Here is a 41,455-nt window from a genome sequence, read left to right as displayed (position 1 = left end):
CAGTGCCCGGGTCTTGCGTTCGCTTCACGCCTGCGCGCCATAGGCTTGCAGGACGCGCACCAGCTTGGCTGCACCCGCATTCAGCACGCCGACCACGTTGGTGGCCGGAGCCGGCAGAATGCGGACCAGCTGCGTTGCCGGTGCAACGATGACCCCGAGCAGTCTTCCACGCAGCTCCTCGATGGGCGGCATCTTCGCCAACGCCTTGACGCCATCGACATCCATCTGCATCGCACCGAGGCCGCCGCCAATGATCTTGAACTTGTCGTTCTTGTTGGCGTAGGCGACCACGGCCTTTGCGGCCGCCACCGGGTCGGCGGCGAAGGCAATGCCGGTCGGTCCGGTGAACATGCTTTGGATGCCAGCGTAAGGCGTTCCGTCCAGGGCGATGCGTGCGAGACTGTTCTTGGTCACCTTGAAGCTGGCGCCGACCGCGCGCATTTCGTGGCGCAGATTGCCCATATCCGCGACCGTCAGGCCGGAATAGTGGGCAACGATCACTGCGCCAGCATTGGCGAACGTGCCGCGAAGCTCGTCCACCTGCGCTGTCTTACGTCCACGGTCCAAGGTCCGTCTCCGCAGTGTGACCGGGGCGCCGGCAGGCCGGCATCCGGTCGGTTGCAGATGGGCCTGGCGGTTGCCGGGCCCGGTTCGCCCTGTCCCAGAACAACGATCCCGGCCCTATGCGGCGCGTCGCGCCGTGCAGGATCGGGTTCGGCTCTGTCTCATGCGGGCGGCTTTTGAGCCCCTGGTTCCGGCGCTCGCGCCGTCGCCGTCGGGGCGCCCGCACTCTCGGACAGGTCGGGGCGTGCCGCGCTAGCCGGCCCGCCCCTGCCCCGCCGCCCGAAGGCGGCGGTATCGGAATGGCCCGGCGTGCGGCAGGCGCAGGCCGGGCACGGAACTCACTCGGCCGCCGCCTCGGCGCCGGTGCCGGACAGCCCGGTCAGATCCAGCTTCACGCTCGGCCCCATGGTCGAGCTGATCGCCACCGCCTTCAGGTACTGCCCCTTGGCGCCGGACGGCTTGGCCCGGTTGATCGCGGCGATGAAGGCGCGCGCATTCTCCGCCAGCTGCGCGGCGCTGAAGCTCGCCTTGCCGATGCCGGCATGGACGATGCCCGCCTTCTCGGCGCGGAACTGCACCTGCCCGCCCTTGGCCGCGTTCACCGCCTCGGTCACGTCGGCGGTCACGGTGCCCAGCTTCGGGTTCGGCATCAGGCCGCGCGGGCCGAGAATCTTACCCAGCCGGCCGACCACCGGCATCATGTCCGGTGTGGCGATCACCCGGTCGAACGCGATCTCGCCGCCCTGCACCGCCTCGGCCAGGTCCTCGGCGCCGACCAGGTCGGCCCCGGCCTTCTTCGCCTCGTCCGCCTTGGCGCCGCGCGCGAACACCGCCACGCGCAGCGACTTGCCGGTGCCGTTCGGCAGCACGACCGCGCCGCGCACGGTCTGGTCGGCATGACGGGTGTCGACGCCCAGGTTGAGCGCGATCTCCACCGTCTCGTCGAACTTGGCCGTGGCCCGCTCCTTGATCGCCGCCACCGCCGCGTCGAGGTCGTAGTGCTTCGTCCGGTCCAGCCCGCTGCGGGCCTTGGCCAGGCGCTTACCCAGCTTCGCCATGGTCAGCCCTCCACCACTTCGAGGCCCATCGAACGCGCCGAGCCCATGATGATCTTGGTCGCCGCGTCGATATCGTTGGCATTGAGGTCGACCATCTTGGTCTGCGCGATCTCGCGCACCTGCGCCATGGTCACCTTGCCGACCGGGCCGCCGCGGCCCGGCGTCTGCCCGCCCTTCGGCAGGCCGGCCGCCTTCTTCAGGAAGTGGCTGGCCGGCGGCGTCTTGGTGATGAAGCTGAAACTGCGGTCACCGTAGGCGGTGATCACGCACGGGATCGGCATCCCGGCTTCCAGCTTCTGCGTCGCCGCGTTGAACGCCTTGACGAACTCCTGGATGTTGAGACCGCGCTGGCCCAGCGCCGGCCCCACCGGCGGTGCAGGCGTCGCCTGCTGCGCCGGTATCGTCAGCTTTATGTAGCCGACAATCTTCTTCGCCATTGCCCCTTATCCTCCGATGCCGCGGCACGGACCATTCCGTCCCGCTCGAGGGCGGCGGTGCGGCGGCGCCGGGCCTTCGGCACCACCTTCCGCCTGAGTCCGCAGGCCGAAGCCTAGAGCTTCTCGACCTGCGAATATTCCAGTTCGACCGGCGTCGACCGGCCGAAAATCGAAACGGCGACCTTGAGGCGCGCGCGCTCGACGTCGACCTCCTCGACCATGCCGTTGAACGACGTGAACGGGCCGTCGCTGACCCGGACCTGCTCGCCCACCTCGAAGGTGATCGAGGGCTTCGGCCGCTCGACGCCCTCCTGCACCTGGCGCAGGATGCGCGCTGCCTCGGCCTCGCTGATCGGGACCGGGCGGCTGCCCGCGCCGAGGAAGCCGGTCACCTTCGGCGTGTTCTTGACCAGGTGCCAGGCCTCGTCCGACAGCTGCATCTTGATCAGCACGTAGCCGGGGAAGAACTTGCGCTCGGAGCTGACCTTGCGGCCGCGGCGCATCTCCACCACCTCCTCGGTCGGCACCGAGACCTCGACGATGTCCTCCTCCAGCCCCTTCTGCTGGGCCTGCTCGCGGATCGACTGCGCCACCTTCTGCTCGAAGCCGGAGTAGACGTGCAGCACATACCAGTGATGGGCCATCCGCCTAGCTCCCCAGCGACAGGATCTGGCGCACGCCGAAGCCGAGCAGGTGGTCGACCAGGAAGAAGAACAGCGCGGCGAGCACGACCATGATGATCACCATCATCGTCGACACCGTCGTCTCCTTCCGGGTGGGCCAGGTCACCTTGGAAGCTTCCTGGCGCACCTCGCGCACGAACTTGGCCGGATTGATCTTCGCCATGATCCCTTAAGCGTCCTCGGGCTCTTCCGGCCCGGTTTCAGTCGCGGCGCGCCGTCACGCGCCGAATGTGGCAGGAGTGGAGGGGCTCGAACCCCCAGCCCCCGGTTTTGGAGACCGGTGCTCTACCAATTGAGCTACACTCCTTCACGCGGCTTCCTGCGACGCCGCGCTTACTTGCTGATGGAGGCGACGACGCCGGCGCCGACGGTGCGGCCGCCCTCGCGGATGGCGAAGCGCAGGCCCTCGTCCATCGCGATCGGCGCGATCAGCTCCACGTCCATCGTGATGTTGTCGCCCGGCATCACCATCTCCGTGCCCTCGGGCAGCTTGATCGAGCCGGTCACGTCCGTCGTCCGGAAGTAGAACTGCGGACGGTAGTTCGAGAAGAACGGCGTGTGACGACCGCCCTCCTCCTTCGTCAGGATGTAGCACTCGCACGTGAAGTTCGTGTGCGGCGTGATCGAGCCCGGCTTCGCCAGCACCTGACCGCGCTCAACGTCCTCGCGCTTCGTGCCGCGCAGCAGAACGCCCACATTGTCACCCGCCTCGCCCTGGTCCAGAAGCTTGCGGAACATCTCAACGCCCGTGCACGTCGTCTTCGACGTCGCCTTGATCCCGACGATCTCGATCTCGTCGCCAACCTTCACGATGCCCCGCTCCACCCGGCCCGTCACCACCGTGCCGCGGCCCGAGATCGTGAACACGTCCTCGATCGGCATCAGGAACGGACGGTCCTTCGGGCGCTCGGGCTGCGGAATGTAGTCGTCCACCGCCTTCATCAGCTCGAGGATCTTGTCGTGACCGATCCCCGCGTCCCGGCCCTCCAGCGCCGCCAGCGCCGAGCCCGCGATCACCGGAATGTCGTCGCCGGGAAAATCGTACGACGACAGCAGCTCGCGAACCTCAAGCTCGACAAGCTCCAGAAGCTCCGCGTCGTCGACCTGGTCCACCTTGTTCAGGAACACAACCAGCGACGGAACGCCCACCTGACGCGCCAGCAGTATGTGCTCCCGCGTCTGCGGCATCGGACCGTCCGCCGCCGAAACCACTAGAATCGCGCCGTCCATCTGCGCCGCGCCCGTGATCATGTTCTTCACATAGTCCGCGTGACCGGGGCAGTCCACATGCGCATAGTGACGGTTCGGAGTCTCGTATTCCACATGCGCCGTGTTGATCGTGATCCCGCGCGCCTTCTCCTCAGGCGCCTTGTCGATCTGGTCGTAGTCCGTGAACGCCGCCCCGCCGCTCTCCGCCAAAACCTTCGTAATCGCCGCCGTCAGCGTCGTCTTGCCGTGGTCCACGTGACCAATCGTCCCGATGTTGCAGTGCGGCTTCGTCCGCTCAAACTTCGCTTTCGCCATGTCTCGCGTTCATCCCCGATCGTCGCTGCGCGTGGTTGGCCATCCGGTCCATACTGGAGCGGGTGATGGGAATCGAACCCACACCGCCAGCTTGGAAGGCTGGAGCTCTACCATTGAGCTACACCCGCAAACCCCATCGCCGCACCGGCCCGCGACCGTGCGGCGACATCAACCCCTTGTTTTGCGTGTCCGCGAACCGCGAATTCCGGCCCACCGGACGGATGGCATGATGGTGGAGGGGGTTGGATTCGAACCAACGTAGGCATAGCCAACGGGTTTACAGCCCGTCCCCTTTAGCCACTCGGGCACCCCTCCGATGTGCATCAATGCTGACCGCGTCCGCGCAAACACGCGTTTTCCGGCGCCCGAGCGTGCCCCGCCGCCGAACCCGCGATTTATTTGCAAAGGCCCCTGCAAGTCAACCACAAACTCGCCCGCCGCGCGGCGGGCGCGGCGCCCGCGATGAGCGTTTGTTTGACCGCGAGGCCTGATATATGCATCCGCCATGGCGCGACGCAAGGACACGAAGGGAACCCGCCCCGGCAAGACCCGCAACCATGGGCCGGCCAAGCCGCGGCGCGAGCGCCCGGTGCCGAAGGCCACAGTGGCGCCGCTGCCGGCGCGCGGCGAGCCGTTCACCAGCGACGATGCGGTCTGGCTCTACGGCCTGCACGCGGTCAAAGCGGCGCTGGGCAACGAGGTGCGGCGCATCCGCCGGCTGCTGGTGCGCCCTCCGGTCGACGACGGCGTCGTCGCGCTGGCCCGCAAGCGCCAGGTGACGCCGGAGCCGGTCGACCGTCCGGCGCTGGAGGCGGTGCTGCCGCCGAACGTGGTCCACCAGGGCACGGCCATGCTGGTCGACCCGCTGCCGCCGACGGCGCTGTCGGCGCTGTGCGTGGAGCCGCTGCGCGACGCGGTGGTCGTGGTGCTGGACCAGGTCACCGACCCGCAGAACGTGGGTGCCATCCTGCGGTCGGCCGCGGCCTTCGGCGCCCGTGCGGTGGTGGTGCAGTCGCGGCACGCGCCGCCAGCGCACGGCACGCTGGCCAAGGCGGCCAGCGGCGCGCTAGAGCTGGTGCCGCTGGTTTCGGTGACCAACCTGGCCCGTGCGATCGGCGAGCTCGCCGACGCCGGCCACACCGTGGTCGGCCTGGACAGCGCCGCGCCGGAACGGTTGGATCAGATCGAGCTGGACGGCCCGGTGTGCCTGGTGATGGGGTCGGAGGGCAAGGGCATGCGCCGGCTGACGCAGGAACGCTGCGACCATGTCGCGCGGCTGCCGACCGGCCCCCGTTTGGCGGACCTCAACGTATCCAACGCCGCGGCGATCTGCCTCTACGAACTGGCGCGCCGCCGGCCGTAACACCCGGCGGGAACGCGCGGTCGGGCCGCCCGGCCGCCGAAGCATGAGGGAAGCGAGATGGAGCTGCGACTGGACGGTGCGCGGGTGCTGGTCACGGCGGCAGGCAGCGGTATCGGCCGGGTGATCGCCGAGACGTTCCAGGCGGCCGGGGCCGACGTGTTCGTCTGCGACGTCGACACCGATGCGATGCAGCAGACAGTGGCCGCGCTCAGCCTGGCCGGCGCGGTGCGCTGCGACGTCAGCGAGCCGGACGATGTCGACGCGCTGTTCGCGGCGGCTGCGGACGCGCTCGGCGGCCTCGACATCCTGGTCAACAACGCCAGCATCGCCGGCCCGACCAAGCCGGTCGAGGAGATCGCGCCGGAAGACTGGCGCCGCTGCATGGCGGTGAACATCGACGGCCAGTTCCTTTGCGCCCGCCGCGCCGTACCGCTGCTGAAGGCGGCCGGCGGCGGGTCGATCGTCAATCTGTCGTCGCTGGCCGGCCGGCTCGGCTATCCGCTGCGCACGCCCTATGCCGCGTCGAAATGGGCCGTGGTCGGCTTCACCAAGAGCCTGTCGATCGAGCTCGGCCCGCACAACATCCGGGTCAACGCGATCCTGCCCGGCGTGGTGGCCGGCCCGCGCATCGACCGGGTGATCGGCGCCAAGGCCGAGCAGCGCGGGCTGTCCTTCGCGGCGATGCGGGACAAATATGTCGGCATGGCCTCGCTGAAGGTGATGGTCACGGCGCAGGACATCGCCAACACCGCGCTGTTCGCCTGCTCCGACGCCGGCCGCCACATTTCCGGCCAGACATTCTGCGTCGACGGCGACGTCGACAGCATCCGCGACTAGGGGAGGCGCATCATGCAGTTCAACGATCCGGCCCTGTTCCGCCAGCAGTGCTATGTCGGCGGCCAGTGGATCGACGCGCCGTCGGGCGCGACCATCCAGGTGACCAATCCGTCCACCGGCGACGTGCTCGGCACCGTGCCGAAGCTCGGCGCCGGCGAGACCCGCACCGCCATCGAGGCGGCCGAGGCGGCATGGCCGGCCTGGCGCGCGAGGACCGGCAAGGAACGGGCGGCGATCCTGCGCAAGTGGAACGACCTGATCCTGGCCAATGCCGACGACCTCGCGCGGATGATGACGCTGGAGCAGGGCAAGCCGCTGGCCGAATCCCGCGGCGAGGTGACCTATGGCGCCTCGTTCGTCGAGTGGTTCGCCGAGGAGGCGAAGCGCGTCTACGGCGACACGATCCCGACCTACGCCCGCGACCGGCGCATCCTGGTGCTGAAGGAGCCGGTCGGCGTGGTCGCCGCGATCACGCCCTGGAACTTCCCGATCGCGATGATCACCCGCAAGTGCGCCCCTGCGCTGGCCGCCGGTTGCACCGTGGTGGTCAAACCGGCCTCGGCCACGCCCTATTGCGCGCTTGCGCTGGCCGCGCTGGCCGAGCGCGCCGGCGTGCCGGCCGGCGTGATCAACATCGTCACCGGCGGCTCCGCCGAAGTGGGCGGCGAGCTGACCGGCAACCCGATCGTGCGCAAGCTGTCGTTCACCGGCTCGACGGCGGTCGGCAAGGTGCTGCTGGAGCAGTGCGCCGGCACGGTGAAGAAGGTGTCGATGGAACTGGGCGGCAACGCGCCGTTCATCGTCTTCGACGACGCCGACCTCGATGCGGCGGTCGAGGGGGCGATCCAGTCGAAGTTCAGGAACACCGGCCAGACCTGCGTCTGCGCCAACCGCATCCTGGCCCAGAGCGGCATCTACGACGCCTTCGTCGCCAGGCTGTCGGAGGCGGTCGGTAAGCTGAAGGTCGGCGACGGCTTCGAGGAGGGCGTCACCCAGGGCCCGCTGATTGACATGGCCGCGGTCGAGAAGGTCGAGGAGCACATCGCCGACGCGGTTTCGCACGGCGGCCGCGTGCTGACCGGCGGCAGCCGTCACGCCCGCGGCGGCAGCTTCTTCGAGCCGACGGTGCTGGCCGACGTCACCACGGCGATGAAGGTGACCAACGAGGAAACCTTCGGCCCGGTCGCCCCGGTCTATCGCTTCCAGACCGAGGACGAGGCGGTCCGCATGGCCAACGACACCGAGTTCGGGCTCGCCGCCTACTACTTCACCCGCGACATCGGCCGGGCCTGGCGGGTCGGCGAGGCGCTGGAGTATGGCCTGGTCGGTTGCAACGCCGGGGTGATCTCGACCGAGATCGCGCCGTTCGGCGGCTACAAGGAGTCCGGGCTCGGCCGCGAAGGCTCCAAATACGGCATCGATGAGTTCGTCGAGATCAAATACCTGTGCATGGGCGGGGTCTGACCCGCGGTTGCGCCGCCACCACGCTGCTGCGACAATCGTGACGCGAACTGCTGCGGCCCGGCGCACGGTCCAGCCGCGCGATACGGCGCCGAGGCGGAACACGGGAGCGCGATGATGCCGAAGCCCAAGCCGATCCTGATCGCCTGTGCGCTGGTCCTGACCGCAGGCGCGTCGTCCGCCGTCGCCTGCCAGGGCGGACCCGAGGCGAACAAGCGCGTCGTCGCCGAGGCGATCGCACGGGTGTGGAATGCCGGCGACACCGCCGCGATCGACCGCCTGTTCGCCCCCGACTATGTCGACCACAGCGCCGACCCGCTGCTGCCAGACGGGCCGGACGGAGTCCGCATCGTCTACACCGCGATGCGGGCCGCCTTTCCCGACCTGCAGATGGCGATCCAGGACCAGATCGCCGACGGCGAACTGGTGGCGACGCGGGTGGTCCTGTACGGCACCAACTCCGGGCCCTTCATGGGCTCGGCGCCGACGGGCAACCCGGTGCTGATCCCGGCGATGCATTTCGACCGGGTCTGCGACGGCCGGATCGCCGAGCACTGGGCGGTGATCGACACGGCCGCGTTGGCGGCGCAGCTGGACACCGATTCCGCCGTCGCGGACTGATCCGCAGCGCATGACGGGATCGACGGTCCGGCCATCCTGCGCTAGGGGTGGCCGTCGGCCGCGGCCGAATGGATTCGAACGACGGGGACGGCAGCGGTCGTGCTGAAGGTTTCCAACCTGATCTACGACTATCCGGGCCTGCGCGCCTTGAACGATGTCTCGTTCGAGGTGAAGCCGGGCACGATCACCGCGCTGGTCGGTCCGAACGGCGCCGGCAAGACCACGCTGCTGCGCTGCATTTCCGCGCTGGAACGGCCGATGGCCGGCACGGTGACGATCGACGGCGAGGACGCGCACCGCGACCCGCGCCACACCCATGCGGTCCTCGGCTACCTGCCGGATTTCTTCGGCCTGTACGAGACCCTGACGGTCAGCCAGTGCCTGCGTTACCGCGCGGCGGCCCAGGGACTGCCCGCCCGCGACCAGCGTGCGGCCGTGGTGCGTGCGGCCGAGCGCATGCAGCTGACCGACCGGATGAAGCAGCGCGCCGGCGCCCTGTCGCGCGGCCTGAAGCAGAGGCTCGCCATCGCCCAGGCGATCATTCACGAGCCGGCCTTCCTGCTGCTCGACGAGCCGGCCTCCGGCCTCGATCCCGAGGCACGGATCCAGCTCTCGTTCGTCCTGCGCCAGCTCAGCGTCGACGGCATGACGCTGATGGTCTCGTCGCACATCCTGTCCGAGCTCGAGGACTATGCGACCGACATGCTGGTGATCCGCAACGGCCGCGCGGTCGATTTTCGCCCGCTGGGCGATGCGCACAGCCGCGACGGCGGGCCGGTCAGGCTGAACGTCGCGCTGGCCCACCCCGACCCGCGGCTGGGCGAGGTGCTGTCTGCCCTGCCGCAGGTGTCCGCCGCGGCGGTCGAGGGCCGCTCCGCCAGCTTCGCCGCCGATCCGGACCTCAAGAACCGCGCCGCGATCCTGAAGGCGCTGGTCGACGCCGGCCTGCCGGTCTGCGGCTTCAGCACGGAAAAGGTCGGCCTGCGCGCCGCCTACATGGCCAACGCCGACGGCGGCGGCGGCACGGGAGCGACGCCGTGAACCCCGAGTTCCGCCGCAACCTGTGGATCGAGCTGACCGGGCCGCGGATCGCGCTCGCGGTCGGCGTGCCGGCGATCCTGCTGCTGGCGGTCTGGCTGCGGCCCGGCCACGACATCACCCTGATCAACAACATCTCGATCCTGCTCTACAACCTCGGCGCCTTCATCGGGGGCCCGCGCCGCGCCGCCAACTCGATCGCGATCGAGGTGCGCGGCCGGACCTGGGAGGGTCAGGTGATGTCGGCGCTCAGTGCCTGGTCGATGACCTGGGGCAAGCTGCTGGGCGGCTGCGCGCTGGTCTGGATCTCGGCGCTGATCTGTCTCGGCAGCTCGCTCGCGATCGAGCTGCAGATCTTCCCGACCGGGACGGCACTGGGCAATGCGGGGTTGCGCATTTTCACCGCCTTTGCCGCCCAGGCCGTCGCTTTCTGCAGTGCGCTGATCATCCTGCGCAAGAGCGCGGCGGGCAAGTCGCTGAACTCCACCCTCAGCCAGGCGGTCGGCCTGATCGCTGCCGCGATCTTCGGGCTGGCCTTCGCGCCGACGGTCACCCAGTACAGCTGGATGTGGACGGTGTTCGAGCAGCAGTCGGGCTTCGACCTGAGCATCGCCTGGTATGGGCTGCAGGCCGACGGCAACCTGTTCCGCGTGGTCTCGCTCGCCATCTTCGTCGGCTGGACCTGGCTTGCCGCCAACCGGCTGATGCGCCACGTGCTGCAATATTCCAGCATGCCCTGGGCCTGGCCGGCCTTCGTCATCTTCATGGTGGTCTATTTCGGCGGTTTCTTCTCCGCCGGGGCGGGCAGCAGCGGCTGGGTCGCGGCCGGCTTCTTCATCGTCGCCTGGCTGACCTATCCGGCGGCGTTGAGCGATGTGAAGGATGCCGTCGCCTATGGCTGGCTGCGCCGCGACCTGTCCGCCGGGCGCTGGCGCAACGCGCTGCAGCGCATGCCGGCGTGGATGCCGACCCTGGCGATCCTTCTCGTCTTCGGCATCGCGGTCGCGGTCAGCGCGCCGTTCTCGTCGCTGTCCGCCCTGCGCGTCGACGACTTCGAGGGCCTTGGAGACCTGCTGACATCGGGCGCCTGGCTCAGCAGCAGCCTGATGCTGGCGATCCTGCTGTTCGTGATCCGCGACCTCGGTATCATCCACCTGCTCGCCTTCTCCGACGCCGGACGCTATTCGGACGTGGTCGCGGTGATCGTGCTGATCGCGCTCTATCTGGTCATCCCGATTGCCGGCTCGGCCGCCGGCAGCGCGGCGATGGTCGCCGCCTTCCTGCCGCTCGACCTGGGCGACCCGGCCGTCACGCTGGGCCCGGTGGCGGTGGAAGCCGTGGCCACCACGATCGCCGCCAGGGCGATGGCGCGGCGCGCGGCGCGCCCGCCACGGCCGGCGACCGGCAGCGCGGGAGCGTCTGCCGCCGCCTGACCGGCGCCGGCGCCATTGTGCCTGGACATGGCCGCGCAAGCGGGTTTTTCTGAACCTCCAGCGCTCGACGCCGGGACCGCAGCCATGACCGGGACACCGTCGCCATGGGACCGATCGTCCGCATCATCATTCGGCTCGCCGTCGTCGCGATCGTCGGCGCCGCCATCGCGGTTGCCGGTCTCTACATCCTGGCGCAGCACGACGCGATCGCCCCGCTGGAGGCGGCGGTGGAGCCGGACGCGGCGCTGGCGGCCGAGGGCGAACTGCTCGCCGCCGTCGGCGACTGCGCCGTCTGCCACACGCGGCCGGGCGGCCCTGCCTTCGCGGGCGGACGGCCGCTGGAGACGCCGTTCGGGACGGTCCATTCCACCAACATCACGCCGGACCCCGAGACCGGCATCGGTCGCTGGCCGCTGGCGGCCTTCGTGCGGTCGATGCGCGAGGGTATCGACCGCGAGGGCGACCACCTCTACCCGGTCTTTCCCTACGACCATTTCCGCCTGGTCACCGATGAGGATCTCGCGGCGCTCTACGCCTATCTGATGAGCCTGGAGCCGGTCGCCGCGGAGCCGGTGGCCAATACGCTGGACTTCCCCTTCGACCGGCGAATGCTCGTGGCCGGCTGGAACCTGCTCTACCTCGACGAGGGAGTCTTCCAGCCGGACCCGTCGCGCGACGCCGAATGGAATCGCGGCGCCTATCTGGTCGAGGGCCTGGGCCACTGCGGCGCCTGCCATTCGCCCCGTGATGGGCTCGGCGGCATCGTCGCGGACGCGCCCTTCGCGGGCGGCGAGGCCGAAGGCTGGCACGCGCCCGCCCTCGGCGCCGCATCGCCGGCGCCGATCGCCTGGGACGTCGACCCGATGGTCAACTACCTGATCGACGGCTGGGACCGCGATCACGGCATCGCCGCCGGTCCGATGACCGCGGTGGTCAACAGCCTCTACCTGTTGCCGGAGGACGACATCTACGCCATCGCCGCCTATGTCGTTTCGCTGCAGGGCGACGCGGCCGGCAACGCATCGCGCCGCGACGACGCGATCGCCTTCGCCGAGGCCCAGGCCTTCGGCGTCGACGGGCCGCCGCCGAGCCTGGCGGTGACGGTCGGCAGCAATGCGGCCCTGCAGCGCGGCGCGGACACCTTCGCCGCGATCTGCGCCAACTGCCATCGCAGCGACGGCCAGACCGCACCGTTGGCGCTGACCGCGACGATCAACGCGCCGGTGCCGGACAACGCGATCCGGGTGATCCTGGACGGCATCCAGCCGCCGGAAGGGTCGCCGTCGCGCACGATGCGGGCCTTTGACGCCGCGCTGTCCGACGCGGAACTGGTCGATCTGCTCGCCTTCCTGCGCGCCCATTTCAGCCGCGCGCCGGTCTGGACCGATCTCGCGCAACGGGTAGCGGCAATCCGCGGCGACGACTGAGCGCGACCGGGACGCACCAGAAGAAACGGCCCGCAGGGCTGTCCCTGCGGGCCGTCATCTGTCAGCGCCAGCGACGCGCGCTCAGGCGCGCAGGCCCTCAAGCACCCGGTCGGGCGTCAGCGGCAGGCGGCGGAAGCGCACGCCGGTGGCGCTGAACACCGCATTGCCGAGGGCGCCGGCGGTCGGTCCCTGCGACGCCTCGCCGGTGCCGAGATAGGGTGCGCCCGGCCGGTCGATCAGCTCGACCTGCACCGGCGGCACCTCGTTGAAGGTGAGGATCGGGTAGCTCGCCCAGTCCTCCGACAGCACGCGGGTGTCGTCGAACCGCACCTCCTCCTTCAGTGCCCAGCTCAGCGACTGGATCAAGCCGCCCTCGATCTGGTTGGCGATATTGTCCGGGTTGACCATGTGGCCGCTGTCGCTGGCGGCGACCGCGCGCGTGACGCGGACTCGGCCGTTGCGCGGCGTGACCTGCACCTCCATCGCCACCGCGCAGTAGGTGGCGTAGTTCTTGTACTGGGCGAAGCCGATGCCGCGGCCGGTGTTGCGGCCCGGCTGCCAGCTGTCCCAGCCGAACGCCTCCGCGGCACGCAGCAGCACGTCGCGGGCGCGTTCGTCCTCCAGGTAGCGCAGGCGGTACTCGACCGGATCGACGCCGGCCTCGTGCGCCAGTTCGTCCATGAAGGACTCGATGGCGAACACGTTGGCGAAGGCGCCGAGCCCGCGGGTCGCCGACACGCGCAGCGGCATCTGCTTGGCGAAATTCACCGCCATGCGCTGGTGCGGGAAGACGTATTTCGCCTCGCCGTTGCGGCCCGAGGAGTAGTTCGGACCGCGGCCGTCGCCTGGCTCCGGGGTCGGGAACGGGGTGGCCAGGTAGCGGGCCGACAGCAGGTTGCCGGCGTCGCCGCCGGCCGGCCGCGTGCTGTGGGTGGTCGAGTAGATGTCGTGGTTCCAGTCGAGCACATTGCCCGCGGCATCGACCTCGGCCCGCAGCTTGTTGACCATCGCCGAGCCGTAGGGCTCCCACCGGTGCTCCTGCTCGCGGGTGTATTGCAGCCGTACCGCACGGCCCGGCACAGCGCGGGCCAGCAGCGCCGCATCGGCCGCCGCGTCATCGGCCATGTTGTGGCCGTAGCAGCCGGAGCCCTGGGTGTGCAGCAGCCGCACCTTGCCCTCTTCCATGCTCAGCATCGCGGCGATGGCGCGGGCGGTGCCGTAGACGCTCTGGCTGTGGGTGCGCACGGTCATCACGCCGTCGTCGCCCATCTTGGCCACCGCGCAGGAGGTGCCGATCGAACCGTGCATGTGATAGGGCCGGTAGTAGGTCGCCTCCATGGTCTTGACCGCGCCGGTGCCCGGCGTGCCGGCGTTGACCCATTCGTTGACCACGTCGACGTTGGCCTGCAGCCAGTCGAAGATGCCGTCGTGGCCGGGCAGCACGCTCTCGACGTTCCACTGTGCCGCGGCGGCGATCGCCTCCATGGCGGCGTCGGCCTGCTGCTCGCGCTCGGCCACCACGCCGAGGAAGCTGCCGTCGCGCACCACCGCCAGCACGCCGGGCATCGCCTCGACCGCCGCGGTGTCGATCGCGGCCAGGGTGGCGGCATAGGTCGGCGGCCGGATGACCCGGCCATGGGCCATGCCGTCCTCGCGATACTCCTGCACGTAGATCGCCTCGCCGGTCATCTTCGCCGGCAGGTCGACGCGCGGGATCGACTGGCCGATGTAGCGATGCTCGGCGATCGGCATCGGCTGCACCGTCCCGGTGGCGTCGCGCGTCAGGTTCAGGTTGTCGACCAGTTCCCAATAGGTGATCGACGCGCCGTCGGCCGCCGCGATGGTGCCGTCGGCGATCGTCAGGCCCTCGGCCGGCTGGCCCAGCTTCTCCGACGCGAGGTCGAGGAGGATCTGGCGCACCTCGGCGGCGGCCTGCTGCACGGCCGGGGCGCAGTTCGGCATCGACTGCGAGCCCGCGGTGGTGCCCTCGTCGGGGGTGTCCCAGGTGTCGCCGGAGATCACCTGCAGGCGCTCGAAGTCGATATAGAGCTCGTCGGCAGCGATCTGCGACACGGCGGTCAGCACGCCCTGCCCAAGCTCCACCTTGCCGACCATCAGGGTGACGGTGCCGTCGGCGTTGACCCTGATCCACGACCCGAGGTTGCGGATCTTGTCGAGGTCGCCGGGCAGCGCAGTCTCCTCCGCCGCGAGGGCGGAGCCGCCCACCTTGCCCAGGGCCGAGAAGCCGACGGCGACGAATCCGGTGTGCTTCATCAGCTGGCGGCGGGTGATCGAGAACGCGGTCGATGGCGTCAGCGGCTTGTTCATGGCTCAGGCCTCCTGCGCTGCGCGCAGCACGGCGCGGACCACGCGGTTGTGGGTGCCGCAACGGCAGAGGTTGCCGTCGAGCGCGGCCCGCACGTCGCTTTCGGTCGGGCTCGGATTGCGGTCGAGCAGCGCCTGCGCGGTCATGATCATGCCCGAGGTGCAATAGCCGCACTGCGCCGCCTGCTCGTCGATGAAGGCCTGCTGCAGGCTGCCCGGCTTGTCGCCCTCGCGCAGCCCGGCCAGCGTTTCGACCGAACGCCCTGCGGCGGCGGAGGCCGTGGTCTGGCACGACGCCACCGGCTCGCCGTCGATCAGCACCGTACAGGAACCGCATTGCGAACGGCCGCAGCCGTATTTGGTGCCGTTGACCTGCAGGTCGTGAACAAGAACGGACAACAATGTTGCCCCATCAGGCGCGTCGACCTGGACGTCCTGATTGTTGAGACGAAATGCAATCATGTTGGTGTTCCTCCCGCTACAGCGCCAGATTAGACCACAGTCGAGGCGACACCAAAGCAATTTACCTCCGGAGCGAAACTGGCCAGTTCTCCTTAAATCATATGATGAATTCGACCGTATGATTGTGCGGCGCAGCATAAAATTGCGAGGATTATTTATGTGATGCGCTCGCTACAATTGTTCGCCGCGGGCTCGCCACCAGAGAGCTACGTCGGCGCCGTGCGTCAACGCCAAGCTGGCGGTCCATGGCGACACATCGCTCGGCCGGCCGCCGGGCTCCGGTGCGGCTTGACGCGGCGGCGCTGTCGTCGCACTTCATCGGCTCCCGCCGAACCGCCGCCGCGAAGGACCCGCCATGGCAGACTACGACTACGACCTGTTCGTCATCGGCGCCGGCTCCGGCGGCGTGCGCGCGGCGCGGATCGCGGCCGGTCATGGCGCCCGGGTCGCGATCGCCGAATCCTGGAAGGTCGGCGGCACTTGCGTGCTGCGCGGCTGCGTGCCCAAGAAGCTGCTGGTCTATGGCGCCCACTTCGGCCACGACTTCGAGGATGCCGCCGCCTTCGGCTGGACGGTGGATGGCGCGCGCCACGACTGGCCGACGCTGATCGCCAACAAGGACCGGGAGCTCGACCGGCTCAACGGCATCTACCTGAAGCTCCTGGCCAACGCCGGCGTCGAGCTGATCATGGGCCGGGCCACGGTCGCCGATCCGCACACGGTGCAGCTCGCCGACCGGCAGATCACGGCCGCCTACATCCTGGTCGCGGTCGGCGGCTGGCCGTTCAAGCCGCACTATCCCGGCATCGAGCACGCGATCACCTCGAACGAGGCGCTCGACCTCGCCCGCTTCCCGAAGCGCATCGCCATCGCCGGCGGCGGCTATATCGCGGTCGAGTTCGCCGGCATCTTCAACGCCCTCGGCGCCGAGGTGACCCAGGTCTATCGCGGCCACCAGATCCTGCGCGGCTTCGACGAGGACGTGCGCCAGTTCCTTGCCACCGAGCTGACCAAGAAGGGCGTGACCATCCGCTGCGGCGTGCACGGTGCGCGGATCGACCGCAAGCACGACTGCTATGTCTACACCCTCAGCGACGGCACGGCGCTGGAGGTCGACGAGGTGATGTATGCCACCGGCCGCCGCCCGAACACGCCGGGGCTGGGCCTCGAGGCGGCCGGCGTCGCGCTGGCCGAGAACGGCGCGATCGAGGTGGACGCCGAAAGCCGCTCGTCGGTGCCCAGCATCTATGCGGTCGGCGACGTCACCGACCGTATCGCGCTGACGCCGGTCGCCATCGCCGAGGGCCACGCCTTTGCCGACACGGTGTTCGGCGGCAAGCCGCGTACGGTCGACCACGACAACGTCGCCTCGGCGGTGTTCAGCCAGCCGCCGGTAGCTTCCGTCGGCCTGGCCGAGCACGAGGCACGCGAGCGCGGCTTTGCCGTGACGATCTACAAGGCCGACTTCCGGCCGATGAAATACACGCTGGGCGACAACCCCGAGCGCTCGCTGATGAAGCTGGTGGTCGACAAGGCCACCGACCGGGTGCTCGGCGCGCACATGGTCGGCGTCGACGCCGCCGAGATCATCCAGGGCATCGCCATCGCCGTGAAGATGGGCGCGACCAAGGCCGACTTCGACGCCACCATCGGCATCCACCCGACCGCGGCCGAGGAATTCGTGACGATGCGGACCCCGGCGGGCTGAGCGCCGCCCCGGCCGGAGCGTCCCGCGTCCCTGCGGACGCAGATGAGATGCTTCACCCCATTGAAATCGAGCGGCTTTTCTTCGTCCGAATTGTTCCCTTCGGTCGGATAGCGCTCTAGGCCCAAACCGCCAACAGGCCGTCGGCGCGGCCGACCGGGTCGCTCTGCGGCACCGGCACCGCGCCGGCCTGGCGGATGGCGGCGGCGAGATCGACCGTGTCCGGGTCGGTGACGGCGCCGTCCTGGCCGGGCGGATAGCCGCCGACGACCAGGAACCCCGGCCGCTGCGCCAGCCGCTTGTGGCCGACACCGGCCGGGATCACCACCACGTCGCCGGCATTGAACTCCGCCTCGATGCCGTCGTCGCCGCCGAAGCCGACCCGCGCCCCGCCGCCGACGCAACCCAGCACCTCGTGCGACCGCAGGTGATAGTGCCAGTAGGGGAACACGCCGTTCAGCCACGTGTTCTGCCAGCCGTTGGCCCGGAACAGCGCGGTGCATCCGTCGGGGCTCAGCGCGGTGCCGCTCAGCGCCTGCCGGAACACCACCAGCGGCAGCCGCCCGTTGTTCGGCATCCCGCCGCCCGGCTGCAGCAGAAAGGTCTCGATCATTGCCGCGGCCATTGCATCCGATCCCCGTGTGACTGCCAGGCGGCCGGGACGTGGACCCTGCTCACCCGGGACCGACACATCGGTCAGAACCGGCTGCGCGTCGGGTCCTGGCCCGGGCCCAGGATGTGCAGAACGAACACGCCGTCGCTCTTTCTTCGATAGTAGATCGCGTGCGCGCCATGCACCAGCCCGCGCACGCCCGGCGCGATGTGCGACTGGTCGGATCCGATATCCGGATGTGCACCGATGGTCTGCATCGCGCCCAGCAAGGCTTCGCGACAGGACCGCGCCTGCGCAGGCCCGAAACGCTCGGTGGTGAAGCGGGCGATGTCCGCCAGGTCGCTCGCCGCCTTGCATGAAAGCGTGAGGTCAGGCACCGCGACTTAGCGCACGCGCTTCGCCCTCGGCCCACACATCCTCCGGCGCGCGACCATCCGGCCCACTCGCTTCCGCTTCCGCCAAAAGGGCGCGCAGGTCCGCGTTCGCCTGGTTCGCCCGCTGGTCGCGACGGACGAGATCGCGAAAGAACTCGCTGACGTTGCCATATTGCCCGCTCTCGACACGGGCCGCGACATAGGCGGTCATCTCGTCGGGCATCGAGATCGTCACCTTGGCCATCGGCCTGCCTCCATGCTTCGGAACAATTCGGAACTGTCCCGAACAAATAAGAATTCAGCGGGCGATCGACAGCCGCGGGTACATCGGCCGCAGCCGCTCGTAGGTCTCGCGGAAGCGGCCGTAGCCGTGGTCGTAGACCGCGGCGAACGCCGGCCTGGGCGTGTAGGTGCGGCCCGGTTCGACATACTGCCCGACCTGGGCGTAGTCCGCGAACGCACCGACGCCGACGCCGGCGACATAGGCGGCGCCCAAACAGGAGCCGGGGTGCTTCGCCACATGGGTGACCGGGTGGCCGAGGCAGTCGGCGGCGATCTGCAGCCACACCGCGCTCTCGGAGCCGCCGTTGGAGCTGACCACGCGCTTCACCGCCAGGCCCATCTCGTCGAACACCGCGAGATGGTGGCGGAAGCCGTAGACCACGCCTTCGAGCGCGGCGCGCCAGACATGGCCGAGCCGGTGGTGCAGGCCGAGGCCGACCAGCGTGCCGCGGGCATGCGGGTCGTGCAGCGGCGTCTTCTCGCCGAGGAAGTAGGGCAGCAGGATCAGGCCGTCGGCGCCCGGCGGCGTCGAAGCCGCCAACGCGTCCAGCTCGGCATAGCCCATCGTGTCGCGGCCGAACTCGCGCGCGATCCATTTCAGGACGCTGCCGCTGGCCGCCATGCAGCCGTTGGTCAGGTGCAGGCCGGGCACGATGTGGTAATCGACGAACAGCCGCGGGTCCGGCTTGAGCGCCTGGGTGGCGAGCAGGATGTCGCCGGCACCGCCGAACTTGACCAGCAGGTCGCCGTCGTCGACCACGCCGGCAACGAAGGCGGAGGCGACGTGGTCGGCACAGCCGGCGACCACCGGCGTGCCCGCGGCCAGCCCGGTCGCGGCGGCCGCTTCCGCCGTCACCGCGCCGATCGCCTCGTGCGCGTCGCGGATCGGCGGCAGCCAGGCGGCCTGCGCATGGCCGAGCGCCAGCAGATCGGCCGCGAACGCGCGGGTACGCACGTCGTAGAGGCCCGATTCCAGCGCCCAGTTGCGCTCCACGCTCTGCGCGCCGCTCAGGCGCCAGGCGATGTAGTCGTAGGAGCCGAATGCCGTGGCGATGCGTGCGAACACGTCCGGCTCGTGCACCTCCAGCCAGCGCAGCTTCGGCCCGACCAGCTGCTGGTTGACGCTGCCACCGGTCGCTGCGAAGAACGCATCGCCATCGCATTCCGCCTGCATCGCCGCGATCTCGGCGACGGCGCGCGCGTCGTTCTGCTGGATCGAGCGGCGCAGCACCCTTCCCTCGGCATCGAGCAGCACCAGCGCCGGCACCATGCCGGTGACGCCGATCGCGGCGACCGGCCGGTCGGCCGCGGCGACCAGCGCGCGGATCACCGCACAGGTGTTGTCCCACCACTGCGCCGGCTCTTCCTCCGCCCAGTTGGCGTGGTCCGAGTGCAGGTCGGTCTCGCGCCGCGCGGTCGCCAACGCGTTGCCCGCCCCGTCGATCAGGATGCCGATCGTCGAGGTGGTGCCGATGTCGATGCCGATCAGCAGGGTCATGGCATCGTCCCGATGAAGAGCGCGGCCACCCTGCCGTCATGGCGACGAGCGGAGCGAGGCGGCAATCCAGGCTCCGGTGCGCAAGTCCGTGCCCGGATTGCCGCGCCGCCTGCAGCGCCGCGCAATGACAGTGGCGGTGTCGAAACCCAAGCGCAGGTCACCGCGCGCGCTCCACTGCGGCCATGAACGCTTTCACCCTGTCCGCGTCGACCGGGTTCCAGGTGTCGCCGCCGACCTTGAGCGCTGTGCCGACCACGCAGCCGTCGGCGACCTTGAGGATCTCGGCCACCGTATCGGCGCGGACTCCGGTGTTGGCGAACACCGGCGTGCCGGGCAGCGCCTCCTTCACCGCGGCGAGGTCCGAGGCGTCGACGCCCTGGCCGGTCATCGGGCCGGAGACGGCGACGATGTCGGCGCAGGCGGAGAACACCGCGCTCTTCGCCCGCACCGCGATCGGCCGCGTGTCCAGCGACGAGGCGAATTCGGCGTTGATGTTGAAGATCAAGGCGAAGTCGTCGCGGCCCAGCTCGGCGCGCAGCCGCATCGCCGCCATTGCATCCGGCACCCACAGCCCCATGTCGCTGGCATAGGCGCCGGTCATGATCTCGCGGCCGAAGGCGGCGCCGGTGGCGGCACCCAGCGCCACGGTCGCCTTCGGGTTCCACAGATAGTTGACGCCGAACGGCACCCGCAGCATCGGCTTGACCTGGCCGATCACCGCCGCCATCGCCGCCACCGATTCCACCGGTGCGCCGGTGGTGTAGGGCCGGTCGCCCTCGTTGCCGAACATGATCGCATCGATGCCGCCGTCCTGCAGCGCGGCGACGTCGGCGACGATGGAGTCGACGATCCGGGCCATTCCGCCGGCCCGGTCGTAGAACGGCGCGCCGGGCAGCGGCGGGAAATGCGCCATGCCGACGATGGTCTTGTCGCGGAAGGGAAAACGGGCAGCGGCCATGGTCATGTTCCTGTCAGGCTGGTGATCGTGCTTCGCGTTCGCACCGCGGCGTCGGTCAGGACATCGATCGAGCCGAAACGCTGCGGCTCGACCAGCATGGCGCGGGCCAGCCGCAGGCAGCGCGTCTCGCACAGCGCGCGCATGTCGGCGTCGGCGATCCAGTCGAGATCGATGTTGTGAGCGAAGCCGAGGATGCGGCGGATCATCTTGGCCGCGCCGAAACGCAGCGTGTCGCGGTACAGCGCGGCCATGTAGGCGCGGCGCGCCGCCCGCAGCGCGTCCCGGTCGCCGGCGTCCTCGAACAGCGCGCGCGGATAGGCGCCGCCGGTGCGGTCGGTCTCCCACAACGCGGCGAATTTGGCGGCGAAGCCGGTCCAGACGTCGCGCACCGTCTGCAGCACCCAGGCCTGGTAGGCGTCGCGCGGATCGTCGGCCGTGGCGTGGCCGTCCTGGGCGAAATAGTTGATCAGCAGGTTGCCGATCACCGCACCGACGTCAAAGCCCATCGGCCCGTAGAAGGCGAACTCCGGATCGATCACCCGCGTGTCGGTCTCGGTCACCATCACCGAGCCGGTGTGCAGGTCGCCGTGCAGCAGCGCCTGCGCGTCGGCCATGAAGCGCAGCTTCAGCTCCGAAACCGCCGCCTTCAGCGCCGCGTCGCCGCGGAACGCCGCCGCGATTCCGTCCAGCTGCGGGCTGGTCCAGCGGTTGCGGTCGCAGGCGGTGTACGGGTCGGTGAAGATAAGGTCCTCGGTGATCTTGCACAGCTCGGTGTTGCCGCAGAAGATGGTCATCTGCGCCTTCTTCTCCGCCGCGCGCAACGCTAGGTCGGAGGTGAAGAACAGCGTGCGCGCCATGTAATCGCCGATGTGGGCGGCGAAGCACGGATAGCGCGTGCCGGCGATCATGCCGCGGCGCATGATGATATGCGGCTGCAGCAGCTCCATCACGATCAGGTAGAGCGCCGGCTCGAAGTGATAGACGTCGGGGGCGTGGCCGGCGGCATGCGGGCCGTGCGCCATCATGCAGCAATATTCGTAGAACGCGCGGATCGGCTTCAGCGGCCAGCTCTCGCCGGCCGCGCGCACATAGGGCAGCGCCTGCTTGGCGCAGACGCCGCCGGCCGGCCCCTTGACCAGGAACACCTGGTTCAGGTTGCCGTCGCCGACCTCGCACACCGACCAGGCCGCCGGTGTGCCGCCCAGCACGGCGGCGACATGCGGCACACCGGCCAGCAAGGCGCGCAGCGCCGCTTCGTCGAGAACGCGATAGGCCGTCGTCACGGTCTCGGTCATGACCGCCGTTTTCCTCCCCCCCTGTTGCCGCGGATGTCGCCGCGCCCGAGTCCGCGCCAGTTTAGCCCCTCGTCGCGCGGTCGCCAGCCCGCGTCACATTCGCGGCACCGGCGCGCGGACATGTCGCCCCCCGCGCTCAGGCAGGCTATAGCTTGGGACGACGCGGCGCCGCCGCGCCGCGCCATTGTCGATCCGCCAGGCCAGCGCCCCGCCATGCCCCGCCCGCCTCTCGTTCTTGCCGCGCTGCTCGCCATGAGCCAGGCGACCCATGCCGAGATGCGGGTGATCGGCGACGACGACCGCAGCCTTGCCGACAGCCGCGCCGTGCCCTGGACCTCGATCGGCCGGCTCAACCGCGCCGGCCGCGCCTTCTGCACCGGCGTGCTGATCGCGCCCGACCGCGTGCTGACCGCCGCCCACTGCCTGTACGACGTCGCCCAGGGCCGCTGGGCTCCGGCCAGCGCCATCCATTTCCTCGCCGGCTACAGCCAGGGCGACTATGCCGACGTCGCGGTCGCCACCGGCTATGCGGTGGCCGAGGGCTATGACCGGGCCCATGCGCAGGAGATGGCGACGATGTGGCGCGACTGGGCGGTGGTGACGCTGGATCACACCCTGACCACACCGCCGACGCCGATCTGGCCGCTGGCGTTCGAGGACGCGGCGGCGCTGGCGCTCGACGGCGGCGTGCTGCTGCAGGCGGGCTACAGCGAGGACCGGCCGCACGTGCTGACGGTGCACGAGGATTGCGGGCTGGTCGGGGTCGCCGGCGAGGTACCGCTGCTCTTGCACGAATGCGATGCCATCGAGGGCGACAGCGGCTCGCCGCTGCTGCTGCGCCAGGACGGGCGCTACGGCATCATCGGGCTGCATATCGCACGCACCGACTCCGAAGGTTTCGAACTCGGCGTCGCGGTGCCTTCCGCCGCGTTCGCCGGCCCGATCGGCGCGCTGCTCGGCGACGGCGTCATCGGCGCGCCCGCCGCGCGCCCGTGACGGGCGCGCACGATTGGTCCGTGACAAACGCCTGCGGACGCACCATATTGCGCGCGCTGCACGTACACTTCCCGCAATGTCGCCTCTAGGGCCCAGCGCGTCGGGATTGCGCGGCTGCTGAATGGACCTTCGTTGAGAGCGGGATGTCGAAAGAAGAACTGATCGAATTCAAGGGCACGGTGATCGAGAAGCTGCCCAATGCCATGTTCCGGGTGCGCCTGGAAAACGACCACGAGATCATTGCCCATACCGCGGGCAAGATGCGGAAGTTCCGGATCCGGGTGATGCCCGGCGACGTGGTCGACGTCGAGATGACTCCCTATGACCTGACCAAGGGCCGGATCACTTTCCGCTACAAGTGATCCAGCGGGTCGCCGCAACCGCACCACTCCATGAATGCCGACGCTGCCATCTGCCGCCCGATGCACGCGGTCGGGTTGGTGCGCCTGCACGGATGGCTGCCATGCGGCATGGCGGATCGCGTCGCGAGGTCCTTCATCCTTCGTTCAACGAAGCCGCGTAGACTGCTGGAATCGCTCACTCAATCCGGTGGTCCTGCCGCCATGCTGCGCACGCCCCTGCTGTCGCTCTACATCATGCTTGCGCTCATGCAGCCGGCCGGTGCCGAGGCGAACGACGCGCCGCCGGCGGCCTTCTTCGCCGGCGACTACGTGCTGGTCGGACGGCTGCAGGACGGCGGCGACGCCTATGCCGGCAGCGCCGGCATCGTCGCAGCGGACGACGACATGCTGACGATCGAGCGGACCGTGGACGGCGAAACCGTCCGGGAGACCGGCCGCTTCGTCACGCCGCGGCCGCCCGGCGAGGGTCGCGTCCTCCATCTCAGCAGTGCCGACGGGGCACTGGTCGGCAGCTGCCTGCGGACGGTCGACCTCGACAACGACCCGCGGCTGACCTGCCTGCGGGCGGTGGCGGGCACCGACCCGGCCGAGCCCGGCTATGAGGCCCTGTTTCCGGCCCGCTAGGGCATGTTGATATTTGTTGTCAGAATATCTCTGTAAGATATTGTAATGGAACCATTTGTGTGCACCCACATTATCCCGACTGACCAGACGTCGCTCTAAAGGCTGACCGACAGCCCGCCGTCGACCGCCAGCACGTGGCCGGTGACGTAGGACGCGGCGTCGGATGCCAGGAATACCACCGCGCCGCCCAGCTCCTCCGGCTTGGCCCAGCGGCCGAGCGGCGTGCGGCCCTCGACCCAGGCGGTGAAGGCCTTGTCCTCCAGCAGCGCTGAGTTGAGTTCGGTCGCAAAATAACCCGGCGCCAGCGCATTGACGGTGATGCCGGTCCGGCCCAGCTCGGCGGCCAGCGAGCGGGTCAGCCCGTGCAGCCCGGCCTTGGCCGCGACATAGCCGTGAATCGTCGGCCGGCCGAGGATCGCGGCGACCGAGCCGGTGCTGATGATCCGCCCGAACCGGCGCGGCAGCATCACCCGCGCCGCCTCGCGCGCCAGCTGGAAGCAGCTGACCAGGTTGGTCTGCACGACGCGGGCGAAATCCGCGTCCTCCCATTCCGTAAGCGGCCGGCGGTGCTGAATGCCGGCATTGTTGACCAGGATGTCGAACCGGCCGTGGCGCGCGGCGAGCCCGTCGATCGCCGTCCGGGCCGCCGCCGTGTCGGTGACGTCGAAAGCCAGCGGCTCGGCGGCCAGACCCTGGTCGGTCAGCCTGGCCGCCGCCGCCGCGACGTCGTCGGCACTGCGGCTGTTCAGCGCCACCGTGGCGCCATGGCGCGCCAGCGCCTCTGCCATCGCAAAGCCCAGCCCGCGCGAGGCGCCGGTGACCAGCGCCACCCGGCCGGCCAGCGAGAACATGTCGGACATCCCTCTCCTCCCCCGTCGTCGGTTCGTATCGCCGCCCCAGGGTGACAGATCGGCCGGCGCGCCGCCATGGGCGCCGACGGCGCGGATTGCCGGTGGACCGCGCCCGCCATCGATGCGACCTTGGCACCGACCAAACCGGCTGGGATCACCAGGGAGGACGAAGCCCATGACGCGCACGACAACTCTCGCGGCGACCGCACTGCTCGCCCTCGCCGCGACAGCCGGAGCGGCCCAGGCGCAGGCCGGACGCTGGTCGACCCCACAGCCGCCGATCTACGACCCGGTGTGCGGCGAGCCTGAGAACGGCGAGTGCTATCTGCTGCCGAGCACCGGCAACCGGTCCGCGGACGGCCGCTTCGCCATCGCGCTGCATTGCCAGAGCACACTGTCGGTTGACGGCGCCACCGGCCAGAACGGTGCGCAATACGGCACCGTCGCGCTCGCCGTCGACGGCCAGCCCCTCGGCCAGTTCCGGATCGTCGGCGGTCTCGACGCCGACTATCTGAACCCCCAGCCGACACCCGCGCTGATCGCGGCGCTGCGCCACGGCGGCACGCTGACGATGGTGTTCGACGGGGTGACGGCGACGACCGTCAGCCTGGCCGGCTCCAGCGCCGCCATCGCCGCGCTCGACGTCGTCTGCGCCGGCGACGGCGGCCAGTCGACCGCCGTCCAGCCGCCGGCCACCCGCCAGCGCCAGTATTTCGCCGACTACATGGCCACCTGCCGGCCAGACGGCGGCTGCGATGCCACCACCTTCAGCGACACGCCCACCTCCGACGGCAACAGCTTCTCGTCGACACTGGTGATGAACCGGCTGGGCTTCCCCGGCACCGCCTGGATCCTCAGCTTCGCCGGCGCGTTCGAGGGGCCGGTGCCCGGCACGCCGATCCAGGTGACCGTCGGCCAGCAGAGCTGGACGCTGGCCGCCGGCGAGGGCTATGGCGACATCATGGGCCACAACTACTTCGCCTGGCCCGCCAACGAGCAGATCCTCGCCGCGATGCGCACCGCCGCCTTCCTCGACGTGACCCAGACCGTCGCCAACGGCAGCCGCCAGACCGTGCGCTACTCGCTGCGCGGCCTGAACGACGCCATGGCCTGGATCGACCAGGTGCAGGGCCGCAGCGGCGAACCGGCCCTGATCGGCGTGCCGATGGCGCTGGACGAGATCGTACCGGGCTACCAGCCGGCTCAGTAGGGGCTGGCCGGGGAACGGGCTGCCCTGCAGCGCACCCGCCGGTCGGATCGCGGCAATCAGGCCCCCTGCGCCCGGCCGGTCCACGCCGCGCCGACCGGAATGCCGCAGCTGCCCCAGCTGCCGTCGAAGGCGATCTCGCCCTGCATGGTCACGTCGAACGTGCCCCAGACGTAGAGCGGCTGCTGGAACTGGAAGCCCTCGCCGACAAGCTGCGGCGGCGGCGGCAGCGCGATCGGACAGGCCACCGGCCCGCCGGCGCGCGCCCAGTTGCCCTGCCACTTGCCGGTCGCATAGTCGAGCGTGCCCCAGACCAGGCGCGTGCCGTCCTCGTAGACGCCGTAGAGGAACAACGAGGTCGGGCCGGCCAGTTCCTCGACGTTGCGCATGCGCAGCGCGCCCTCGCTGGTGGTCCACGGCGCGCCCTGGGTATCGAAGAACGGCACCGACCAGACGCCGTTCGATGCGGCCGGACCGAAACCAGGGCCGGGCCCGACCCCCGGGCCCTGCGGCGTGCCGGCCACCGGGACGCAGGCGGCGAGGCTCATCGCGATGCAGGCGGCCAGGCCGCCGCGGATCGCACGGCGGCCGTGTGCGGGTTTCGTCATCGTGGCGTCGTCTCCAGCTGTCCTTGCGACAGCCCGCGACCCGGCCTGCCTTCGATCTGTGCAGTGTCGCCCATCGCCGCCGGCATGGCCATGGGGTCGATTCCCCATGTTCGGACCGGCGCGCCGCAGCGGGGCGCGATCGGTCGGCGCGATCGTCAGACCGTCCGGAAGAACGCGTTCACCGGGTCGACGAACTCGATGCTCGGCACGCGCGCGCGCCACGCGGCCTTCTGTTCCGCGGTCCAGTCGACGTGTAGCTTGAGGTCCGTCGGCCGCGACAGCACGCCGTCGTTCAGATAGCGCAGGTGCTCCTTCACGTGCGCGCCGTCGAAATGGGCAGCCATGCCTTCGAAGTTGCGGAACACCTCGAGCCAGCGATAGGTCACCTCGGTGTCGGTCGTGGCGATCCTGGTCTGCAGATGCACCAGCATGTCCGGCTCGATCGCCTTCACCTTGGCCTGGATGGCCGCACCGCGCCGCTCATATTCCGCGGCATGGGCGGCATGGACGTATTCGAACGCTTCGAGGACGAACAAACTCATCGCGGGTGACCCTGCTGTTTCGGTTGCCGGGATGGTGCACCGATTCGACCGCCGACGGGACAACAAAGTGAGCGCGCGCGCAGGTCGTACTGGAGGGTAGCGACCGTCCGGCACTAGACTGGCCCGACATAAGGGGCTGCGTGGTAGCGGGGAAGCAGGCATGAGCGCGATGGTGATCACGCCGGTCGCCGGCAAGACCTTCGGCGCCGTCGTCACCGGCGTCCGCCTCGCCGGCATCGACGATGGCGCGTTCGCCAGCATCCATGAAGCCTTCCTGGAATACGGCTTCCTGTGCTTTCCCGGCCAGTTCCTGACCGAGCAGCAGAATGTGGACTTCTGCGAGCGGTTCGGCCCGCTCGAGTTCGGCCCCATCCCGATGGCCAACCGGCCGCGGCTGCGCGAAGGCGAATACGGCGACACGCTCGACCTCGAGACCCAGGTCATGCGCATCAACATCGGCAACGAGGCCTGGCACACGGACTCGACCTACCGGCTGGTCTCCAGCAAGTGCGCCATGCTCTCGGCGGTCGAGGTGCCGGACGCCGGCGGCGAGACCGAACTGGCGGATTGCCGGGCTGCATGGACCGCTCTCGACGCGGCGACGAAACGGCGGATCGCGCATCTGGCGGCCTATCACGCCTCCGAATACTCGCAGGCGAACGACCTCGGCGATTTTCCGCCGATCCGGCCGGACTCGATCTTCGAGGGCAACGCGTATCTGCGGCCGCTGGTCAAGCTGCACCCGGAGACCGGCGGCAGGAGCATCTTCGTCGCCCGCCACGCCTTCGGCATTCCCGGGCTCGGCCGCGACGAGAGCCGGGCCCTGCTGCAGGCGCTGACCGAGTTCATCGTCTCCGAGCCATCCCGCGTCTACGCACACCATTGGCAGCCGGGCGACAGCCTGCTGTGGGACAACCGCTGCCTGCTGCACCGGGCGCGGCCCTACGACTACGCCAGGCCGCGCGTGCTGATCGCCACCCGGGTGGCCGGCGACCCGGCCTCCGAGATCGCCGACAACCCGACCGGCGCGCAAGCCGAAGCCGGCCGCCGCGCGCTCGCCGCCGAGCTCGCCCATCTGCGCGACGAGGTCACGGACCGCCGCTACCGCGGGACGACGGCGGCCGAGGCGGTCGGGGGCTGAGGCCGCGCTGGCGGCGGCGTTCCGGACCTCCGGTCGCATGAGAGCCGGATTTCCGCCTTGTTCGGCGCGGTTGAATGGCCGGTCCGGCCTTGATCGGGCGCCGACCGACGGGGAGCAGCCGATGACCTGGATCGGAACGTGGCGCGGCGGCGTTTCCGCCTGCCTGCTGGTTGCGGGATGCGTGGCGGCAGACCCGGCGCCGCAGCCGGCACCGCCGATCCTGTGCGAGCAGGAGTACAGCAATGCCGCCTGGCCCGACCTCTATCCGCCCATCCATTGGGTGCTGGGGATCGCCAGCGACGGACGCATCCTGGGCTACGATCCCACGCGCGCGGACGGCTCCGCGTCCGGCGCGGCCGGTCCCGGCGTCGTGATTCCCCCGCCGCCGCCGTCGGCCCGCAGCCTGCAGGCGCGCTATGCCGGCGCCGTGCCGCTCGACCGGACCGTGCCGGCGGCGGACCTCGCGCGGATCGTCGAACTTGCCTGGGCGATCCGCGACGGCGACCTTGTCGAGACAGGCGAGCCGACCGTCTTCGACGCCGGCGTCGACACGCTGCGCTGCTTCGTGCCGATCCCCGGCAGCGACATCCTTCGCGTGGTGCCGGTCGCCCGCAGGCTGGCCGCCCCGGCGGTCAACGATCACCCCGAAACGACCGAGCTGATCGGCCTGCTCGACCGCGCTTTCGGCAACCGGCCCTGAGCGCAGCGCCACCCGCCGCCGCATCGACGGGGCGCGGCACGCGGACGCGGGCGCCAAATGACGGGCGCGGGCGCGACAGGCGTCCGACTGCGGGTTTCCCGCGGCGCGCGGTCATTGACCGCAAGCAAGGCACCGCGCTCGTCGGCCTGGCAACCTGCGCCTCCAACGCCAACCAAACCGCGAGGCCTCGCCGATGCCGTTTCCCTGCCGAACCCTGTGCGTGCTTGCCTGGATGCTGCCGCTGCTGGCCGGGCCGGCGCGGGCCGACTCGCTGTTTCTCACGCTGGGCGACGCGCTCGACAACCGCGTCGCCGAGATGGTGGCCCATTTCGATCCGCTGCCCCTGATCGGCCCGGCCCGGCACCACCCGACGCGGGTGACCGACCAGGCCACGTTCCTGGCGCTGGTCGGCAGCCTAGGCCAGGGCGACGTGCTCTACCTGAACACCCACTCCAACACGATGTGCGTGGGCTTGAGCGAAAACGAGACCCTGACATTCGATGCCATCGGCTGTGCGCTGCGCGACGGGCCGGCGGACAGCCGACGGGTGCCGCCGCGGCTGCTCGCCGTCGTCGTCGACGGCTGCATGGCCAATGCCGTGCACGGCGATTTCGCGCGCGTCTCGCAGGCGTTCAACGGCGAACTGGTGATCGGCTGGGCGACGGTGACCAACTCGATCGCCCACATCTCGGCCATGTACGACATCCTCGAGCGCCTGTTCGTCGAGGGCCTGCCGCTGGCCCGCACGCCCAGCGACCGCACCCCGGCCCTTGTCGGCCGGCCCTATCTCTATGCGCCGACCGCCTACTACGGCGAGACCATGGCCGCCGTCGCCACCCACCTCGCCCAGCGCCTGGCCGCCGGAGCCGAGCCCGACCTCGGCCGCGACACCTACAGCGCGGAGGCCTGCGGCGCGGACAAGCCCGACGACGACGAGCAGTGCCGCGCCTTCTTCGAAGAGAACCCGTATTTCTGCGTGATCCCGCCGATGAACGAGGAAACCGACGAGTCAGCCTACCGGACGATGTTCGACCGGTGCTGCGTGTATTGAGCCGTCCCCCGTGAGATATGCTCCCGAGTGCGGCGACTATCTAGGGACACAGTACCTAATTGCACCTCGCAAATCGCTCGGCTAGGCTAAGCCATGGCTCGGCTCGCGCGCATCGTCGTTCCCGGCGTCGCCCACCACGTCACGCAGCGGGGCAACCGCCGCCAGGACGTGTTCTTCGAGGATGCCGACTATGCGGCCTATGTCGCCCTGGTCTCGGCTGCCTGCCGGAGCGAGGACGTGCGCTGCCTCGCCTGGTGCCTGATGCCCAACCACGTGCACCTGATCCTCGTGCCCGCGAGCGAGGACGGTCTGCGCGCTGCCCTGTCGGAGGCGCACCGGCGCTACTCGCGGCGCATCAATTCCGCCCACGGATGGACGGGCTATCTGTGGCAGGGGCGGTTTGCGAGCTATCCGATGGATGACGCCCACCTGGTGACGGCGGTCCGCTATGTGGAGCTGAATCCCGTGCGGGCCGGCCTCGTCACCCGCGCCGAGGCGTGGCGCTGGTCGAGCGCGCAGGCCCATGTCGAGGGGCAGGCGGACGGGCTCACCGACCTCAAGTGCACCGCCGGTCTGCACCGCAACTGGCGGGCGATGCTGCGCCACGGGCTGGAGGCGGGCGACCTGACCGACGAGGCCGCAGCAGCGATCGAGGCGCATGCGCGAACAGGTCGCCCGCTGGGCAGCGACGGCTTCGTGGCAAAGCTGGAGGCGGCGACCGGCCGCCAGCTCAAGCGCCGCAAGCCAGGGCGGAAGCCAAAGCAGTCGGAGAATTAGGAATAGTGTCCCCGGATTTCCCGGCCAGGAATAGTGTCCCCGGATTTCCGTGTCCCCGGATTTCCCGGATTTCTGTTGCTACCGCCTTGGCCGGGCTTGATCCGGCCATCCACGGGGCCGATGCCGGAGCGCCCGACGTTGCATGCTGTTCGCCCCCGCATTGCCCCCCGCCGCACATTCCGCTAATCCTCCGCCCGCCCCTCGCCGCCGTCACAGCACAGGACCCACCGATGGCCAAGGCCCCGACGCATGCGATCTCGCCCACCCGGGCGGAGGACTATCCCGGCTGGTACCAGCAGATCATCCGCGCCGCCGACATGGCGGACAATGCGCCGGTGCGCGGCTGCATGGTGATCAAGCCCTGGGGCTACGGCATCTGGGAGTTGGTGCAGCGGGCGATGGACGACCGCATCAAGGCCACCGGTCACGACAACTGCTATTTCCCGCTGTTCATCCCGCTGCGCTTCATCGAGAAGGAGGCCCAGCACGTCGAGGGCTTCGCCAAGGAGATGGCGGTGGTCACCCACCACCGGCTGGCGATGCACGACGGCAAGCTGGTGCCGGAGGGCGAGCTGGAGGAGCCGCTGATCGTGCGGCCGACCTCCGAGACCATCATCGGCGAGGCGTTCCGCGACTGGATCCAGAGTTATCGCGACCTGCCGGTGCTGGTGAACCAGTGGGCCAACGTGGTGCGCTGGGAAATGCGGCCGCGCATCTTCCTGCGCACCTCCGAGTTCCTCTGGCAGGAGGGCCATACCGCGCACGCCACCGCCGACGAGGCGGTGGAGGAGATGATGCGGATGCTGGAGGTCTATCGCGAGGTGGTCGAGGACGTGATGGCGATCCCGGTCATCCCCGGCGAGAAGTCGGAGAGCGAGCGCTTCCCCGGCGCCGACCGCACCACCACCATCGAGGCGATGATGCAGGACGGCAAGGCGCTGCAGTCCGGCACCTCGCACTTCCTCGGCCAGAATTTCGCCAAGGCCGCCAACATCCGCTTCCAGACCCGCGAGGAGGGGCTGGACTATGTCTGGACCACCTCCTGGGGCTCGTCGACCCGGCTGATCGGCGCGCTGATCATGACCCATGGCGACGACGACGGCCTGCGCGTGCCGCCGAAGGTGGCGCCGCGCCAGGTGATGATCGTGCCGATCATCCGCGACCCCAGCCAGGCCGGCCCGGTGCTGGACTACGCCAACCGCATCGCCGACGAGCTGTCGGCCCAGTCATACGCCGGCGCGCCGGTGCGGGTGCGGGTCGACGCCCGCGACCTGCCCTCGCAGGACAAGCGCTGGGAGTGGATCAAGAAGGGCACGCCGATCGTCGCCGAGGTCGGGCCACGCGACATCGAGAACGATGGCGTCGCCTTCGTCCGCCGCGACCGGCTGGGCGAGAAGAAGGCGATCGTCGGCCGCGCCGAGTTCGTCGGCGGCATCGCCGCGCAGCTCGACGAGTTGCACCGGTCGCTGTTCGGCCAGGCGCTGGCCTATCGCCGGCAGCGCAGCCGCGACGACATCGCCACCTACGACGACTTCCGCGAGTATTTCGGCGGCAAGGGCGCCGACGCCTACGACGCCGAGCGCGGCTTCGTCCGCGCCAAGTGGTGCGGCGAGCGGGAGTCGGAGGCGAAGCTGGCCGACCTCGGCGTGTCGATCCGATGCCTGCCGTTCGACCAGTCGGGGACCGAGGGCAAATGCGTGCTGACCGGCAAGCCGGCAACCACCGACGCCATCTTCGCCAAGGCCTATTGAGGCGGAATGCCCGGCCGACCTGCCATCGTCTCCCACAGCACGTCATCCCCGGGCTCGAACCGGGGACCTGTTGCCGTCGGCGCCCCGTCCCAAAGAGATCCCCGGGCCGAGCCGCGGGATGACGCACTGCGGAGCGGGTCGCGCGGCAAGGACGGCTTCGCCGCATGCTGAGCCCGGCCAAGGAAGCGCTGTGCCGGCACGCCGACGTGCCGGACCGCTGGCTGCTGACGCCGCTGTTGCTGGTGGCGCTGGCCTGCCTGCTGCTCGGCGTCTACCTGCCGGCGATCACGGTGGAATCGGTGCCGCTGGTCGAGGACGACCTGTCGATCCTGGGTGCCGCGATCGCGCTATGGAATGACGAGCAGTATTTCCTGTTCGCGGTCATCGTCGTGTTCTCGATGATCTTTCCGCTGTTGAAGATCGTGCTCGGGCTGTGGGCGTGGCGCTGGGCCAGCCTGGAGGTGCGCGCGCCGCTGCGCCTGGTGCGGCGGATTGAGCAGCTCGGCAAATGGTCGATGCTCGACGTCTTCATCTTTGCCATCGTGGTCGCCGGCTTGAGCGTATCGCTGATATCGTCGGTCTGGGTGCACGAGGGCATCTATCTGTTCACCGGCGCCGTCGTGCTGTCGATGTGGGTGATGGGCCGGCTGGAGCGCATCGCCATCGAGCTCGAGGAGCGCTGGCGCGACCACAGGGGGAGGACGACACATGGATGAACGCGAACGCCAGGGCCGCATCGACCTGGCCGCCGCCCTGCGCTGGGCCTGCCGGCTGGGCCTGAACGAGGGCGTCTGCAACCACTTCAGCCTGGCCGTCAACGACGACGGCACCGAGTATCTGATCAACCCGCAGGGCTTCCACTGGTCGGAACTGACTGCGGGCGACATGATGCGGCTGAACGTCGACGGCCGCATCGTCAGCGGCAAGCACACGGTGGAGCCGACGGCGTTCCACATCCACGGCCGGCTGCACGCGCGGCTGCCGCACGCCACCGCCGCGCTGCACACCCACATGCCCTATGCCACCGCGCTGACCTGCCTGGACAACGGACGGCTGGAGCCGACCTACATCTCCAGCCTGCGCTTCCACGACCGCATCGCCTATGACGAGGAATTCAACGGCGTCGCCCTGTCGGACGACGAGGGCGACCGCATCGCCCGGGCGATGGGCAACAAGCCGGTGTGCATGATGGGCAACCACGGCGTCATGGTCACCGGCCGCAACATGGCCTGGGCCTTCGACACGCTCTACTACCTGGAGCGGGCGGCGCAGGTGCAGGTGCTGGCGATGTCGACCGGCAAGCCGCTGCGTCGGCTGCCGGAGCATATCCTGGACCAGTCGGTCGCCCAGATCGAGGGCGAGGAACAGCAGGTGACGCTGCACTTCGACGCGATCAAGCGCATCCTAGACCGCGAGGAGCCGGAATACCGGACCCTGTGAGCGGGCGGTGAACGTGCGTCTCGCGTTGCTGGCCGCCCTGATCGCGGGAAGCTGCGCCAGCTGGGCGCGGTCGGCCGCGGCCGATCCGTGCGCGCGCACGCTGAACGACTATCCGCCGCCGCCAAGCGAAACGGCCACGTTGACCTGCACCTGGGGGCCGCCGCGCGGCGGCCTGCTGCTCGACCTGTCCGAACTCACCGACGAGTTGGCCGCTCCCGATGCGCCGCAGCCCTACGAAGGCACGCTGTTGCAGACGATCGGCGGCGTCGCCGGCAGCTGGACCTATGCCGCGGGCAGCAACATCTGCATGGCGGCCCGGCATGCCGGCCTGATCCCCGAGCCGGAGTTCGGCGCCGAGATCAGGCTGGCGATCGCGCCGGGCTGCGAGCGCTACGAGGCCAGTGCGCGCAACGGCATCGAGAGCCAGGCCGCAGGGCCGGACCGGCGCAGCTTCTTTTTCCCGGCGGTCAGCGACGGCGGCTGTCCCGGCACCGCGGCCTACCGTCCCGACCGGCTGGTGCTGGGCCGCTACGCCGACACCTGGACGGCGGTGACGTCCCCGCGCGACGACGGCTCGTGGTCGTGCAGCGCCTACAGCCGCGCAGCGGAGTCCGACCCGGACGACGGCCTGTGGCTGCTGGTGTTCGACAACCACATCCGCTTCGACCCGGCGGACGACATCGCCGAGGACACCCGCGTCACCATCGCCATCGACGGCACGACGTTTCCGATGGCGCTGCGCAACGGCTATGCGTTCGTGCCGCTGTCGATCGCGCCGGTGGCCCGGGCTCTCGGCACCGGCGCGGAGGTCGCGGTAACCGTCGACACCGGCACCGGCGCGCCGGCGACCCACCGCTTCCCGCTACAGGGTTTCGCCGACGCATTCGGGCGGATCGCCGCCGAGTGCGGCTTCGACCCGGCGGCCGTCCTCGGCGAGCACCCCTGAGGGACAAGGCGTCGCACGCGCTAATCCCAGCTAAACCATTCGTCTGTATGCCTCGTAATACCCATCGGGTTGCAACCGACGATTAAGGACTTCGGTCAGCGGAATGCAGAATGGCTGTCCATTGCCGTTCAACGAGGACTACCGGCTTGCCGTCCTGCGCAGCTATCGCATCCTCGACAGCGAGGCGGAGCCGGCGTTCGACCGTCTGGTGAGACTGGCCGCGGAGCTGGCCGAGGTTCCGGTCGCGCTGATCTCGCTGATCGACCAGGAACGCCAGTGGTTCAAGGCCAAGGTTGGCCTGGATGTGGCCGAGACCCCGCGCGACATCTCGTTCTGCCAGCACGCGATCATGCGCAGCGACCCGCTGATCGTGCCCGACGCGTCCCAGGATCCGCGCTTCGCCGACAACCCGCTGGTCACCGGCGAGATGCACCTGCGCTTCTATGCCGGCTTTCCGCTGACCGTGCCGGAAGGCGTGCGGCTCGGCACGCTGTGCATGGTCGACTTCGCGCCGCGGCCCGCGGGGCTGAGCCCCGCGCTGATCGGCCGGCTGAAGGACGTCGCCGCCTCGATCACGTCCGAGATGGCGCTGCGGCGCAGCCTGTTGGAAGCCAGGGCCGACACGTCGGCCCGCGTGCAACGGGCGGAGCGGCTGGCGGCCGATGCCGAGGCCGCCAAGCACCGGTTCCTGTCGATGGCCGGCCACGAGCTGCGCACGCCGCTGACCGGCATACTCGGCCTGTGCGAGCTGATGGAGGCCGAGATCCACGGCCCGATCGGCAATCCGCGCTATCGCGAGTTCGTCGAATCGATCCACAGCTGCGGCACCCGCCTGCACCAGACCGTGGAGCGGATCCTCACCTACGCCCGCGCCGCGGCCGACGAGTTCGAGCTGAACGAGTCTGCGTTCGACCCGCTCGACATCGTCCGCGCCGTCGCGGCGACGGTCCTGCCGGTCACCGGCCGCGGCGACGTGACCGTCCAATTCGAGGAGTGCGGCCCGGCCGCGTGGCTGTACGCCGACCGCGGGCAGTTCGAGCACATGGTCGCGCAACTTCTCGACAACGCGATCAAGTTCTCGCACTGCAACGCGACGGTGCGGATTGCCATCGAGCGGGATGTCGAGCGCGGCCTGACGGTGGCGGTGCACGACCAGGGCCGGGGCGTCGACACCCGGCGGATCGAGGAGCTGAAGCGGGCCTTCGTCCAGGCCGACGAGGGCGACGCCAGGTCCCACGAAGGCATGGGCCTGGGTCTGCCGATCGTCGACAGGCTGGCCCGGATGCACGGCGCAGATCTGCTGCTCGACCGCCGCAACGGTGACGGCACGACGGCGCGGCTGGTGTTCCCCGCCTATCGCCTGCGCGCCCCGGCACCCGCGGCGGCCGGCAGCCGTCTCAGCCTGGCGTCATAGCCGCACCCGGCTGGCCAAGGTTCAGCCGGCGCCGACCTCGCGGCGCACCGCCTTCGGCACCCGCTCCGGAAACAGTCCGCGCGCGAAGCGCTGCAGCACGATCTGCAACAGCAGGCCGATCAGAAAGATGCGGATATAGGCCGCGCGCGTGATCCAGTCGGCCGGCAGTTGGGCGGTCACCAGCTCGGTCGCCGACCAGATCGCCCAGATCAGCAACGGCCCGAACACCGCACCCAGGTTGTTGCCGCTGCCGCCGATGATCAGCATCACCCAGACCAGGAAGGTGGTCATCAGCGGCTCGGTCGCTTCGACGCCGATGAACTTGGTCAGGTGCGCCTGCATCGCGCCGCCCAGCCCCATCAGCATGCTGCCGACGATGAACGCCTCCAGCCGGAAGCGGATCACGTTCTTGCCGACCGCTTCCGCCGCCACGTCGTTCTCGCGGATCGCGCGCATCGTCCGCCCCCACGGCGAGGCCGACGCGCGTTGCAGCAGCAGGAACAGCAGCAGGACGATTGCGGCGATCAGGCCCAGATAAGCCAGGTCGGCATAGGGCGGGCCCAGGCTTTCGAACGGGCGCGGGATGCGCTGGATGCCGCGCGGGCCGTTGGTCAGCCACAGCTCGTTCTTCAGCACCAGGCGCAGGATCTCGGCGATGCCGATGGTCGCGATCGCCAGATAGTCGCTGCGCAGCCTGATGCAGACCACGCCGACCCCCCAGGCCAGCAGGCCCGCCGCGACCATCGCCGCCACCCAGCCCGCGGCCACCGGCAGCCCGAAGCCGCCCAGATGGTTCGCCGACTCCGGTGTCGTCAGGATCGCCGAGACATAGGCGCCGATGGCATAGAAGCCCGCGATGCCGGCGTTGAACAGGCCGGTGAAGCCCCACTGCACGTTGAGCCCGAGCGCGACCACGGCATAGATGCCGCCGACGGTCCCCAGCGAGACCAGATAGTTGACGATGCCGACCCAGCTGTCGTTCATGCCGCCCCGCGCTGGCTGTCCCGCGGCCTACATAGCATGCGCCGCCGCCGCGGCCGCCGCCTTTTCGCGCAAGCCCGGGCGGCCGGCGCTACGCTGTGCCGAAGGCCACATGCGGGCGCCGGGGCGACGGCCTAGCATGCGCGATCGGCGGAGGAGGCGGGCCATGTTCAAGGTGCTCTCGATCGACGGCGGCGGCATTCGCGGGGTGATCCCGGGCGTTCTGCTGCAATATCTGGAGGAGGAGGCCGGACGCGGCATCGCCGAGATGTTCGACCTGATGGTCGGCACGTCGACCGGCGGCATCCTCGCCACCGGCCTCAGCGCACCCAAGGCCGACGACAAGCCGCGCTATAGCGCCGCGGAAATGCTGGCGTTCTATGTCGAACGCGGTGCGGAGATCTTCCACCGCTCGCTCTGGCGCGGGATCACGTCGGTCGGCGGCGCCACCGACGAGCAGTACGACCACCGGCCGCTCGAGCGGTTGCTGAAGCAGTATCTGGGCGACGCGACGCTGGCCGAATGTCTCGTGCCGATCGTGGTGACCAGCTACGACATCGAGCGGCGCGAACCCTATTTCTTCAAGACCCGCCGGGCGCGCGAAAAGAAGGATCGCAACCACTATCTGCGCGACGTCGCCCGGGCGACGTCGGCCGCGCCGACCTTCTTCGAGCCGGCCGTGGTCAAGGGCATGGCGTCGAACACGTCGCGCCGCGTGCTCGTCGACGGCGGGGTCTTCGTCAACAACCCCGGCATGTGCGCCTATGTCGAGGCCTATGCGCACGGAGCCAGGCACGAGGACATCATCGTCGTCTCGCTCGGCACCGGCACCGCGACGCGGCGCATCCCCTATGACGATGCGAAGGACTGGGGCGCGATCGGCTGGATCAGGCCGATCATCAGCGTGATGATGGACGGCGCGGCCGATGCCGCGGACTATCAGCTGCGCCAGATCCTGCCGGACAGCGATGCCGGCCAGGACCAGCGGTATTTCCGCTTCGATACCGACCTCGATCTCGCGCTCGACGACATGGACGCGGCCAATGCCGGCAACATCCAGGCGCTGAAGGACGAAGCGCAGCAGATCGTCGAGAAGCAGGGTCGCGAGCTGGAGCGCCTGCTGAGGATCCTGTGCGGCTGAGCGGGCGCAGCCCGGCTCAGCTCTCGACCATCTGCTCCATCTGGGTCTGCCAGTGGCCGTCGCCGGCGCGACAGGCGACGCCCAGCCTCACCTCGAGCACGCTGCCGATTTCCTCGGCGGAGCGGTACTCGCGGCACCAGCGCTCGTCGGCCGAGCGGTAGGTGCGGATCGGCGTGATCTCCAGGGTCCAGCTGGTGCCCGGCTTGGCCCAGGCCACCGCCTCGCCGCTGGCCGATGCTTCGAGCGCGCGGTCCAGCGTCTGCTCGCGCGCCTCATAGACCTCGAGATAGGCGGTCTCCAGCGCCGCCTCGCCGTCGGCGCGGCCGCCGAAAAAACCGCCGGCCGCCGCGGCCAGCGCAATCACGCTCGCCGCCATCGCAGGCAGGGCCCGACGCCACGGACCGCGGACGACGCTGCCGCCGCCTCCGATGAACGCCGACGCCGGCTTGCGTCCGGTAAACGGCGCCGTCACCGTCCGCCGCAGGGTGCAGTTCAGCAGCGCGAACTCGCCCAGCATCTGCAGCAGGCGCGGGCTGCGCGCCACCTCGGCCTCGACCCGCTGCGACACCGCCGGGTCGAGCGACCCGTCGAGCAGGGCCGCAATCCGGGCCTCGTCGTCCATCGCAGTCATCCGGTCTTCGCTCACCATCGCCTCCGTCGTCCGCCGGCTAAACGCCCGGCTCGTCGTAGAGCACGTGCTTGAGATGCGCCCGCGCCCGCCCCAGCCGGCTGGTCACCGTGCCGACCGGAACGCCAAGCGTCGCGGCAGCCTGGGCGTAGGACTGCCCTTCCACGCAGACAAGCACCAGCACCGCCCGCTGCTCCGGGTCCAGCGACTGCAACTCCGCCTGCACAGCATCCAGCGTCAGCCTGGCCTCGATGCTGCGGCGCGGATCTGTCGCCGTTTCCTGCACCCTGCTCGTCTCGTTCCCATGGCGTGCGCGAACCCGCTCCGACCGCACCGAGTTGAGGAACTGATTCTGCACGATGCGGTAGAGCCAGTCCAGTCTCGTCCCGCGCTGCCAGGTCGATGTGGCGAATGGCGCGTTCCACCGCACCCTGCACCACGTCGTCGGCTTCGGCCGCAGAGCCGGTCAGCGACAGCGCAAACCGCCGCATCTGCGGCACCAGCGCGACAAGTTCCTGTGCAAGCGCCCGGTCCACCGGTCCTCCCCGCCTCCGCACCGTTGGTTCGATGTCGTTCCTGCTCGAATAACACCGGCCATCGGCCACTTCGTCCCGAAATAAAAATTTTTCATTCGAGGACGATTTCTGCCGGCGGTCGTGTTGTCGGCCCGATTGCAATCACGGCGGCCCGCGAACCGCCCCCGACAGTGCAAACGACCAACGATCGGAGCAAGACGATGACTTCTCTGCGGACTCTGTTGAAGGCCGGGACGATTGCAGCCGCCGGCGTTCTGGGCCTTGCCGCGCTGATCAGCGCACCGGTGACCGTGACCCGCGATAGCGATGGCCTAAGCGTCAAGTCAGCGCAGGCCTTTGCCAAGAACGGTGCGGACGACGGCGCCGACCACGACGCAAACGATGATCGCGGCGGGCACGGCGGCGGCCATGGCAAGGACGACACGACTCGCGGCAAGCGCGGGGCAGACGACGGCCCGAACCACGACGCCAACGACGATCACGGCGGGCGCGGCGGCGGCAACGACGACGGCCCGAACCACGACGCCAACGACGACCATGGCGGGCGCGGCGGCGGCAACGACGACGGCCCGAATCACGATGCCAATGACGACAACGGCGGCGGCGGCAACGGTGGCGGCGACGACGACGGCACGCCCGATCAGGGACCGGGCGACAACTGAGCCCACCCCCCTCCCTGGGGCCGTGCGCGGCGGCCGGGGCGACGGACTCGATCCGCCGCTTCGGCCGCCGCTGCTATTGCGGCAGCGCGAAGGTCGCGTTCAGGAACCGGCTCAGCGCCGCGGTCGACTGCGCCCGGACGGCGTCGTCGGCGCCGATCATGTACGGCTCGTTGCGCACGCAGGTAGCCAGGATCGCCCGGCGCGTCAGCGGCCCGTTCATTTCCAGGCCGAGCCGCACGTCGCGCGTGGTCGCATCGGCCGCCACCCGCAGCGCGCACGGCGACAGGTCCCGCCCGATGGTGCGCGGCGTGGCGAAGCCGCCGTCCCACTGGTGGAACGCGCCATCGAACGCGATCGCCTCGACCGCACTGCCGCCAGCGCGCAGGTCGGCTATCGTCTCGGCGCACCGGTCCGGATCGACAATCGCGTCGGCGGTGCCCCACATCATAAGAACCGGCGCGCCGGTGGTCTGCACGCGCTCGAACTCCGCGATGCACGGCGCGTAGTAGGCCGCATGACCGGCGAAGCGCGGCCCGCCGGGCGCGAAGATCTCGGCCACCTGCGCATAGACGGCGTAGACCGTCGCCATCCCGCCATAGGAAAAGCCGACCAGAGCGACCCTTTCGCCGTCGACGTCGGCCCTGGCGTCGAGATAGCGCAAGGCGCCATAGGCATCGGCCAGGAACATCGCCTCGGTGATGTTGAGCACGCGCGCGGTGAAGCCGGTCGCGACGTCCCGCCGGTTGCCGAAGACATCGAGGACCAGCGCCGCGATACCCTGCGCCGCCAGCTGGCGCGCATAGGTGGTCTCGCGCACCGCCTGCACCCCGCCGGCGCCATGCAGCAGCACCACCGCCGGCACCGGCCGCGCCGCCCCGGCTTCATCCGGAACGAACAGGGTCGCCTGCACATCGCGCGGCAGCGCCGTCCCGGCCGCGGCGTCGTGCAGCGAGAAGGGGTCGCTGCTGGCGAACGTCACGGTCTCGCCGGCCAATGCCATGTCGGCGTCGGCCCAGACCTCCGCCAGCAACGGCTGTGCGTGCGACGCATGTGGCCAGGCGCCGGCGGTGGCAACCGCCCAGGCGACGGCCGGAAGCAAGTGCCAGCATGACCGGATGGCGGCGACACGGATGTGCAAC

Annotated in this window: 44 protein-coding genes, 3 tRNA genes and 1 pseudogene; 23 read left to right on the top strand and 25 right to left on the bottom strand. The window is 69.8% G+C overall.

Annotation, left to right across the window (positions count from 1 at the left end):
• Positions 1-24: 24 nt before the first annotated feature.
• The 9 genes from rplJ to R3F55_25570 all read right to left on the bottom strand — a co-directional run bounded on the left by rplJ (position 25) and on the right by R3F55_25570 (position 4,581).
• Positions 25-567, bottom strand: coding sequence for a 50S ribosomal protein L10 (gene rplJ, locus R3F55_25610; protein MEZ5670751.1), 543 nt, complete (start codon positions 565-567; stop codon positions 25-27).
• A 335-nt stretch (positions 568-902) separates the two neighbouring features.
• Positions 903-1,622, bottom strand: a complete 720-nt coding sequence (gene rplA, locus R3F55_25605; GenBank protein ID MEZ5670750.1) for a 50S ribosomal protein L1 — start codon at positions 1,620-1,622, stop codon at positions 903-905.
• A gap of 2 nt (positions 1,623-1,624) precedes the next feature.
• Entirely contained in the window at positions 1,625-2,059 is a 435-nt protein-coding gene (rplK, locus tag R3F55_25600; protein MEZ5670749.1) for a 50S ribosomal protein L11, read from the bottom strand.
• A gap of 113 nt (positions 2,060-2,172) precedes the next feature.
• Complete coding sequence (gene nusG / locus R3F55_25595) at positions 2,173-2,703, bottom strand: transcription termination/antitermination protein NusG (GenBank protein MEZ5670748.1); 531 nt, start codon at positions 2,701-2,703, stop codon at positions 2,173-2,175.
• Between the two features lie 4 nt (positions 2,704-2,707).
• Positions 2,708-2,905 (bottom strand): preprotein translocase subunit SecE, encoded by a 198-nt coding sequence (secE, locus tag R3F55_25590; GenBank protein MEZ5670747.1) that lies wholly within the window; start codon positions 2,903-2,905, stop codon positions 2,708-2,710.
• A 68-nt stretch (positions 2,906-2,973) separates the two neighbouring features.
• Positions 2,974-3,049, bottom strand: a tRNA-Trp gene (locus R3F55_25585).
• Between the two features lie 26 nt (positions 3,050-3,075).
• Positions 3,076-4,266, bottom strand: coding sequence for an elongation factor Tu (gene tuf / locus R3F55_25580; protein ID MEZ5670746.1), 1,191 nt, complete (start codon positions 4,264-4,266; stop codon positions 3,076-3,078).
• A 54-nt stretch (positions 4,267-4,320) separates the two neighbouring features.
• Positions 4,321-4,394, bottom strand: a tRNA-Gly gene (locus R3F55_25575).
• A 102-nt stretch (positions 4,395-4,496) separates the two neighbouring features.
• Positions 4,497-4,581, bottom strand: a tRNA-Tyr gene (locus tag R3F55_25570).
• Positions 4,582-4,855: 274 nt separating this feature from the next.
• Here R3F55_25570 and rlmB point away from each other — a divergent pair.
• The 7 genes from rlmB to R3F55_25535 all read left to right on the top strand — a co-directional run bounded on the left by rlmB (position 4,856) and on the right by R3F55_25535 (position 12,446).
• Positions 4,856-5,629, top strand: coding sequence for a 23S rRNA (guanosine(2251)-2'-O)-methyltransferase RlmB (rlmB, locus tag R3F55_25565; protein MEZ5670745.1), 774 nt, complete (start codon positions 4,856-4,858; stop codon positions 5,627-5,629).
• Between the two features lie 57 nt (positions 5,630-5,686).
• Positions 5,687-6,466 carry an SDR family oxidoreductase gene (locus tag R3F55_25560; GenBank protein ID MEZ5670744.1) on the top strand — a complete coding sequence of 260 codons (780 nt, stop codon included), beginning with the start codon at positions 5,687-5,689 and terminating at the stop codon, positions 6,464-6,466.
• Positions 6,467-6,478: 12 nt separating this feature from the next.
• Positions 6,479-7,930 carry an NAD-dependent succinate-semialdehyde dehydrogenase gene (locus R3F55_25555; protein ID MEZ5670743.1) on the top strand — a complete coding sequence of 484 codons (1,452 nt, stop codon included), beginning with the start codon at positions 6,479-6,481 and terminating at the stop codon, positions 7,928-7,930.
• Between the two features lie 114 nt (positions 7,931-8,044).
• On the top strand, positions 8,045-8,548 hold the full coding sequence (locus R3F55_25550; protein ID MEZ5670742.1) for an ester cyclase: 504 nt from the start codon (positions 8,045-8,047) through the stop codon (positions 8,546-8,548).
• Positions 8,549-8,647: 99 nt separating this feature from the next.
• Positions 8,648-9,589 carry an ABC transporter ATP-binding protein gene (locus tag R3F55_25545; protein ID MEZ5670741.1) on the top strand — a complete coding sequence of 314 codons (942 nt, stop codon included), beginning with the start codon at positions 8,648-8,650 and terminating at the stop codon, positions 9,587-9,589.
• Positions 9,586-11,019, top strand: a complete 1,434-nt coding sequence (locus tag R3F55_25540; GenBank protein MEZ5670740.1) for a hypothetical protein — start codon at positions 9,586-9,588, stop codon at positions 11,017-11,019. Before R3F55_25545 ends, R3F55_25540 begins: the two co-directional genes overlap by 4 nt.
• 104 nt (positions 11,020-11,123) lie before the next feature.
• On the top strand, positions 11,124-12,446 hold the full coding sequence (locus R3F55_25535) for a cytochrome c (GenBank protein ID MEZ5670739.1): 1,323 nt from the start codon (positions 11,124-11,126) through the stop codon (positions 12,444-12,446).
• 81 nt (positions 12,447-12,527) lie between these two features.
• Here R3F55_25535 and R3F55_25530 read toward each other — a convergent pair whose 3' ends face one another.
• Positions 12,528-14,774, bottom strand: a complete 2,247-nt coding sequence (locus R3F55_25530) for a molybdopterin cofactor-binding domain-containing protein (GenBank protein MEZ5670738.1) — start codon at positions 14,772-14,774, stop codon at positions 12,528-12,530.
• A 3-nt stretch (positions 14,775-14,777) separates the two neighbouring features.
• Positions 14,778-15,233 carry a (2Fe-2S)-binding protein gene (locus R3F55_25525; protein ID MEZ5670737.1) on the bottom strand — a complete coding sequence of 152 codons (456 nt, stop codon included), beginning with the start codon at positions 15,231-15,233 and terminating at the stop codon, positions 14,778-14,780.
• A gap of 355 nt (positions 15,234-15,588) precedes the next feature.
• Between R3F55_25525 and gor the strand changes: the two genes are divergently transcribed.
• Positions 15,589-16,941 carry a glutathione-disulfide reductase gene (gor, locus tag R3F55_25520; protein ID MEZ5670736.1) on the top strand — a complete coding sequence of 451 codons (1,353 nt, stop codon included), beginning with the start codon at positions 15,589-15,591 and terminating at the stop codon, positions 16,939-16,941.
• Between the two features lie 115 nt (positions 16,942-17,056).
• Here gor and R3F55_25515 read toward each other — a convergent pair whose 3' ends face one another.
• The 6 genes from R3F55_25515 to mtnK form a co-directional block, all read right to left on the bottom strand.
• On the bottom strand, positions 17,057-17,563 hold the full coding sequence (locus R3F55_25515) for a cupin domain-containing protein (protein ID MEZ5670735.1): 507 nt from the start codon (positions 17,561-17,563) through the stop codon (positions 17,057-17,059).
• 71 nt (positions 17,564-17,634) lie between these two features.
• Complete coding sequence (locus R3F55_25510; protein MEZ5670734.1) at positions 17,635-17,928, bottom strand: type II toxin-antitoxin system RelE/ParE family toxin; 294 nt, start codon at positions 17,926-17,928, stop codon at positions 17,635-17,637.
• Complete coding sequence (locus R3F55_25505) at positions 17,921-18,169, bottom strand: type II toxin-antitoxin system ParD family antitoxin (GenBank protein MEZ5670733.1); 249 nt, start codon at positions 18,167-18,169, stop codon at positions 17,921-17,923. The genes R3F55_25510 and R3F55_25505 overlap by 8 nt, the downstream gene beginning before the upstream one ends.
• A gap of 54 nt (positions 18,170-18,223) precedes the next feature.
• The gene (locus R3F55_25500; GenBank protein MEZ5670732.1) at positions 18,224-19,705 is read right to left on the bottom strand and encodes an FGGY family carbohydrate kinase; all 1,482 of its coding nucleotides are present in this window, start codon (positions 19,703-19,705) and stop codon (positions 18,224-18,226) included.
• Positions 19,706-19,862: 157 nt separating this feature from the next.
• Complete coding sequence (locus R3F55_25495) at positions 19,863-20,663, bottom strand: BtpA/SgcQ family protein (protein MEZ5670731.1); 801 nt, start codon at positions 20,661-20,663, stop codon at positions 19,863-19,865.
• 2 nt (positions 20,664-20,665) lie between these two features.
• On the bottom strand, positions 20,666-21,958 hold the full coding sequence (mtnK, locus tag R3F55_25490) for an S-methyl-5-thioribose kinase (GenBank protein MEZ5670730.1): 1,293 nt from the start codon (positions 21,956-21,958) through the stop codon (positions 20,666-20,668).
• 213 nt (positions 21,959-22,171) lie between these two features.
• Between mtnK and R3F55_25485 the strand changes: the two genes are divergently transcribed.
• From R3F55_25485 to R3F55_25475, 3 genes are all read left to right on the top strand, one after another.
• Complete coding sequence (locus R3F55_25485; protein ID MEZ5670729.1) at positions 22,172-22,954, top strand: trypsin-like serine protease; 783 nt, start codon at positions 22,172-22,174, stop codon at positions 22,952-22,954.
• Between the two features lie 143 nt (positions 22,955-23,097).
• Complete coding sequence (gene infA, locus R3F55_25480) at positions 23,098-23,316, top strand: translation initiation factor IF-1 (GenBank protein MEZ5670728.1); 219 nt, start codon at positions 23,098-23,100, stop codon at positions 23,314-23,316.
• A 201-nt stretch (positions 23,317-23,517) separates the two neighbouring features.
• The gene (locus R3F55_25475) at positions 23,518-23,940 is read left to right on the top strand and encodes a hypothetical protein (protein ID MEZ5670727.1); all 423 of its coding nucleotides are present in this window, start codon (positions 23,518-23,520) and stop codon (positions 23,938-23,940) included.
• A gap of 95 nt (positions 23,941-24,035) precedes the next feature.
• On the opposite strand, the gene R3F55_25470 is transcribed toward R3F55_25475, so the two are convergent.
• Positions 24,036-24,800 carry an SDR family oxidoreductase gene (locus tag R3F55_25470; protein MEZ5670726.1) on the bottom strand — a complete coding sequence of 255 codons (765 nt, stop codon included), beginning with the start codon at positions 24,798-24,800 and terminating at the stop codon, positions 24,036-24,038.
• A gap of 166 nt (positions 24,801-24,966) precedes the next feature.
• Here R3F55_25470 and R3F55_25465 point away from each other — a divergent pair, with 166 nt between their 5' ends.
• Positions 24,967-26,001, top strand: coding sequence for a hypothetical protein (locus R3F55_25465; GenBank protein MEZ5670725.1), 1,035 nt, complete (start codon positions 24,967-24,969; stop codon positions 25,999-26,001).
• Positions 26,002-26,057: 56 nt separating this feature from the next.
• On the opposite strand, the gene R3F55_25460 is transcribed toward R3F55_25465, so the two are convergent.
• Together R3F55_25460 and R3F55_25455 are read right to left on the bottom strand one after the other, a co-directional pair.
• Positions 26,058-26,606, bottom strand: coding sequence for a hypothetical protein (locus tag R3F55_25460; protein ID MEZ5670724.1), 549 nt, complete (start codon positions 26,604-26,606; stop codon positions 26,058-26,060).
• A gap of 155 nt (positions 26,607-26,761) precedes the next feature.
• Entirely contained in the window at positions 26,762-27,148 is a 387-nt protein-coding gene (locus R3F55_25455) for a hypothetical protein (protein MEZ5670723.1), read from the bottom strand.
• Between the two features lie 160 nt (positions 27,149-27,308).
• Here R3F55_25455 and R3F55_25450 point away from each other — a divergent pair, with 160 nt between their 5' ends.
• The 9 genes from R3F55_25450 (at position 27,309) to R3F55_25410 (ending at position 36,368) form a co-directional block, all read left to right on the top strand.
• The gene (locus tag R3F55_25450) at positions 27,309-28,289 is read left to right on the top strand and encodes a TauD/TfdA family dioxygenase (protein ID MEZ5670722.1); all 981 of its coding nucleotides are present in this window, start codon (positions 27,309-27,311) and stop codon (positions 28,287-28,289) included.
• Between the two features lie 121 nt (positions 28,290-28,410).
• The gene (locus tag R3F55_25445; GenBank protein ID MEZ5670721.1) at positions 28,411-28,989 is read left to right on the top strand and encodes a hypothetical protein; all 579 of its coding nucleotides are present in this window, start codon (positions 28,411-28,413) and stop codon (positions 28,987-28,989) included.
• 193 nt (positions 28,990-29,182) lie between these two features.
• Positions 29,183-30,040, top strand: coding sequence for a hypothetical protein (locus tag R3F55_25440; GenBank protein MEZ5670720.1), 858 nt, complete (start codon positions 29,183-29,185; stop codon positions 30,038-30,040).
• Positions 30,041-30,133: 93 nt separating this feature from the next.
• Complete coding sequence (locus R3F55_25435; protein ID MEZ5670719.1) at positions 30,134-30,817, top strand: transposase; 684 nt, start codon at positions 30,134-30,136, stop codon at positions 30,815-30,817.
• A 230-nt stretch (positions 30,818-31,047) separates the two neighbouring features.
• A complete protein-coding gene (gene proS / locus R3F55_25430) occupies positions 31,048-32,568 on the top strand; it encodes a proline--tRNA ligase (protein ID MEZ5670718.1) in 1,521 nt (506 codons plus the stop codon).
• 164 nt (positions 32,569-32,732) lie between these two features.
• Positions 32,733-33,284, top strand: a complete 552-nt coding sequence (locus R3F55_25425) for a paraquat-inducible protein A (protein MEZ5670717.1) — start codon at positions 32,733-32,735, stop codon at positions 33,282-33,284.
• Positions 33,277-34,008 carry an aldolase gene (locus tag R3F55_25420; GenBank protein MEZ5670716.1) on the top strand — a complete coding sequence of 244 codons (732 nt, stop codon included), beginning with the start codon at positions 33,277-33,279 and terminating at the stop codon, positions 34,006-34,008. Before R3F55_25425 ends, R3F55_25420 begins: the two co-directional genes overlap by 8 nt.
• A gap of 7 nt (positions 34,009-34,015) precedes the next feature.
• The gene (locus R3F55_25415; protein MEZ5670715.1) at positions 34,016-34,954 is read left to right on the top strand and encodes an LCCL domain-containing protein; all 939 of its coding nucleotides are present in this window, start codon (positions 34,016-34,018) and stop codon (positions 34,952-34,954) included.
• Positions 34,955-35,057: 103 nt separating this feature from the next.
• Positions 35,058-36,368: a GAF domain-containing sensor histidine kinase gene (locus R3F55_25410; protein MEZ5670714.1), complete on the top strand. Its 1,311-nt coding sequence runs from the start codon at positions 35,058-35,060 to the stop codon at positions 36,366-36,368.
• 21 nt (positions 36,369-36,389) lie between these two features.
• Here R3F55_25410 and R3F55_25405 read toward each other — a convergent pair whose 3' ends face one another.
• The gene (locus R3F55_25405; GenBank protein ID MEZ5670713.1) at positions 36,390-37,352 is read right to left on the bottom strand and encodes a branched-chain amino acid ABC transporter permease; all 963 of its coding nucleotides are present in this window, start codon (positions 37,350-37,352) and stop codon (positions 36,390-36,392) included.
• 163 nt (positions 37,353-37,515) lie between these two features.
• On the opposite strand from R3F55_25405, the gene R3F55_25400 reads away from it, so the two are divergent.
• Entirely contained in the window at positions 37,516-38,490 is a 975-nt protein-coding gene (locus R3F55_25400) for a patatin-like phospholipase family protein (GenBank protein ID MEZ5670712.1), read from the top strand.
• 16 nt (positions 38,491-38,506) lie between these two features.
• Here R3F55_25400 and R3F55_25395 read toward each other — a convergent pair whose 3' ends face one another.
• From R3F55_25395 to R3F55_25385, 3 genes and pseudogenes are all read right to left on the bottom strand, one after another.
• The gene (locus R3F55_25395) at positions 38,507-39,136 is read right to left on the bottom strand and encodes a hypothetical protein (GenBank protein MEZ5670711.1); all 630 of its coding nucleotides are present in this window, start codon (positions 39,134-39,136) and stop codon (positions 38,507-38,509) included.
• 22 nt (positions 39,137-39,158) lie between these two features.
• Positions 39,159-39,452, bottom strand: a complete 294-nt coding sequence (locus R3F55_25390) for an RNA polymerase sigma factor (GenBank protein ID MEZ5670710.1) — start codon at positions 39,450-39,452, stop codon at positions 39,159-39,161.
• Between the two features lie 113 nt (positions 39,453-39,565).
• Positions 39,566-39,609: pseudogene (locus R3F55_25385) on the bottom strand (hypothetical protein).
• Between the two features lie 266 nt (positions 39,610-39,875).
• On the opposite strand from R3F55_25385, the gene R3F55_25380 reads away from it, so the two are divergent.
• Positions 39,876-40,316, top strand: coding sequence for a hypothetical protein (locus R3F55_25380; GenBank protein ID MEZ5670709.1), 441 nt, complete (start codon positions 39,876-39,878; stop codon positions 40,314-40,316).
• A gap of 73 nt (positions 40,317-40,389) precedes the next feature.
• Here the strand turns inward: R3F55_25380 and R3F55_25375 are convergent.
• Positions 40,390-41,455, bottom strand: a 1,066-nt coding sequence (locus R3F55_25375) for an alpha/beta fold hydrolase (protein ID MEZ5670708.1), incomplete at its 5' end; no start/stop codon positions are given.

It is taken from the genome of Alphaproteobacteria bacterium (assembly GCA_041396705.1).
Lineage (GTDB): Bacteria > Pseudomonadota > Alphaproteobacteria > CALKHQ01 > CALKHQ01 > CALKHQ01.
This window is presented reverse-complemented; position numbering and strand designations above follow the sequence as displayed.

Excerpts from the sequence above, each read along its gene's own strand:
- R3F55_25535 (MEZ5670739.1), top strand. The coding sequence starts at position 11,124 with ATGGGACCGATCGTCCGCATCATCATTCGGCTCGCCGTCGTCGCGATC.
- R3F55_25465 (MEZ5670725.1), top strand. The coding sequence starts at position 24,967 with ATGACGCGCACGACAACTCTCGCGGCGACCGCACTGCTCGCCCTCGCC.
- R3F55_25475 (MEZ5670727.1), top strand. The coding sequence starts at position 23,518 with ATGCTGCGCACGCCCCTGCTGTCGCTCTACATCATGCTTGCGCTCATG.
- proS (MEZ5670718.1), top strand. The coding sequence starts at position 31,048 with ATGGCCAAGGCCCCGACGCATGCGATCTCGCCCACCCGGGCGGAGGAC.
- gor (MEZ5670736.1), top strand. The coding sequence starts at position 15,589 with ATGGCAGACTACGACTACGACCTGTTCGTCATCGGCGCCGGCTCCGGC.
- R3F55_25560 (MEZ5670744.1), top strand. The coding sequence starts at position 5,687 with ATGGAGCTGCGACTGGACGGTGCGCGGGTGCTGGTCACGGCGGCAGGC.
- R3F55_25440 (MEZ5670720.1), top strand. The coding sequence starts at position 29,183 with ATGCCGTTTCCCTGCCGAACCCTGTGCGTGCTTGCCTGGATGCTGCCG.
- secE (MEZ5670747.1), bottom strand. The coding sequence starts at position 2,905 with ATGGCGAAGATCAATCCGGCCAAGTTCGTGCGCGAGGTGCGCCAGGAA.
- R3F55_25500 (MEZ5670732.1), bottom strand. The coding sequence starts at position 19,705 with ATGACCCTGCTGATCGGCATCGACATCGGCACCACCTCGACGATCGGC.
- R3F55_25400 (MEZ5670712.1), top strand. The coding sequence starts at position 37,516 with ATGTTCAAGGTGCTCTCGATCGACGGCGGCGGCATTCGCGGGGTGATC.
- R3F55_25455 (MEZ5670723.1), bottom strand. The coding sequence starts at position 27,148 with ATGAGTTTGTTCGTCCTCGAAGCGTTCGAATACGTCCATGCCGCCCAT.
- R3F55_25515 (MEZ5670735.1), bottom strand. The coding sequence starts at position 17,563 with ATGGCCGCGGCAATGATCGAGACCTTTCTGCTGCAGCCGGGCGGCGGG.
- nusG (MEZ5670748.1), bottom strand. The coding sequence starts at position 2,703 with ATGGCCCATCACTGGTATGTGCTGCACGTCTACTCCGGCTTCGAGCAG.
- R3F55_25525 (MEZ5670737.1), bottom strand. The coding sequence starts at position 15,233 with ATGATTGCATTTCGTCTCAACAATCAGGACGTCCAGGTCGACGCGCCT.
- mtnK (MEZ5670730.1), bottom strand. The coding sequence starts at position 21,958 with ATGACCGAGACCGTGACGACGGCCTATCGCGTTCTCGACGAAGCGGCG.
- rplA (MEZ5670750.1), bottom strand. The coding sequence starts at position 1,622 with ATGGCGAAGCTGGGTAAGCGCCTGGCCAAGGCCCGCAGCGGGCTGGAC.
- R3F55_25485 (MEZ5670729.1), top strand. The coding sequence starts at position 22,172 with ATGCCCCGCCCGCCTCTCGTTCTTGCCGCGCTGCTCGCCATGAGCCAG.
- rplK (MEZ5670749.1), bottom strand. The coding sequence starts at position 2,059 with ATGGCGAAGAAGATTGTCGGCTACATAAAGCTGACGATACCGGCGCAG.
- R3F55_25425 (MEZ5670717.1), top strand. The coding sequence starts at position 32,733 with ATGCTGAGCCCGGCCAAGGAAGCGCTGTGCCGGCACGCCGACGTGCCG.
- R3F55_25470 (MEZ5670726.1), bottom strand. The coding sequence starts at position 24,800 with ATGTCCGACATGTTCTCGCTGGCCGGCCGGGTGGCGCTGGTCACCGGC.
- tuf (MEZ5670746.1), bottom strand. The coding sequence starts at position 4,266 with ATGGCGAAAGCGAAGTTTGAGCGGACGAAGCCGCACTGCAACATCGGG.
- R3F55_25460 (MEZ5670724.1), bottom strand. The coding sequence starts at position 26,606 with ATGACGAAACCCGCACACGGCCGCCGTGCGATCCGCGGCGGCCTGGCC.
- infA (MEZ5670728.1), top strand. The coding sequence starts at position 23,098 with ATGTCGAAAGAAGAACTGATCGAATTCAAGGGCACGGTGATCGAGAAG.
- R3F55_25495 (MEZ5670731.1), bottom strand. The coding sequence starts at position 20,663 with ATGGCCGCTGCCCGTTTTCCCTTCCGCGACAAGACCATCGTCGGCATG.
- R3F55_25420 (MEZ5670716.1), top strand. The coding sequence starts at position 33,277 with ATGGATGAACGCGAACGCCAGGGCCGCATCGACCTGGCCGCCGCCCTG.
- R3F55_25405 (MEZ5670713.1), bottom strand. The coding sequence starts at position 37,352 with ATGAACGACAGCTGGGTCGGCATCGTCAACTATCTGGTCTCGCTGGGG.
- R3F55_25550 (MEZ5670742.1), top strand. The coding sequence starts at position 8,045 with ATGCCGAAGCCCAAGCCGATCCTGATCGCCTGTGCGCTGGTCCTGACC.
- R3F55_25450 (MEZ5670722.1), top strand. The coding sequence starts at position 27,309 with ATGAGCGCGATGGTGATCACGCCGGTCGCCGGCAAGACCTTCGGCGCC.
- R3F55_25410 (MEZ5670714.1), top strand. The coding sequence starts at position 35,058 with ATGCAGAATGGCTGTCCATTGCCGTTCAACGAGGACTACCGGCTTGCC.
- R3F55_25530 (MEZ5670738.1), bottom strand. The coding sequence starts at position 14,774 with ATGAACAAGCCGCTGACGCCATCGACCGCGTTCTCGATCACCCGCCGC.
- R3F55_25445 (MEZ5670721.1), top strand. The coding sequence starts at position 28,411 with ATGACCTGGATCGGAACGTGGCGCGGCGGCGTTTCCGCCTGCCTGCTG.
- R3F55_25505 (MEZ5670733.1), bottom strand. The coding sequence starts at position 18,169 with ATGGCCAAGGTGACGATCTCGATGCCCGACGAGATGACCGCCTATGTC.
- R3F55_25555 (MEZ5670743.1), top strand. The coding sequence starts at position 6,479 with ATGCAGTTCAACGATCCGGCCCTGTTCCGCCAGCAGTGCTATGTCGGC.
- R3F55_25435 (MEZ5670719.1), top strand. The coding sequence starts at position 30,134 with ATGGCTCGGCTCGCGCGCATCGTCGTTCCCGGCGTCGCCCACCACGTC.